This window comes from Mycoplasmopsis lipophila (assembly GCF_045276895.1).
GTDB lineage: Bacteria > Bacillota_I > Bacilli_A > Mycoplasmatales > Metamycoplasmataceae > Mycoplasmopsis > Mycoplasmopsis lipophila.
This window is the reverse complement of record NZ_CP174165.1, coordinates 403,700-461,370: the sequence shown is the minus strand read 5'-3', so window position 1 is coordinate 461,370 and position 57,671 is coordinate 403,700. Positions and strand designations below refer to the sequence as shown.

At 24.2% G+C, this 57,671-nt stretch carries 58 protein-coding genes, 3 tRNA genes and 1 pseudogene (2 of these 62 running past the window's edge); 34 read left to right on the top strand and 28 right to left on the bottom strand.

Annotation, left to right across the window (positions count from 1 at the left end):
- The 8 genes from ACJA27_RS02060 to ACJA27_RS02025 all read left to right on the top strand — a co-directional run.
- Positions 1–426 carry the 3' portion of an ATP-binding cassette domain-containing protein gene (locus tag ACJA27_RS02060; RefSeq protein WP_406617642.1) on the top strand. Its footprint begins 1,680 nt before the window's first position, so only the last 426 of its 2,106 coding nucleotides appear in the window; its start codon lies off the left edge, out of view; it ends in the stop codon at positions 424–426.
- Positions 410–1,459 (top strand): carbohydrate ABC transporter permease, encoded by a 1,050-nt coding sequence (locus ACJA27_RS02055; RefSeq protein ID WP_406617641.1) that lies wholly within the window; start codon positions 410–412, stop codon positions 1,457–1,459. The genes ACJA27_RS02060 and ACJA27_RS02055 overlap by 17 nt, the downstream gene beginning before the upstream one ends.
- Positions 1,413–2,381 (top strand): carbohydrate ABC transporter permease, encoded by a 969-nt coding sequence (locus tag ACJA27_RS02050; RefSeq protein ID WP_406617640.1) that lies wholly within the window; start codon positions 1,413–1,415, stop codon positions 2,379–2,381. The genes ACJA27_RS02055 and ACJA27_RS02050 overlap by 47 nt, the downstream gene beginning before the upstream one ends.
- 8 nt (positions 2,382–2,389) lie before the next feature.
- Positions 2,390–2,665: a hypothetical protein gene (locus tag ACJA27_RS02045; protein WP_406617639.1), complete on the top strand. Its 276-nt coding sequence runs from the start codon at positions 2,390–2,392 to the stop codon at positions 2,663–2,665.
- A 12-nt stretch (positions 2,666–2,677) separates the two neighbouring features.
- On the top strand, positions 2,678–3,925 hold the full coding sequence (locus ACJA27_RS02040) for a hypothetical protein (protein ID WP_406617638.1): 1,248 nt from the start codon (positions 2,678–2,680) through the stop codon (positions 3,923–3,925).
- Between the two features lie 69 nt (positions 3,926–3,994).
- Positions 3,995–4,810: a variable surface lipoprotein gene (locus ACJA27_RS02035; protein ID WP_406617637.1), complete on the top strand. Its 816-nt coding sequence runs from the start codon at positions 3,995–3,997 to the stop codon at positions 4,808–4,810.
- Between the two features lie 80 nt (positions 4,811–4,890).
- Positions 4,891–5,934 (top strand): signal recognition particle-docking protein FtsY, encoded by a 1,044-nt coding sequence (ftsY, locus tag ACJA27_RS02030; RefSeq protein WP_406617635.1) that lies wholly within the window; start codon positions 4,891–4,893, stop codon positions 5,932–5,934.
- Entirely contained in the window at positions 5,927–6,166 is a 240-nt protein-coding gene (locus ACJA27_RS02025; protein WP_406617634.1) for a hypothetical protein, read from the top strand. Before ftsY ends, ACJA27_RS02025 begins: the two co-directional genes overlap by 8 nt.
- 60 nt (positions 6,167–6,226) lie before the next feature.
- Here ACJA27_RS02025 and ACJA27_RS02020 read toward each other — a convergent pair whose 3' ends face one another.
- Positions 6,227–7,432 (bottom strand): hypothetical protein, encoded by a 1,206-nt coding sequence (locus ACJA27_RS02020; RefSeq protein WP_406617633.1) that lies wholly within the window; start codon positions 7,430–7,432, stop codon positions 6,227–6,229.
- A 73-nt stretch (positions 7,433–7,505) separates the two neighbouring features.
- Between ACJA27_RS02020 and ACJA27_RS02015 the strand changes: the two genes are divergently transcribed.
- The 4 genes from ACJA27_RS02015 (at position 7,506) to ACJA27_RS02000 (ending at position 11,580) form a co-directional block, all read left to right on the top strand.
- Positions 7,506–9,143 carry a hypothetical protein gene (locus ACJA27_RS02015; protein ID WP_406617632.1) on the top strand — a complete coding sequence of 546 codons (1,638 nt, stop codon included), beginning with the start codon at positions 7,506–7,508 and terminating at the stop codon, positions 9,141–9,143.
- Between the two features lie 106 nt (positions 9,144–9,249).
- Entirely contained in the window at positions 9,250–9,837 is a 588-nt protein-coding gene (locus ACJA27_RS02010) for a chromate transporter (protein ID WP_406617631.1), read from the top strand.
- A gap of 122 nt (positions 9,838–9,959) precedes the next feature.
- Positions 9,960–10,625 carry a chromate transporter gene (locus ACJA27_RS02005; protein WP_406617630.1) on the top strand — a complete coding sequence of 222 codons (666 nt, stop codon included), beginning with the start codon at positions 9,960–9,962 and terminating at the stop codon, positions 10,623–10,625.
- A gap of 22 nt (positions 10,626–10,647) precedes the next feature.
- Complete coding sequence (locus ACJA27_RS02000) at positions 10,648–11,580, top strand: RluA family pseudouridine synthase (protein WP_406617629.1); 933 nt, start codon at positions 10,648–10,650, stop codon at positions 11,578–11,580.
- A gap of 16 nt (positions 11,581–11,596) precedes the next feature.
- Here the strand turns inward: ACJA27_RS02000 and der are convergent, their stop codons facing one another.
- The 3 genes from der to ACJA27_RS01985 are packed head-to-tail and all read right to left on the bottom strand — an operon-like array spanning position 11,597 to position 14,065.
- Positions 11,597–12,907: a ribosome biogenesis GTPase Der gene (gene der, locus ACJA27_RS01995; RefSeq protein WP_406617628.1), complete on the bottom strand. Its 1,311-nt coding sequence runs from the start codon at positions 12,905–12,907 to the stop codon at positions 11,597–11,599.
- On the bottom strand, positions 12,907–13,587 hold the full coding sequence (cmk, locus tag ACJA27_RS01990) for a (d)CMP kinase (RefSeq protein ID WP_406617627.1): 681 nt from the start codon (positions 13,585–13,587) through the stop codon (positions 12,907–12,909). The genes der and cmk overlap by 1 nt, the downstream gene beginning before the upstream one ends.
- Positions 13,588–13,606: 19 nt before the next feature.
- Complete coding sequence (locus ACJA27_RS01985; RefSeq protein WP_406617626.1) at positions 13,607–14,065, bottom strand: hypothetical protein; 459 nt, start codon at positions 14,063–14,065, stop codon at positions 13,607–13,609.
- Between the two features lie 201 nt (positions 14,066–14,266).
- Here ACJA27_RS01985 and gyrB point away from each other — a divergent pair, with 201 nt between their 5' ends.
- Positions 14,267–16,213: a DNA topoisomerase (ATP-hydrolyzing) subunit B gene (gene gyrB, locus ACJA27_RS01980; RefSeq protein ID WP_406617625.1), complete on the top strand. Its 1,947-nt coding sequence runs from the start codon at positions 14,267–14,269 to the stop codon at positions 16,211–16,213.
- Between the two features lie 109 nt (positions 16,214–16,322).
- Here the strand turns inward: gyrB and pyk are convergent, their stop codons facing one another.
- The 5 genes and pseudogenes from pyk to rpsT form a co-directional block, all read right to left on the bottom strand.
- The gene (gene pyk, locus ACJA27_RS01975; RefSeq protein WP_406617624.1) at positions 16,323–17,753 is read right to left on the bottom strand and encodes a pyruvate kinase; all 1,431 of its coding nucleotides are present in this window, start codon (positions 17,751–17,753) and stop codon (positions 16,323–16,325) included.
- Positions 17,754–17,915: 162 nt separating this feature from the next.
- Positions 17,916–17,991, bottom strand: a tRNA-Lys gene (locus ACJA27_RS01970).
- A gap of 5 nt (positions 17,992–17,996) precedes the next feature.
- Positions 17,997–18,083 (bottom strand) — tRNA-Leu (locus tag ACJA27_RS01965).
- A 134-nt stretch (positions 18,084–18,217) separates the two neighbouring features.
- A complete protein-coding gene (locus tag ACJA27_RS01960; RefSeq protein WP_406617623.1) occupies positions 18,218–18,877 on the bottom strand; it encodes a variable surface lipoprotein in 660 nt (219 codons plus the stop codon).
- A 398-nt stretch (positions 18,878–19,275) separates the two neighbouring features.
- Positions 19,276–19,536: pseudogene (rpsT, locus tag ACJA27_RS01955) on the bottom strand (30S ribosomal protein S20); the annotation flags it as partial.
- Between the two features lie 142 nt (positions 19,537–19,678).
- Here rpsT and ACJA27_RS01950 point away from each other — a divergent pair.
- From ACJA27_RS01950 to ACJA27_RS01925, 6 genes are all read left to right on the top strand, one after another.
- Complete coding sequence (locus ACJA27_RS01950) at positions 19,679–20,791, top strand: hypothetical protein (RefSeq protein ID WP_406617621.1); 1,113 nt, start codon at positions 19,679–19,681, stop codon at positions 20,789–20,791.
- A 36-nt stretch (positions 20,792–20,827) separates the two neighbouring features.
- Positions 20,828–21,484: an MHJ_0274 family protein gene (locus ACJA27_RS01945; protein WP_406617620.1), complete on the top strand. Its 657-nt coding sequence runs from the start codon at positions 20,828–20,830 to the stop codon at positions 21,482–21,484.
- The gene (gene pgsA / locus ACJA27_RS01940) at positions 21,471–22,169 is read left to right on the top strand and encodes a CDP-diacylglycerol--glycerol-3-phosphate 3-phosphatidyltransferase (RefSeq protein ID WP_406617619.1); all 699 of its coding nucleotides are present in this window, start codon (positions 21,471–21,473) and stop codon (positions 22,167–22,169) included. The genes ACJA27_RS01945 and pgsA overlap by 14 nt, the downstream gene beginning before the upstream one ends.
- Positions 22,170–22,520: 351 nt before the next feature.
- Positions 22,521–22,826, top strand: coding sequence for an HNH endonuclease (locus tag ACJA27_RS01935; RefSeq protein ID WP_406617618.1), 306 nt, complete (start codon positions 22,521–22,523; stop codon positions 22,824–22,826).
- A 4-nt stretch (positions 22,827–22,830) separates the two neighbouring features.
- Positions 22,831–23,751, top strand: coding sequence for an HNH endonuclease (locus ACJA27_RS01930; protein ID WP_406617617.1), 921 nt, complete (start codon positions 22,831–22,833; stop codon positions 23,749–23,751).
- Positions 23,752–23,773: 22 nt separating this feature from the next.
- Positions 23,774–24,925: a nicotinamide mononucleotide transporter gene (locus ACJA27_RS01925; protein ID WP_406617616.1), complete on the top strand. Its 1,152-nt coding sequence runs from the start codon at positions 23,774–23,776 to the stop codon at positions 24,923–24,925.
- Between the two features lie 443 nt (positions 24,926–25,368).
- Here ACJA27_RS01925 and ACJA27_RS01920 read toward each other — a convergent pair whose 3' ends face one another.
- Positions 25,369–26,601 (bottom strand): Mbov_0401 family ICE element transposase-like protein, encoded by a 1,233-nt coding sequence (locus tag ACJA27_RS01920; RefSeq protein ID WP_406617615.1) that lies wholly within the window; start codon positions 26,599–26,601, stop codon positions 25,369–25,371.
- 122 nt (positions 26,602–26,723) lie between these two features.
- Positions 26,724–27,584, bottom strand: coding sequence for an Mbov_0400 family ICE element protein (locus ACJA27_RS01915; protein ID WP_406617614.1), 861 nt, complete (start codon positions 27,582–27,584; stop codon positions 26,724–26,726).
- Positions 27,585–27,697: 113 nt separating this feature from the next.
- On the opposite strand from ACJA27_RS01915, the gene ACJA27_RS01910 reads away from it, so the two are divergent.
- Positions 27,698–27,973, top strand: a complete 276-nt coding sequence (locus ACJA27_RS01910; protein ID WP_406617613.1) for a hypothetical protein — start codon at positions 27,698–27,700, stop codon at positions 27,971–27,973.
- Between the two features lie 110 nt (positions 27,974–28,083).
- Here the strand turns inward: ACJA27_RS01910 and deoC are convergent, their stop codons facing one another.
- From deoC to upp, 6 genes are all read right to left on the bottom strand, one after another.
- The gene (gene deoC, locus ACJA27_RS01905; RefSeq protein ID WP_406617612.1) at positions 28,084–28,749 is read right to left on the bottom strand and encodes a deoxyribose-phosphate aldolase; all 666 of its coding nucleotides are present in this window, start codon (positions 28,747–28,749) and stop codon (positions 28,084–28,086) included.
- Between the two features lie 11 nt (positions 28,750–28,760).
- The gene (locus ACJA27_RS01900; protein WP_406617611.1) at positions 28,761–30,056 is read right to left on the bottom strand and encodes a pyrimidine-nucleoside phosphorylase; all 1,296 of its coding nucleotides are present in this window, start codon (positions 30,054–30,056) and stop codon (positions 28,761–28,763) included.
- 1 nt (position 30,057) lies between these two features.
- On the bottom strand, positions 30,058–30,762 hold the full coding sequence (deoD, locus tag ACJA27_RS01895) for a purine-nucleoside phosphorylase (protein WP_406617610.1): 705 nt from the start codon (positions 30,760–30,762) through the stop codon (positions 30,058–30,060).
- A gap of 221 nt (positions 30,763–30,983) precedes the next feature.
- Entirely contained in the window at positions 30,984–33,455 is a 2,472-nt protein-coding gene (gene lon, locus ACJA27_RS01890; protein ID WP_406618300.1) for an endopeptidase La, read from the bottom strand.
- A 183-nt stretch (positions 33,456–33,638) separates the two neighbouring features.
- Positions 33,639–36,707: an MPN527 family putative ECF transporter permease subunit gene (locus ACJA27_RS01885; RefSeq protein ID WP_406617609.1), complete on the bottom strand. Its 3,069-nt coding sequence runs from the start codon at positions 36,705–36,707 to the stop codon at positions 33,639–33,641.
- A gap of 2 nt (positions 36,708–36,709) precedes the next feature.
- Complete coding sequence (gene upp / locus ACJA27_RS01880; RefSeq protein WP_406617608.1) at positions 36,710–37,336, bottom strand: uracil phosphoribosyltransferase; 627 nt, start codon at positions 37,334–37,336, stop codon at positions 36,710–36,712.
- Between the two features lie 337 nt (positions 37,337–37,673).
- Between upp and ACJA27_RS01875 the strand changes: the two genes are divergently transcribed.
- On the top strand, positions 37,674–38,162 hold the full coding sequence (locus tag ACJA27_RS01875; RefSeq protein WP_406617607.1) for a hypothetical protein: 489 nt from the start codon (positions 37,674–37,676) through the stop codon (positions 38,160–38,162).
- Positions 38,163–38,246: 84 nt separating this feature from the next.
- Here ACJA27_RS01875 and ACJA27_RS01870 read toward each other — a convergent pair whose 3' ends face one another.
- Positions 38,247–39,200, bottom strand: coding sequence for an aquaporin (locus tag ACJA27_RS01870; RefSeq protein WP_406617606.1), 954 nt, complete (start codon positions 39,198–39,200; stop codon positions 38,247–38,249).
- Between the two features lie 5 nt (positions 39,201–39,205).
- On the bottom strand, positions 39,206–40,243 hold the full coding sequence (locus ACJA27_RS01865; protein WP_406617605.1) for a 2-hydroxyacid dehydrogenase: 1,038 nt from the start codon (positions 40,241–40,243) through the stop codon (positions 39,206–39,208).
- A gap of 224 nt (positions 40,244–40,467) precedes the next feature.
- Between ACJA27_RS01865 and ACJA27_RS01860 the strand changes: the two genes are divergently transcribed.
- Positions 40,468–41,337, top strand: a complete 870-nt coding sequence (locus ACJA27_RS01860; RefSeq protein WP_406617604.1) for a glucose PTS transporter subunit IIA — start codon at positions 40,468–40,470, stop codon at positions 41,335–41,337.
- Between the two features lie 55 nt (positions 41,338–41,392).
- Here the strand turns inward: ACJA27_RS01860 and aspS are convergent, their stop codons facing one another.
- From aspS to ACJA27_RS01845, 3 genes are read right to left on the bottom strand one after another with little or no spacing between them, the layout of a single operon-like run.
- Entirely contained in the window at positions 41,393–43,102 is a 1,710-nt protein-coding gene (aspS, locus tag ACJA27_RS01855) for an aspartate--tRNA ligase (RefSeq protein WP_406617603.1), read from the bottom strand.
- A gap of 1 nt (position 43,103) precedes the next feature.
- On the bottom strand, positions 43,104–44,423 hold the full coding sequence (gene hisS, locus ACJA27_RS01850) for a histidine--tRNA ligase (RefSeq protein ID WP_406617602.1): 1,320 nt from the start codon (positions 44,421–44,423) through the stop codon (positions 43,104–43,106).
- Positions 44,424–44,427: 4 nt separating this feature from the next.
- The gene (locus ACJA27_RS01845) at positions 44,428–45,030 is read right to left on the bottom strand and encodes an FMN-dependent NADH-azoreductase (RefSeq protein WP_406617601.1); all 603 of its coding nucleotides are present in this window, start codon (positions 45,028–45,030) and stop codon (positions 44,428–44,430) included.
- 107 nt (positions 45,031–45,137) lie between these two features.
- Here ACJA27_RS01845 and ACJA27_RS01840 point away from each other — a divergent pair, with 107 nt between their 5' ends.
- Positions 45,138–46,466, top strand: coding sequence for an MAG2810 family protein (locus tag ACJA27_RS01840; protein ID WP_406617600.1), 1,329 nt, complete (start codon positions 45,138–45,140; stop codon positions 46,464–46,466).
- Positions 46,467–46,470: 4 nt separating this feature from the next.
- On the opposite strand, the gene ACJA27_RS01835 is transcribed toward ACJA27_RS01840, so the two are convergent.
- The 4 genes from ACJA27_RS01835 to ACJA27_RS01820 form a co-directional block, all read right to left on the bottom strand.
- Entirely contained in the window at positions 46,471–47,415 is a 945-nt protein-coding gene (locus ACJA27_RS01835; protein ID WP_406617599.1) for a hypothetical protein, read from the bottom strand.
- Between the two features lie 97 nt (positions 47,416–47,512).
- The gene (gene obgE / locus ACJA27_RS01830; protein ID WP_406617598.1) at positions 47,513–48,781 is read right to left on the bottom strand and encodes a GTPase ObgE; all 1,269 of its coding nucleotides are present in this window, start codon (positions 48,779–48,781) and stop codon (positions 47,513–47,515) included.
- 76 nt (positions 48,782–48,857) lie between these two features.
- Positions 48,858–49,916 carry a hypothetical protein gene (locus ACJA27_RS01825; RefSeq protein ID WP_406617597.1) on the bottom strand — a complete coding sequence of 353 codons (1,059 nt, stop codon included), beginning with the start codon at positions 49,914–49,916 and terminating at the stop codon, positions 48,858–48,860.
- 27 nt (positions 49,917–49,943) lie between these two features.
- Positions 49,944–50,255 carry a cupin domain-containing protein gene (locus ACJA27_RS01820; RefSeq protein ID WP_406617596.1) on the bottom strand — a complete coding sequence of 104 codons (312 nt, stop codon included), beginning with the start codon at positions 50,253–50,255 and terminating at the stop codon, positions 49,944–49,946.
- 251 nt (positions 50,256–50,506) lie between these two features.
- Here ACJA27_RS01820 and secY point away from each other — a divergent pair, with 251 nt between their 5' ends.
- The 9 genes from secY (at position 50,507) to rplQ (ending at position 56,018) form a co-directional block, all read left to right on the top strand.
- Positions 50,507–51,964, top strand: a complete 1,458-nt coding sequence (gene secY / locus ACJA27_RS01815) for a preprotein translocase subunit SecY (protein WP_406617595.1) — start codon at positions 50,507–50,509, stop codon at positions 51,962–51,964.
- A complete protein-coding gene (locus tag ACJA27_RS01810) occupies positions 51,958–52,611 on the top strand; it encodes an adenylate kinase family protein (RefSeq protein WP_406617594.1) in 654 nt (217 codons plus the stop codon). The genes secY and ACJA27_RS01810 overlap by 7 nt, the downstream gene beginning before the upstream one ends.
- Positions 52,612–52,701: 90 nt before the next feature.
- Positions 52,702–53,451: a type I methionyl aminopeptidase gene (gene map / locus ACJA27_RS01805; RefSeq protein ID WP_406617593.1), complete on the top strand. Its 750-nt coding sequence runs from the start codon at positions 52,702–52,704 to the stop codon at positions 53,449–53,451.
- Positions 53,451–53,666 carry a translation initiation factor IF-1 gene (gene infA / locus ACJA27_RS01800; RefSeq protein ID WP_406617592.1) on the top strand — a complete coding sequence of 72 codons (216 nt, stop codon included), beginning with the start codon at positions 53,451–53,453 and terminating at the stop codon, positions 53,664–53,666. The genes map and infA overlap by 1 nt, the downstream gene beginning before the upstream one ends.
- 16 nt (positions 53,667–53,682) lie before the next feature.
- Positions 53,683–53,796 carry a 50S ribosomal protein L36 gene (gene rpmJ, locus ACJA27_RS01795; RefSeq protein ID WP_406617591.1) on the top strand — a complete coding sequence of 38 codons (114 nt, stop codon included), beginning with the start codon at positions 53,683–53,685 and terminating at the stop codon, positions 53,794–53,796.
- Between the two features lie 3 nt (positions 53,797–53,799).
- The gene (gene rpsM, locus ACJA27_RS01790; RefSeq protein ID WP_406617590.1) at positions 53,800–54,174 is read left to right on the top strand and encodes a 30S ribosomal protein S13; all 375 of its coding nucleotides are present in this window, start codon (positions 53,800–53,802) and stop codon (positions 54,172–54,174) included.
- A 17-nt stretch (positions 54,175–54,191) separates the two neighbouring features.
- Positions 54,192–54,578 (top strand): 30S ribosomal protein S11, encoded by a 387-nt coding sequence (rpsK, locus tag ACJA27_RS01785; RefSeq protein ID WP_406617589.1) that lies wholly within the window; start codon positions 54,192–54,194, stop codon positions 54,576–54,578.
- A gap of 15 nt (positions 54,579–54,593) precedes the next feature.
- Positions 54,594–55,625: a DNA-directed RNA polymerase subunit alpha gene (locus ACJA27_RS01780; protein ID WP_406617588.1), complete on the top strand. Its 1,032-nt coding sequence runs from the start codon at positions 54,594–54,596 to the stop codon at positions 55,623–55,625.
- A 3-nt stretch (positions 55,626–55,628) separates the two neighbouring features.
- On the top strand, positions 55,629–56,018 hold the full coding sequence (gene rplQ / locus ACJA27_RS01775; RefSeq protein ID WP_406618282.1) for a 50S ribosomal protein L17: 390 nt from the start codon (positions 55,629–55,631) through the stop codon (positions 56,016–56,018).
- 97 nt (positions 56,019–56,115) lie between these two features.
- On the opposite strand, the gene ACJA27_RS01770 is transcribed toward rplQ, so the two are convergent.
- Positions 56,116–56,200 (bottom strand) — tRNA-Leu (locus ACJA27_RS01770).
- Positions 56,201–56,268: 68 nt separating this feature from the next.
- Here ACJA27_RS01770 and mutM point away from each other — a divergent pair.
- Together mutM and ACJA27_RS01760 are read left to right on the top strand one after the other, a co-directional pair.
- Positions 56,269–57,099 carry a DNA-formamidopyrimidine glycosylase gene (gene mutM / locus ACJA27_RS01765; RefSeq protein WP_406618281.1) on the top strand — a complete coding sequence of 277 codons (831 nt, stop codon included), beginning with the start codon at positions 56,269–56,271 and terminating at the stop codon, positions 57,097–57,099.
- A gap of 1 nt (position 57,100) precedes the next feature.
- Positions 57,101–57,409 (top strand): Smr/MutS family protein, encoded by a 309-nt coding sequence (locus ACJA27_RS01760; protein ID WP_406618280.1) that lies wholly within the window; start codon positions 57,101–57,103, stop codon positions 57,407–57,409.
- On the opposite strand, the gene ACJA27_RS01755 is transcribed toward ACJA27_RS01760, so the two are convergent.
- Positions 57,406–57,671: the final stretch of a hypothetical protein gene (locus ACJA27_RS01755; protein WP_406618279.1), read on the bottom strand. 970 nt of this gene lie beyond the right edge of the window; only the last 266 of its 1,236 coding nucleotides appear in the window; its start codon lies beyond the right edge, outside the window; it ends in the stop codon at positions 57,406–57,408. The two genes, ACJA27_RS01760 and ACJA27_RS01755, sit on opposite strands and share 4 nt — an antisense overlap.

The window sequence follows — 57,671 nt, the reverse complement described above, 5'->3', positions numbered from 1 at the left end:
CTAGAACTTTATAACAAACCAACAAACCAATTTGTTGCAAGGTTCTTGGGTATGCCTGAAATGGGACTTTTACCAGCTAAATATGAAAATGGTAAATTATCTGTTTTAGATAAAGTTATTAAGGGTGTAACCTTTAAAGATGTTGAAACCTTAGACTTAAATGTTGGGGTTAGAGCTGAAGACTTTATTTTGAAAAATACTAAAGCTGAAGCACAATTTGAAGGTTCAATTATTGCGGTTGAAAACTTTGGTAAAGAAAGTAAATTGATTGTTGAACTTTTAACCGGAGAAAGATTAAACTTTTTAATTGATAATAAATATAACTTTAAAGTAAAAGATATGATTTACTTTGACTTACCTGTAGATCGTTTACATATTTTTGATGCTAAACGTGAGGAAAGAGTCGAATATGAAGTTAAAAAATAGTATTTGATCAAGATTAACAAATAAATCAAAGAAATTATTTCTTTGAGGAGCTAAAAAACAAAGTGAAAATAAAGTAGAAAGTCTTTCTACTTCTATTGTTGAAAGAAGAACCCCTGCTTATAAACCACTTTTACTTTTACTTCCTACTTTATTAATTCTTGGTTTATTTACAATCTTTCCTTTATTTTTAAATATTTATTGAGCATTTACTCCTCATGATAAATCAGAAATCAAAGGAGCAACCATTGAAAACTTTAAAGATTTAATAGCAGATCCTACTTTTGCAGTTGGTTTAAGAAATTCTATTATCTATGGATTATTAACCCTTCCTTTTGTAATGGCGATTTCTTTATTAATCTCTTCTTTAATTGCTACTGTGTATAGAAAATGAGCAAGAGGAATTTGACAAACTATTTTCTTCTTACCTTATGTTACTAATGCAATTGCAGTATCTTTAACATTTATTCAAATGTTTAGTATTACTGGTCTTTTTAACTCGGCTTTCGGAATTAGAGTTGATTGATTAAAAGAAGGAGATATCTTTGGTTATAAAGCAATTTTGGTTTTATTTATCAAAGGAATATGATCAGGATTAGCGTTTAACATTTTAATTTTTACCACTGCGATGCTTTCTGTAGATAAAAACTTATACCGTTCTGCATCAATTGATGGTATTGGAGGATTTAAACAATTCTTTACCATTACCTTACCTTCTATTAAATCAACCACCAGCTTTTTAATTACAATGGGAATTATTGGTGGAATAAAAGTTTTCCCATTAGCACTTTTCGAAAACAAACCAGAACAAGCAATCCAAAATGGTGCTTCATCATTAATGTTATTTGTATATAAAAAGATTTCATTAGATATTCACCAAGCTTCAGCAGCTGCTATTGGATTATTTGTAATTGGAATTATTTTCTCAACTTTAATCCGTGGAGGATTTAGCACTATTATGAAATCATCTATTAATTTAGGAGAATACAATGTTTGAACTAAAATTAAGAAGTCAAAAGAAATTTCTAAACTTTAGATTAAGAAAAAATCGTGATAGAACTAGACAACAAGTAAGAGAAATTTCTACTCTTTCAATTGTTACTTCCGTTTTTCTTAAACTACTTTTATTAGTATTCTTTAGTATGATAGTGCTTTTACCTTTCTTCTTTATGCTTTTTGTGGCAGTTATGCCTAAAAGCCAATCTGATTTATTGAAATCACAATTTTCATTCTTCCCTAAAGAATGAGTATGAAGAAACTTTCCTGATGCTATTAAAGGAGCAACTTCAAGTTATTGAACTTCCTTCTTTTTAACCTCTGCTAACGTTATTTTATCAATAGTATTAAAAGTATTTGTAACAATGTTAGCTGGTTATGCCTTTTCTATTAAAACTTGAAGAGGAAAAGAATTTTTATGATCATTATTTATTTCCTTATTAGTTTTACCAGAAGTAGCATTATTAACTGGACAATATAAAATGGTTCTTTTCTTAGATGAAATTAAAATTAGACAAAATTTTGCTGGAACTGTTTTAACTATTGCCTTGCCATTTATTGCTTCAATTTTTAACGCTTTAATGTATAGAAATGCTTTTGAAGCTATTCCAAACAGAATTAAAGAAGTAGCAATGGTAGATGGAGCTGTAGGAGCTAAATACTTGTTTAAAATTGCTATGCCTATGGTTACCCCTACTACTTTAACTATTGTTATTCTTACTGCTTTAGCTTCATGAAACTCATATTTATGACCTGCTTTAATTGCTGGTACAGATTACAAAATTATTTCAGTTTGATTATTTGATGTTGGTAAAGATCCTAACGATGATAAAAGAGTAGATCAAAGTCTTAAAATGGCTGGTGCTATTTGTGCTGTCTTACCTATGCTTTTATTCTACTTCTTATTTAGAAAAAGAATTATGAATGCTATTTCTCGTCAAGGAAGTACCATTAAAGGATAGGAGAAATAATGAAAAAAGCAAATTTAAAAACCAAAACTGTGATTTGATTAATTATTACTATTGTTTCATTAGCAATCATTATTCTTTCCTCAATTTGAATAGCAAATTGTAGATTTGTTATTAAAGCTACTGATTATGTATATCTAGATGAATATAAAAGCTCTGCTTTAGCAGAAATGGCTTATGCGATTTCTTTCTTAATTTTCTCAGTTGTAACTGCCTCAATGGGAACTTTTATTAGTTATGCTGGAATTAAGTCATGAAAATACAATGCAGTTTTATAAAAGGAGTAACAGATGAAATTAAATAAAAAAGTTTTCTTAACTTTAATCCCAGCTTCAACTATTGTTGCTACTCCTATTGTAGCTAGTTCATGTTTGATTCGTTTAGATAAAACTATTAAAGAAGCTTATGAATATGGTAAAAACCATGATTTTAATAAAAAACCATTAATTACTGATCAAAATTCTTCAGTTGAAGAAAGAAATTTTGAAAAAGAAATTAGAAGTATGCGTTTTGCTAAATATGAAGCTCATACTTTTGAACTGAACATTTTTACAAAAAGTTTTAAGAGTGAAAACTTAAAAAAGATTCCTTTTGAAAAAGCTAAAAGAATTACTGATTACTATTTTAAAGATACTCCCTATGCTTATCTATTCTATTCAAGAAATATTTTATCTTCATCACCAGAGGGGACTGTAATTAAAGATATTACTGTAACAACTCCTACTGCTGATAATATTGATAAATATTATTTTAATGAATTTATCAAAGCAATTAATGCTAAAGATGATTTTAAAACTTCATATGAAAATCTCTTGAAAGCATTTGTTAAAAATAATGTTAGAATCAACGAAACTCTTAACAGGGAAGTAGGTGCTTTTGCTGGATTTCCACTTTTATATCCATTGCAAAATTTAAACAATACTTATAAATCAGGATCTGATGCTGATAAAATCTTTAAAAATTCTATTACTAAAGATGAACTAATTAAAGAATATATTCAAAATCCAACTGAATTTATTAGTGAAAGTGGTAAACACAAAGATTTATTATTTGATTCTAAAAAATTTGCTGAATCTTTTGAAAAAAGTAGTGATAAAAAGAAATATCAAGAAAAATATAGACAAAATATTGCTAACATTAAAAACTATGGAACCAGTTATGCTTCTATAGCTAGATTATTTACTCAAATCCTTTACTTTAAGGATTATAAAGATATTCAATTATTAAAAGTATTTAATAAAACTACTAAAAAATTTGAATATGTAATTGAAAAGAAAAATGGTAATCATTGAGAAGTTTATAATTTTTCTAATGATTTAGATAAACTTTTAGATAAAAATACTTCTTCTACTCACAAAATCACTCCATTAACTAAATATGTGGATGATTGAACTTTTGAAGTAGATAAAACAACTGATACCTCAAATATTGTTAATTATGTACCTGATAAAGATGGAACTACTTTCTTATCAAAAGATATTGATGAATGAAATAGAGAATTAGGATATTTCAAAGCAATTTCACATTTTCAAAATTAAAATAAAAGAATACAATTAATATTAAATTAAGTTAAATATAAAACTTAAAATAAAAAACAAGGAGAAAAAATGAATAAAAAAATTTTATTTTCTGCTTTAGCAGTTAGTCCTTTAGCAGTTGCACCTATTGCTTTATCAGCAAAATGTAACAATGATAAAAAACCTGAAGTTTTAACTGATGACCAAGTTTTAGAAGCAGAAGCTAAAAAAGCAGCTTTATCATACAAAGGAATTTTAGATTCACAACGTAAAGATCATTATGCTTTTGAAGCTAATTGATTACAAAGTGCTTCGATTAAAAATCTTGATGCTAATAAAGTAGAAGCTAAAGTAACTAAATTAGAAGCTAATGTTGCTGAAGGAAAAATTACTGCTACTTATGAATTAAATATTAAAGGTAAAGCAGACAAAAAAGTTACTAAAACCATTGTAGCAGAAGGATTTAAAAAACCTGTTTCTTCTGTAAAAGCAACTTTAGAAGTTAAAGAAGAATCTGTTGAACAAGGTAAATTAACTAATGGATTTATAGAAAATGATAAATTAAAATTAGGAAAAGATGTTATTGCTGATTTATTAGTAGATAAATCTAAATTAGCAGATGAAATTGATACTGATTATTACAAATATGATTTTAAAAAGTTAATTTTACAAGGTAAAAAAACTAATAATGAAAGATCAGATTTAATGCATATTGAAAATTTAAATGGTTTACAATTATGTCATCCAAAAGATCCTATTTATAATGAATATCCATCAGCTCATATAACTGTAACTAAAGAAGAAGGAAAAATAGTTCTTAAATTTAGAGTAGCAAAATACAATAAAGGTAAAAATATCAAAGAAATTTCAAAAGAAGTTTACACTTTAACAATTGCTACTAAATAATTAAATTAAATCGTTTTAATAAAGACCTTTTTAGGTCTTTATTTTTTATAAAATAAAGGAGATTATTATAAAATAAACATATGGGATTTTTTAAGTATCTAAAAGAAAAACTTTTTGGTAAAAAAAACAAAATTGAAGCCAAAGAAGAAGCGATTAAAGAACAAGAACAAGAAGAATTAATTAAATCTAAAAAATTAGAAAAATATAATGCCGGTTTAAATAAAACTAGTATTTTTGGGAGAAAAATACTAGAGCTTCAAAATCGCCATAATAAAATAGATGAAGATTTTTTTGAAGAATTAGAAGAAATTTTAATAATGAGTGACATTAGTACAAAATTAGTTTATGCAATTATTACTCAAATAAAAAATGAAGTAAAAATTAATAATATTACTGATCCCAAACTTATTGGTGAAATTGTAGCTGACCAAATGTTTTTAATTTATGCTAATCAGTCAGTAATCAACACTAATTTAAACTACAAAAATGATCGTTTAAATGTTTTTATTTTTGTGGGTGTTAATGGTTCGGGTAAAACTACTTCTATTGCTAAAATAGCAAACATTTATAAGAAAAGAGATAAAAAAGTTTTAATAGCAGCAGCTGATACTTTTAGAGCAGGAGCAGTTAGTCAATTAGAAGTTTGAGCTGATAGAGTTCAAGCAGATATAGTTAAACCAGTTAAAGAAGGTGTTGATCCTTCTTCTGTGGTTTATCAAGCTTTAGATAAAGCTAAAAAAGAAAACTATGATTTATTGATTATTGATACTGCGGGTAGATTGCAAAATAAAGTTAATTTAATGAATGAATTAGCAAAGATGTATGGAATTATTCAAAAATTCGAACCTTCAGCACCACATGAATGCTTGTTAGTTTTAGATGCTACCACAGGTCAAAATGGAATATCACAAGCACAAGCCTTTAAAGAAGTTGCTAATCCTACAGGGATTATTTTAACTAAAATGGATGGAACTTCTAAAGGTGGTATTGTTTTAACTATTAAAGAAGAATTTGATTTAAATGTTAAATATATAGGTTTAGGAGAAGGATTAGATGATTTACAAGAATTTGATTTAGATTCTTTTATATATGGAATGACTAAGGAATTAATTTTAAATGAATAATAAAGATATAAGAGATATTGACACTCGTGAATATTACATTAATTTATTTAGCAAATATCAAAACTTTTTAACTACTACTCAACAAAATATTTTTAAACTTTATTTTTTTGAAAATCTTTCTTATTTTGAAATTTCTGAAATTGTTGCAACTACTAGAACTTCAGTTTATGACAGCTTAAAAAAAGCATTACATAATTTAGAAAAATGTGAAAATAAATCAAAGACTTTTTAGGTCTTTGATTTTTATTATTCACCTTTAGATTTTTACTAATTCTTCTATTTTATAGAAAGATTAGTAATAATTTCTTTGTTGACTTAATTTTTCTAATCAAGTGCTTGAACTTGTTTCTACAAGACCACAATTACCTATAACTTTTCCTTCTTTGATAAGAGCATAATAAGGTAATTTACCACTTCAACTATTTGAAATATTTAAATATTTGTAATGTAATAAACTATATGGTAGTTCATCAATATTACCTTTAACAACTTTGTCATTTTTAAATTTATTTAAATAATTCGGTAAATTTTCTAAGAAATTTTTACATATAGAACAACCATCTCTATGTGCCACATAGATTGTAGTGTTTTGTTTAGACATTTCATTTATTTCTTTATATTTATTGTTAACTTCATTTATAGTTTTTTCATTTAAATCTATTGCATAAAAAATACTTTCCATTTCATTATTTGATGTTAAATTTTTAAATTCTTTATTAATTTTTTCTAAAAAAGAATAAGAATTTTTTAAATCAGTAATTTTTTCTATATTTGTACTTATTCTATTTAAATAATTTATGAATTGTTCTCTTTCTTCATAATTAGGTAGTAAAGGAATACTGTTGATGTTATCAATGTATGTGGATGCTTTTTCTAAAAATTTTTCATTTATAAAAAAATGATTTGTATTTTTTATAAAAAATTTAAGAGTATTAATTTTTGATTTTAATTGATTATCTTTATCTTTTAAAACTTCATTTAAAACTTCATTTATTTCATCTATAAATTTTTGATTAATTTTAGAAACATAAGTTTTTAAAAAGTTTTGAATTTTTTCTTTTAAAGGTTGTGCCGGTTTTACTTTAATCTTAGTCTCAAAGACTTGTGAATATTTTTTAGTTTCTAATGAATAAATTTGATAAAAAAGGCTTCCTTCATTACTAAAAAAATCTTCTTTATAATTAATAAATAATTTTTTAATTTGAAACTTATTTTTATTTATTTCATTTTTGTTAAAAGATAAATCAAAATCATTGATTTTAACTTTATTTTTAGTTAGATTATTATTTGTATATTCATCTAAATTATTTCCAATGTAATTTAACTCTACATTTTTAGATAAATTAGTAAAAGCTTCTTTTTCTTTTTGACTTAAAGTTTTTGATTTATTAAAGTCATCATAAAAAGATTCTATATTATTGTTATTTTTTTCATATTTACATGAGATTGAAAATGGTAAAAAAGTAATTAAAGGAGTTAATAATAGTAATTTTTTCATAGTTTTCTTATTATATAATATAGAAATACATAAATATAGAAATACATAGATAATATATTTAGATTGGAATAATATGGAAGAACAAATGGATAAAAATTCTAGTTTTGAAGTTGAAAATCAACAAGATTTAAATAAAGAAAAAAGAAATCAAGAGGCTTTAAAAACTGATTATAAAGATGATGAATATTTTAATGATTTATTTAATGACGAAAAATATAGTGGTATTTATGACCTTGACAACAAAGTGGAACTTTTAGTAAAAGAAAAAGAAACTAAAAATAAAACTATTAAAAATAAATCAATTGATAAATCAATTAAAAAATATGAAAATGAAATTAATAAAAATGATTTAGATAAATTATGAAAAATTTATGAAAATAAAGGGAAAGTAATTTCTAAAAAAGATTATTTATTCCCTGAAGAATCAAATAAAATAGAAAATGAAAAATTAACACGTGAACAAGTAGTTGAAACTAAAATTAAAAGACATTTATTAGAAAAATTAAAAGATTCTATTGATTATGATAGTGTTAATTTATATCAAAATAAAATTAAACAAAATAAAAAAAATATTGGTTTAATTACTGGTTTAGTATTATTTTTCTTTTTTATTTTATTAGGAGCTATAACTTTTTATTTATTAAATATGTTTATTTTTGGTTTTGGTAGACTTGTTAATGATATAAAAGAAAATGATTATATATGATTAGGAATTTTTGGTGGTTTAGCTCTGTTAGATTTATTTTCATTAGCATTTTATATACCCCCTCTTAAAAAAGAAATAAAAAAATTAACTTATTTTATAAAAGAACATATAGCACATTCATTATTGGATAATCGTATAAAATGAATTGATCTTAAAAAATATGCTTTTAATTCATTAGTAGATTTAGATTTCGTTAATACTTCTTCAATGAAAGTTTGGGTAGGTAAAATGACTTATCCTGATGTACCACATAATAGAAGTGTTAAATGTATAGAATATAGTCATAATTATATTTATAGAAATATTAATGTAAATATTCAAGATGCTGAATTACAATATCATGATGGTTCATATGAAAAAATGAATTTAGATAAAATGAGAATTGATGATCGTGAAATTGTTAATCCAAACATTAATGAAAATGTTAATTTATTAAAAATTATTGAATTAGACTTAAAGAAATCAAAATTTGCAGAGTATGATATTCCAGATTTTAATATCTTTAATTTCTTAGAATCTTCTAAAACTTCAGCACCTGAAAATTTATATAAACTTAAAAAATATGATACTAATTTCGATGTTACTTTTAATTTACAAACAAATGTTCCAAAAGAAAAACAAGAATTATTAATAAATTCGTTAGATAAATTTATGGATGATAAATTCTTTGCTAGAGATTATTCGCATTCTAATAGTTCAATTTCTTGCTTTAATAAAAAAATTATTGCTGTTTTAGCATATGATGAAATTAAAGACAGAGAAGAAAAATATTGACAAACTTTATTTATAAATAATTTTGTTCCATTTAATCCTAGTGATTATTCATCTATTGATGATAAAAAAGAAGTAATGTTCAGTGATAATAATGAAGTTGATAAAATTAGATATTGTGATTTATTAACTTATTTAGAACAATTTGCTACCTTTTTCGCAAAAATACATACTCAAATTGAAAAAAGTTTAATGCCTTTAATTAAATTAGTAGCACATTTAGTAAACAAATAGAATTATAAAAAATGAACTTATTTAAAGATGAGTTCATTTTTTATAATTCTTATTTTATCTTTTAATTATTATTTATATTTAAACAAATAAAAATAAAGGTTAGAAAATGGAAGAAAAACAAGAAATAAAAATGAATAAAAAAGTAGGTTTTTGAACCTTACTTTTTTATACTATTTTATGATCTTTTATAGGTTTTGGTGGTGGTAATGCTTTAATGACTATTATTAAAAAAACCGCTGTTGATAAAAAGAAATGATTAACTGAGCAAGAATTTGATCAAAATGTTATTATTACCAATTTATTACCAGGTCCTAGTGCCATTGAAATGTTTAGCTATATTCCAATGAAATTATTAGGTTTTAAAAAAGGAATATGAGTTACTATTATTGGGTGTTTACCTCATGTTTTATTTACATTTTTATTAATTTATTTTTCAAAATATATACCTTCTAAATATTTGTATGTAATTAATGTAGGAGTAATTTCAACTATTATTGGAGTTTTAATAGTTTTTGCTATTAATTATTTTAAAAAAAGTTATAAGCAATTAGGAATATGACAATGAATTTTATTATTTTGTTTAGGCTTTGTTTTTAATTTTTTTGTTCCTAATCCATATAACTTACCTATTGTAATTATGTTTTTAGTGATGGGGGGTATTTTTTATTTATATTGTTATAAAAAAGAAGAATAAAGAAAAAAATAATGAAAATTTTATAGAAAAAATAGAAATTCAAGAAGATAAAAATAAAGAAATAAAAAATCAATCTGATTTAAAACAAAAAGAAGGATTAGATTTAGAAAAAGAGGTAAACCATGATTAGTGTTTTATCTTTATTAGTGGTATCTTTATTTATGATTTTGATTAGTTTATCAGTTTTTGGTGGTGGACAAATTTTTATGCCAATTTTTAATTGGTTTTGAACTAATTGCAATAAATGATTCGGAACTAATATTGATCAATCAACTATTTATAATATTTTTTCTATCAGTAATATTACTCCCGGTATTCTTTCTCCTAAATTTGCATTGCTTTCAGGTTTTTATATAACAAAAGGTGAGTGATGAGGTTGAATAACAATGTTTATTACTTATTTATTATTTGTTTTACCAGCAATTATTATTATGTATTTTGCCACTAAAAAAATTAATAAATATTCTAATAATGAAATTTTGAAAAAACTAGTGTTAGTAATGAATCCAATTGTTTCAGCCATTGTAATCTCTTTATCTTTACAATTGATTATTTCTATTACTTTTCCATATTTAATTTTTAATAACTCTTGAAAAGAATATTTAAAATTAAATTTTTCTTCTCCAAAAGTTCAATTTTTTAAAGGCTGAAGACAAATAGCTTTATATATATTTGTTCCTATAGCAGTTTCAGAAACTATTTTTCTTTTATATAAAAAAATTCCTTTAATTTTTATTATTTTAATTAATTTAGCTTTAGCGTTTATAGTTTTTGAACCTTGATTATAAAATTATCTTTATAATATTAACTATGTTAGAAATTACAGTTACATATAAAGAAAGAATAGATAAATACATTTCCAATAATACTGATATCACTAGAAATGATATCCAAGAATTAATTAAACAAAATGCAGTTTTAGTTAATGATAAAGTAGTAATGAAAGCTAATTTTATTGTTAATGAAGGACAAAATATCAAAATTTTAAAGCTTATTGAAAAACAAGAATTGAAAATTAAACCAGAAAATATTGAAATTAAAGTGGTTTATGAAGATGAAGATTTATTAGTAGTTGATAAACCTAGTGATTTAGTGGTTCATCCTGCTCCAGGTCATTTTGAACATACTTTAATTAATGGCTTAATGTATAAATATAAAAATTTATCTGATGTAAATGGTTTATTAAGACCGGGAATAGTTCATCGTATTGATAAAGACACTAGTGGATTGCTAGTAGTAGCTAAAAATAATGAAATGCATAATCTTTTATCAAATATGCTTAAAGACCATTTAATTAAAAGAAAATATTTAGCTTTAGCATTAGGTTCTTTTAAAGATAAAAATCTTAAAATAAATTTACCTATTGGCAGGGATCTAAAGAATCGCCAAAAAATGGCAGTTACTCCTAATAATTCTAAAGAAGCAATAACTAATGTAGAAGTATTAAAAGAATTTTATTATGAAGGTGAATTTTTATCTTTAGTAAAGTGTTCTTTAGAAACAGGAAGAACCCATCAAATTAGAGTTCATTTAGCATATATAAAGCATCCAGTTTATGGAGATCCTATTTATGGAAAAAAAGTTGATGATTTTAATCAAAGATTACATGCTTATAACTTAAGTTTTATTCATCCTAAAACCAAAAAATTAATTAATCTTTTTTCATTTCCAAGTAAAGAATTTGAAATAAGTAATTTTGATTTTTTAACCTTTATTGAAGGTGAAAAAGAAAAAGTAGATTAAACAAAGATCTACTTTTTTATTCCATCTCATTTCGGTTTTTAAAAATTAAATTGATAGGACAGCCAGTAAAATCAAACATATTTCTTAACTGATTTTCTAAAAATCTTTGGTAAGAAAAATGAAGATATTTTTTATTATTTACAAATAAAACAAAGGTAGGAACTAAATCTTTTGTTTTTCTTACAAAATAAATATTTAAAATTCCATTATTAAAACTTTTTGGAGGTTGAATAAGTTGAGATTCTAAAATTAATTCTGATAGTAAATTTGGTTTAATATCTCTTTCTAAATTAGCCTTAACTTTTAGAATAGTATCTATTAATGTATCGATCCTTAAACCCGTTTTAGCAGAAATAAATACAATAGGAATTCAAGTGGCAAATTGAAAACGTTTATTAAGCATTTTTTTATAATCACTCATTGTATTGGTTTCTTTTTCTACCAAATCTCATTTATTAATTACTATAATGATAGGTTTATTACTTTCTAAAGAATAACCAATAATTCGAGCATCAAAATGTGATATTTCTTGAGTGGCATCAATCATAATAATTGATAAATTAGATTCTTCTAGAGAACTTTTAGCTCTCATTAAAGCATATTGGTCAACAACATCTTCGATTTTACTTTTTCTCATTATTCCGGCAGTATCCACAATATTAAAATATTGATTTTTAATTTTAATAAGTGATTTTACACTATCTCTTGTAGTTCCTGGAATATTAGAAACAATAGAACGATTTTCTTTGGTTAAAATATTTAGCAAAGAACTTTTTCCTGCATTTGGACGTCCTATGATTGAAAGTTGAAAGTAATTTTCATTTTGATCTTCACTAAAATCTAAATATTTTAAAGCTTCGTCTAAAACATCTCCTACACCATTTCCATGTAAAGCAGAAATAGGAAAAATGTGATCCACACCTAATGAATATCAAGCATAATTAAATTGAGAAATACTTTCTAATTTGTTAGCTGCCACAATAATTTGTTTATTTGCCTTTCTTAAAATATTTAAAATAAAAGCATCATCATTAGAAGGTTCGTTATTACCATCTACTAAAAAAATAATTACATCTGCTTCATCAATAGCTATTTTAGCTTGAATTTGAATTTCTTCTTGGAAAGAATTTTTATTATTTTTAATTTCAATTCCACCAGTATCAATAACTTTAATTGTTTTACCATTTCATTGAATATTTTCATAAAGCCTATCTCTAGTTATTCCTGGACGATCATAAACAATCGAAGAACGTTTACCAATTAAACGATTAAAAAGGGTACTTTTACCCACATTTGGTTTTCCAATAATTGCAATGCTATTTCTCATTATTGTAAATTTTCCTTTTCTTTAATAATTGAAATAATTTTGTTAACTACTTCTTCAAAAGACATAAAAGTACAATCTATTTCAATAGCATCTTCTGTTTTATGCAAGGGATCATTTTTACGGTTAATATCATTAAAATCACGTTCTTTAATTTCTTTATAAACTTGTTCAAAATCACTTTTAAAACCTAATTCTTTATTTTGAATTGATCTACGTTTTGCTCTTTCTTCGGTAGAAGCAGATAAAAAGATTTTTACTTCAGCATTAGGCATAATTTTAAAGGTAGTATCTCTTCCATCCATAATAAAACCCCTCTGCACATTAGTAGTTTTTTGAATAGTTTTAACAATAAAATCTCTTATTTTTTGATTTTTAGCCACTATGGAAGCAGCAAGAGAAATTTCATCACTTCTTAAATATTTAGAAACATTTTGATCATTTAAAAAGATATTTTCTTTTTGGTCAAAGGAAATAACTATAGAATTTAATACTTTATCAACATCATTTTCATTGGTAGCATCTAATTTATTTTTTAAAAAATAATAAGCAAGAGCTCTATAAAAACTTCCGGTGTTAATATAAAAATAATTTAATTTTTTTGCTATTTCAATTGAAACGGTAGATTTTCCAGCTCCAGAAGGTCCATCAATCGCTACATTAACTTTATTTATTTTTTCCATAATTTCTCCTTTAGTTTAACTAAAATTCAAATTTATTTATAGTAATTTCACCTGTTTTATCAATACTTACAGTTTCTAATCCTTCATAATAAGGTGAATTAGTATCATCAAATCTATAATCATCTAATAATGCTTCTAGGTCATTAGTTTTAAAATTATTAGTAAAATGATCAACATTTTCATTAATATCTATTTGATTTGGTAATAGTTTTTCTATTTCTAATAATCAATTATTTAAAAGTGTTATGTTTTCAAAACTAGTTGAGTTTTTATTTAATGATATATTTAAATCAGATAGAAATAATTCGTTATTTTGATCATAAAAATTAAAATTATTATTAACATTTTTATTAAATCAATCAACATTTTTCTTGAGTGCTGCATCAGAATTTAATAAAGCATTAAACATTGATTTTTCAGTTAATAAAGAAGCATAAACTTCTTTATTTTTTAAAATTCTATCCTCATTTTTTTTCATAATACCAATTATAAACAAACATTAAAATATAGTTAAAAATATTGAAAAAAACTAATTTTAGGAATTTTTTTATTTTTTATAATTTAACTTATTTTATATACTTTAGTATATAAAATTATATTTAAAATTGACTTATAAATGTGCTATTTGGTATAATAAAACTTATAGTTAATTTTAATTTTTTAATATGAAAGGAAACATATGGCTAAAGAAAAAGATGAAACAAAGTATACAGCTAGTAATATAAAAGTTCTTGAAGGACTTGAACCTGTTAGAGTTAGACCAGGGATGTATATTGGTACTACTGGAATTAAAGGATTACATCATTTAATTTGAGAAATTGTAGACAATTCCGTTGATGAATGTATGGCTGGTTTTGCAAATAGAGTAGAAATAACTATTGGTGAAGATGAAACTATTGAAGTTTCAGATAATGGTAGAGGGATTCCTGTTGACATTCACCCTAAAACTAAACTTTCTACAGTAGAAACCGTTTTAACTGTTTTACATGCTGGAGGTAAATTTGATCAATCTTCATATAAGGTTTCTGGAGGACTTCATGGAGTTGGTGCTTCTGTAGTTAATGCTCTTTCAGATAGTTTTGAAGTATGAGTAAAAAGAAATGGTAAATTACATTATGCTCAATTTGCTAATGGTGGAAAAATTATTAAACATCTTGAAGTAATTGATCAAGTGGATTTAGAAGATACAGGAACTAGAATTAAATTTCATCCAGACTTTACCATTATGGATAAAAATAAATTTGATAAAGATGCTATTTTAGACCATGCTAAACAAATTGCTTATTTAAATAAAGCTTTAACTGTAGTAGTTTCTGATAAAAGAGATAATTCTTATGAAGAATTTTTCTTTGAAGGTGGAATTGTTGATTATGTAAAAGAATTAAATGAAGGACAAAAAATTCTCCATGAAGAAATTATTTATGCTGATGGTGATTATGCTTATCAAAATCAACTTCCAGTACATGTAGAAGTAGCTATTCAATATAATGAAAAATATATTGGTAATGTGGTTTCTTATGCTAATAATATTGTTACTGTTGAAGGTGGAACTCATGAACAAGGTTTCTATGATTCTTTAGTAAGATTAATCAATAATTATGCGATTAGCAATGGTTATTTAAAAATTGATGCTTCTAATGATGATAAATTAACTAGAGATGATATTAAAGAAGGTATTACCGCTATTATTTCAGTTAAACATGCTGAACCTATTTTTGAAGGGCAAACTAAAGGAAAATTAGGTAATAAAGATGCTAGAGCAGCAGTTAATAAAGTTTTATCAGAAAGATTAGAAAGATTTTTAAATGAAAATCCTGATGTAGCTAAAATTATTATTGAAAAAACTTTATTAGCTAAAAAATCTCGTTTAGCTGGAATTGCTGCTAGAGAAGCAACAAGAAGAAAAACTGTTTTTGAAGGTGGCTCATTACCTGGAAAATTAGCAGATTGTTCTTCAAAAAATGCTGAAATTTCTGAACTTTACATTGTCGAAGGTAATTCTGCGGGTGGTTCTGCTAAAATGGGTAGAGATCGTAATACTCAAGCAATTTTACCTTTAAGAGGTAAGGTTATTAATGCTGAAAAAAATCAAGCAAAAAAACTTTTTGCTAATGCAGAAATTCTTTCAATGATTACTGCTTTAGGAACAGGAATTGGAGAAGAATTCAATATTAATAAATTAAGATATCACAAAATTATTATTATGACTGATGCCGATGTTGATGGTGCCCATATTAGAACTTTACTATTAACTTTCTTTTACCGTTATTTTAGAGAATTGATTGAATATGGATTTATTTATATAGCCCAACCTCCACTTTACAAAATTTGACAAAATAAAACTGTTGAATATGCATATAATGATGAACAAAAAGATGAAATAATTAAGAAATTAAATTCAAGTAGCAAAATCAATATTCAACGTTATAAAGGACTTGGAGAAATGGATCCAGAACAACTTTGAGAAACAACAATGGATCCAGATAATCGTAAAATGCTTCAAGTACAAATTGAAGATGCAGCAAGAGCAGATTGAGCTTTTACTACCCTTATGGGAGATGAAGTTTTACCAAGACGTGAATTCATTGAAAATAATGCTAAATACGTTAAAAATATTGATTTTTAATCCTATAATTAAGTTAAAAAAGCAAAATGATAATATGTTCCATTTTGCTTTTATTTTTCAAAAAAAAATCCAAAGGAATTATTTTACCTTTGGATTTTTAAGTTATTTATTATTTAGCAATGTGTTCAGTCATTACTTCATTTTCAATAACTAAGAATCTATCACCTTTTTGAACACCATAAGGTTTTAAAGCATCTCCTGCTTTAGCATGATTCTTTTTAATTTGTTCAAATAATTTAATTGAATCTAATGAGTTTCATACACTAGAAGTAACTCCAAAACCACCAATTAATTTAGGATCATTAATAATTCCTATGATAATTACATTAGGTCTAAATTTAGCTACTTCTTCTAATAATTTACCAGTTCTTGATAAAACAACAGCAAATTTGTAATCACCATATCTAGTTCTGTTAGCAACTTCATAAGCAATTCTTGCTCTTTTATCAGGAGTAGATTTTCTTCTTACTTCTTCTAATTGGGTGTCATAGTAAACTTCATTATAAAATTCTTTTTCAGCTCTTTGGTTAATAGCAGCCATAGTTTTAACAGCTTCCACTGGGAAATTACCACTAGCTGTTTCACCTGAAAGCATAGTTGAATCAGCACCTAATTCAGTAGCGGTATAAACATCAGTAACTTCTGCTCTAGTAGGATGAGGTGAATTTTCCATAGAGTCTAACATTTGAGTAGCAACAATAACTGGTTTTCCTGCTTCACGACATTTTCTAATCATCATTTTTTCAAAGTATGGAACATCATAGTAAGGAATTTCTAATCCTAAATCACCACGAGCTACCATAATTCCATCAGAAGCTTCAATAATTTCATTAATGTTTTTAATTCCTAAACTTGATTCAATTTTAGAAATGATTTTAATGTGTGAACCACCATTTTTGTTTAATAATTCTCTTAATTCGTTAACGTTTTTAGGTGAATTAACAAATGAAGCAGCAATGTAGTTAACTCCAACTTTAATTCCAAAAAGAACATCATCAATATCTTTTTGTGCTAAAAATGGTAAAGAAAATTCAACACCTGGTAAATTAATTCTTTTATTGGTTTTTAATTTATGTTGGTTTTCAGTTTTAACTAGTACATAACCTTTACCTACTTCGGTAACGATAGAAATTAATTTTCCGTCATCAAATAAAACTTCATCACCTTTTTTAAGGTCATTGCTCATATCATAAGCAACGGTAATTTCATCTTCATTACCTTCTAAATTTTGATATTTTTCAGTGGTTGTTCAAACTTTAACAATTTTATTTGCTGGAATAACTTGCATTCCATCTTTCATTTTTCCTAAACGAATTTCAGGACCTTTAGTATCTAACATTAAAGAAATAGGAATATCTAAATCTTTTGAAACTTTTTTTGCTAATTCAAATTTATTTAAATGTTCCTCATGAGTTCCATGACTAAAGTTGGCACGAATACATGTAACTCCATTTAAAACAATTTGTTTTAAGGTTTCATAATTATCTGTAGAAGGTCCAATAGTAGCTACTAATTTACTTCTTTTATCAGTAAGTTTCATTTTTTCTCCTTAGATTTTAAATAATAATTTGTATAAAAAATATATCTTTAATATTGTATTACAATAGAAAATTTTAATAAATAGATTATTATATTTTTCATATTAAAGTAAATAAAAAAGCATCTTATTAGATGCTTTGAAAGGAGTTAAAAGTTTAACAAATGGTACGCTCTAGAGGACTCGAACCTCCGACCCAATGGTTAAAAGCCATTTGCTCTACCGCCTGAGCTAAGAGCGCATCAATGGTGCCCAGAACTGGACTTGAACCAGCACAGTCTTGCGACCGAGGGATTTTAAGTCCCTTGCGTCTACCTATTCCGCCACCTGGGCATTAAGTATATAAAATATACTTTTTAATTATATAGAGATTTTGAAAAATATTTATAATTTTTTTATTTTTTTCTAAAAAAATTAATCAAAAAATCACCAATTTTATGGTGATTTTCATCTATAAATTTAAATAATTATTTCTTTTCTAAAGTAACTGAGTAAACATTTTTTGAAATTGTTTTATTTTTAAAATTGTATAATCTGAAGAAAAATGTAACTTTATTACCTTCGATTTTTGTCCCTATATAACCACTTCCACCTCATTTACCACTTTTACTTTTATATACAGGTTTTTTGTGGTTAACTGCTTGAGTTGTTTTATCAATACCTTTTATTTTAAACAATGCTTTTCCTTTATAACTAGCATTTCCTTTATCATCTTTTCCATGGAATGAACCACTAGTATAACTAAATGAAACTTGATTAAATTTCCCTAATTCATTAAATCAATTTTGATCAATAATTTCAGCTTTAGCATTTTCATAATCAAAGGTCATTGATTCATCAATTTTTAAACCTGAAGCTGAATCTATAGTAGCATCTTGAGGTCCTACTAATTTAACTTTACCAAATTCTTCTGTAGGGTTAGCAGGATTAGATGGTGTTGAAGGGTTGCTTGGATTAGAAGGATTAGATGGGTTTGCTGGATTACTTGGATTAGAAGGATTATTTTGATTATTTTCTGGAACTGTTGGTTTTTGTGGTTTGGTATTATCTCCACAAGAAACCGATAAAGCAATAGTAGGTAAAACAGCTAATGAAGATAAAGATAATAATAATTTTTTAAATTTCATATAGAAATATTTTCCTTTCATTTCTCTAATATAAATAAAGATTACTTCTATATTTTATGCTTATTGTTTTATGTTATAAGACAATATGGAAATAAACACACAATTTAATTATAAAAATAAAAAATGTATGTAATTTTACATACATCGAAATTAATCTAAAGGAACTATTTTTTGGTTGTAGTAGCTTTTTTAGAAGTAGTTGCTTTAGTTGTGGTTTTTTCAGATTTAACAGATTTTGTAGTTTTTTCTTCTTTTTTAGGAGTTTCTTTAGCAGGTTTCTTTTCTACTTTTGTAGTTTTAGGTTCTTTTATTTCTTCAACTTTTTTTGTTTCTTTTTTAGGAGTTTCTACTTTAGTTTTAGCAACTTTGTCTTTGCTTTCAACTTTAGTATGTTTTCCTGCTTTACATTCAGCAACAAAAGTTTCTAATCTTGAAACTTTTCTGCTTCCTTTATTAACGTGGAAAATTCCTTTTTGAACTGCTACTGCTATTAATGATTTAGCATTATTTAATAATTCTTCTTGTTTTTTATCTTGTGCTAATGCTGCTTCTCTTGCTAATCTAATAGCTTTTCTAACACGATTTTTCATCGCATTATTTCTTAATCTGTTTTTTTCTTGTTTAGCAATACTTTTAATATTTGCTTTAATTTGTGCCATAATAGCCTCCTCTTTTTTCATATAAATAAAAGATGATTATTTAAAAATAATCACTTGAAAAAATCATTAAAATTATACCAAAAAGATATTTTCTTATATATTAAATATATAATGTATAACAGTATAAAAATAAGGAAGTTTTATGGAATTTGAATATCAAGTAATTTTGGATTTTGAAGCAATAAATGAACAGCATTTGCATAAATTTCATAATAATTTAAAAAAACGAATTATCTTTTGTGTATCTATAGGAATTAAAAAAAATAGCGATAAAAAATTCATAACTACTTATTTATTAGCAGATTTTAAAGATGAAAAATTAATTCAAAATAATTTATTAGAACAAATAAGAAATTTTATTGAAATAAACACTTCTTATTCTTCTTGAGAAGAAATATCTAAAAAAGTTCAATTTATAGGCTGGAATCCGGATTTAGAAAATTCATTTTTTAAAGAAGTATTTAAAGATAAAGAAATATCAATTAAAGTTAAAAATGTTATAAAAAATTCTAAATTTTCTTTTAGTTTAGATCGTTTAACTAAAAACAGCAAATATGATAAAGAATTTTTTACAAATATAAAAAAAGCTAGTTTAAAAATATACGAAAAATATAAAGATCGTTTAGGTTTTTTAGCTTCGTTATGTGGAATGCTAATTTTTTGTAAAATAAATAAAAGAAAAACATATAAAAAAGATCTAAATACTTTACTAAACAATATAACTTTAAAACAATTAAAAAATGATCTATATTTTTATTCTATTCATGATACTTATAAAACCATTTGTTTATATCAACATCCAAAAGAATTAAATCTTTTTATAGAATATTATAAAAATTTACAAAAAGAAGTATATGATGATTTTAATTTAATTGAACTAAAAAATAAATATAAAATAATAATTAATTTAAATAAAATCAATAATTTTATTAATAGTAAAAAAACAAATCATATGAAAAGTATTGATGACTTAATAAATACTTTGAATAACAAAGTTTACCTTGATACTTTTTTAAGTACTAAAAATTTTGAAGATAAAGATAAATTTCAAAAATTATTAAAAAAACATTTGAATTATTTAAATACTAATAAAAAAAATATAGAAAATATAGAATTTAAAAATATTCAAATTATAGAATTAGAAGATCAAATATCTAAACTTAAAAAAACTATTGATGAAATAGAAAATGAAAAAAAACAAATTTTAATAACGTTTAAAGAGAATTTCTTTATTAAATATATAAAGAAAAATTAATTTTATTAAATTAAAATGTAATATAAAGGAGGAATAATGTTAAATAATTTAACTTTATTAAAAGATACTGTAAAAACCCAAAATAATGGTTCAAGCACTTTAAGTGGTGTTACAATGTGAATTATTTTTGGGGTTTTATTAGCAGGAATGTTAGCTATTTTTGTTTTTGCTACTATAAAGGATGCAATTAATCGTAAAAAACTTAAAAAAATAAGAATTAAAAATGAAGAAGATATGAAAATTTTTAATGCTTATGCTTTAATTTATATCAATAAATTAATTGAGATTAATCAAAAATATTTAGATAAATTTCAACCTTCAATTGGTCAATATAAAATGAATCAAATTATTAATGGAGCAAAAAACTCTTTAAATGAATTGATACAAACTGAAGGATTTAAAAATTTAATTAAAAATGGTGATTTTGAACAAAAACAACTTATAGATCAAATTAATAATTTAAATTCTATAAGAAGTAATAATTGAGAAAAGAAAAATTATGAAGCAATAAACTTTTTTAAAAATAAAGTGTCAGCTTTAGATCTTTCTTTATATCAAGAAGAAGTTAAAAAAGCAGATCAAACCATATCTAATTTTTATAAAGAAGAAATAGCTAAAAGTTTAGAGATGGAAGAAATTGAAGCTAATGAAAATTTAGAAGAAGAAAAGAAAGAAAACAATGAAACACAATAATAAAATTACTATTCCTAATATCTTGACTATTTTAAGATTGGTAATGGTTATTCCTTTTTTAATATTTATGTTTTTAGCATACATTTATATTAAAAAAGACTATTTAAATATTTCTTACGATTATTCAGTAAAAGGAAGAATTTTTTTAGCTATTTCTTTATCTATTTTTATGTTGGCAATGATTACAGATTTTTTTGATGGTTATTTAGCAAGAAAATATCATCAAGTAACAGAATTTGGAAAATTGTGAGATCCATTAGCAGATAAAATAATGATTACCTCTTCAATGATTGTTTTATCTATTTTTGGAGTTATTCCAGTATGAATTATTTTAACTTTTATTTTAAGAGATTTAATTATCGATGGTGCTAGAGTAGTAATGGCTAAAAATAATATTAGCGTTGCTGCAAAATGAACAGGTAAAGCTAAAACAATGATGCAAAGCATAGGAATAATCATTTTATTTATTATTTTTATATTTTTTGATATTTCAAATCAAGAATTTTTAATTAACCATATTCCTTCTACATTAAAAAATAAAATTGATAATAAATTAATTATTATTTTATTTATTCATTTAATTAATTTACCAATGATTATTGCTGCAATTTTAAATATAGTTTCAGGTATAGAATATTTTAATTCTATTAAACCTTACATTAAACTTAAACCAGATAATGAATAAACGCAACATTTACAAAAAATGTAAAATTGCTTATATATTAAATTTAAAATTAAGATAATAGGATGTTATTATGAGCAAAAAATATTCTATACTAGGATAAAAAATTAGACTCGCAAAGAAATTAATTGCGAGTTTTTTTCGCCTTTAAAAAGATATTTAATTTTATATAATTATTTTGCAGTAGCAACTAATCATCTTTTTATACTTATATTTTATTTTTAAGATAAAAGTTAAAAAAGTTAATTAACTGATTTTTTAAAAAAAGAATCATTCTCAGAAATTTTGTTTATTGATAATAAACATAGTTAATTATGTATTGCTATTGCATATTTTAATAGAAAGGAATTTATTATGCTAATTAATCGAAAACTAGCTATGAAAATATGAAATGATATATTTTCTAAAAACAAAATATACGCTAAAGATTTTGCAGGTAGACTTATCTGCAAATCATCATATGGAGATGAAAATAGTCAATTTGGTTGAAATATAGACCATATTATTCCACAAAAACAAAATGGTAAAAGTGATTTTTATAATCTTACCCCTTGCCATATTTTAACTAATCAAGAAAAAGGTTACAAAACAACTTTTTGAGCTAACAACAAACTTTTTCAAATTAGAAAAAATGAATTAGTTTTTATAAAAAAAATATAAAAATATGGATATAAATAAAAAAACAGCTAATCAAATATGGAATACATATTTTGGTAAGGAAACAAAAACTAAAGATTTTGCTGGAAGAATGATAGTAAAAGGAGCTTATGGGGATTGAAATAGTAAATTTAGTTGAAATATAGATCATATTCTTCCTAAAAAATTAGGAGGTAAAGATAATTTAAATAATCTTATCCCTTGCCATATTTTAACTAATCAAGAAAAAGGTCAGAGTTTTCCAAGTTTTAAAAGTAATGGTGAAGAATTTCAAATAAAAAAAGTAATGAATCACTATGAAATACATAAAAACGAACATTATAAAAATATTGAAGAATTAAGCAAATTAAATTGCAACTTTTATAATTCAAATGAAGGTTTAAAATTTTTTTATGAAAATGAATATGCGGAAAACACTTTTTCAGCTATCTTTCTCATAAAATTGAAAAATCCTTCTTATGAAGTTTTATATTGAATTAATTATTTTTTAGAACAAAATAAACTTTCATTTTTATATGATGATCGGAATACTGCATATATAGTTAGAAAATATGATATTCCTAAAAAAAATGATATTTCTTATTTATTAAATATTTGTATTTTATTAAATACATATTTAAAATATTTTTTTATTCAATATGATCATTTAGATTCTTATAATATTTATTACATTGTAAAAAATTATAATGATGAATCTAAAAAATTTTCTGATGATTTATATTCTGAAAAAAATGATTGTTATTGAAAAAGAACTGAAAATACCATTTTTGTCAATGAATTAGTTTATATAAATTCAGAGGAAATAAAAAATAATGTTTCTAATCATAATTTTTACTATAATAAATATCTTTCATATGATTATCATTTCATTAATTTAAGAAAAAATTTAGAAAAAGAAATAAAAATATTAGAACAAGAAAAAGATTAATTTCATAATATAAAGAAACAAAATGAAAAACAAACGAAAAACAATAAAAATTATTAAATTATTTTCTTTAATAATTTCTTTTGGTATTGCTACTTTTTTATCTTTATTTTCATTTGAAAAAATGCAATGAATTTGAGATGAAGGGTTTTTATACCAAAAAATATTGGGTTCATTTGCAGGTTTTTCTGCATTTGCTGGTATTTTATCTACTATTTATTTCTGAAAAAGAAATCAAAAAGGATATTGATTAGGAATTATCCATGCGCTTTTATTTGGAATGTATGCTTTATCTGTTAATTTAACTGGAGAGTTTATTGTTAATTTAATATTTTATATACCAATATATATATATTTATGAATTAAATTAAATGTAGGAAATAAAATTAAAATTTTAGTAATAAATATTAGAAGTTTAATTATTTTTATAAATTTAGGAATTATTATATTTATTTCCTTTTGATTTATAACTCCCTTATTAAATGATATATGAGCAAAATTTCTAAAATTAGATTCTGTTAAATACGGGAATAATTTTAATTATTTTATATTCGCAAAAGTATTAAGTAATTTAATAAATACTATATGTATCATAGCTTTAATAATGATGATTTTTGGATATCAACAATCTTGATATGTGTGATTAGTTAAAAATGCTTTAGCAATTATATTTTTTTCAGGGATAGGATTTTTAAATGTTTCTGTAATAATAATGAACATATTATATGGATCTCTTTCAATATTTATTTATATTAATGTAAAAAAGGAAAAACATCTTCATATTTCAATAATAGGACCTGGAGCAGTAGGTAAATCAACCATTATAGAAAAATTAAAAATTTTCTTTAAAGAAAAAGATATAAAAATATTTGATGAGAGAGATTTTTTAGAAGGCAAATTTGAAGAATATATGAAAAATATGCCTGATAATGCTTATGATATGCAAAAATTATTTTTTAGCGAAAGATTAAAACAAATTGATCAATCATTTTTAGAAAAAAGAACTGTTATGGATAGACATTTAATTGATGATTTTATATTTCCAAGAGTACATATGGAATTAAATAATTTTAATGAATATCAAAAAAATCAATGATTTAAAGTTGAAAAACAATATATAAATAAATTGAGTAGAAGACCAAAATTGGATCCGTGAAAAAGTGGTTTGTTGGAATAAGTTTTATAAAAATCAAAATCTTATGAAATTGATTTTTACCTAACTTTTTGCTTCAAAATTATTATAGCGTTATTTTATTTTTATTTTCTAATTTTTTTCTTTTGCTTCATCCCGATTCAGATTTTTATTTTTTTGCTATTTTTTACAGTTTATTCCCTCGCGCGCACATTTATATGCAAGATAAGGAAAAAATCAGTAAGTCCTTACCGGACTATTTTTCCTTATCTTTACTTTATATATTTATACTATGTATAAATATATAAAGTAATATTAGTGAAGCAAACTGCCTCAAAAGTGAGTCAGTTAACCAAAACTGATTCACTTTTGAGGCAAATTTGAGGCGCACAAAAAATTACATATATACATAGTATATATGTAAAAAACTTAAAAACCGACTCAAAACTGCTTCACTTTTTCACACGAGAGCAAAAAAATGAAAAAAATTAGTCAAAAATAGCAGCAAAACCTTTCTTAATATTTTGATACATTACTATCATTTTTAGGTTATTTCTGCTATATAAACTATGATGTTTATTCAAATTTTTCTTAAACAAATGATAAACGCAATGCTCTGTATAACTTTTATTTTTTAACAAATCACCACTTTTATTTCAAATAAAATTTTTATTTTTATTAATAAATTTTATGAAGATTTTAATGTTTTTATTAACACTTTCAGGGACATTTTTAGTTTTTATTTCTTCTAAAAATGTGTCTTTTAAGAGTAAATATTGTTCCATATTTCCACTATCAAAAACAGCATTAAATAGGTTAATTCAATAATCGCCAAAGACATTAGAAGTTCATTTTTTGAAGAACATTTTATTGTCTTTTGTAGTAAATTTATTGAACCCAAAAGTAGCATTAACTATCTTTTTCAAATGGAAAAAATCTAATACATATTCAACATTTAACTTATGAGAAAGGGTCTTCATTCAAGTAGCACCATCTCCATTTATTGTTAGCTTTTTTCTATCAATTTTTAGAGAAGATAATAACTTATCTATCTTATTTACATAACTATCAAAAGTCTTATTTTCTTCTTGTTTTACACCAACCAAATGTTCATCAAAATAAGCTATTCCACCAGCAACAATACTTTTCTTAAAACTCAAAACATTCAATCTATATCTACATTTTTTAACCTTATTTTCACTATGACTTTTTATAAATAAATCATCAATTTGTATATCTAATTCTGCCTCTTTTTCCTCCTCTATTTTGGTATAAACTTCTTCTAAAAGTTCTTCATTTTTTTCTTTTATTCTTTCCTCTATTTTGAACTTTTTAATTCAATATCTAACCAATTGCACAGAAGGCCAATTGGGTTTATTATGTATAGTTCTTCCTTCTAAATAATCAATAATTGCTTCTCTAAAAATGCTTATTTCATATTTAGTATATTTAAGTTCTTTTGCTATATCGTTGTGCAAATATATAAACCTAACATTTCTTTTTTCTTTTTTATCTCACTTTTGATAAGTGGTTATGTTAATATCTAAAACACCTTCTCTTGTAATTCATTTTTTTGTTTTTGTCTTAAATACAGTTCAATCAGGATACAAGATTTTTCTTGTAATCGTTCTAAATTTTTCTTCTTCATAATTAGAATATAATGCTGCTTTTTTATAAGTATTACTTCTAATATCACTAAAAATATAATCATTCAAATTCATTTTTGCTCCCACCAAAATATAAATAATGTTTGCTATTATAACGTAATAAAAAAATAGCAACTATTTCTATTGGTTAGAAAAGTGCTATTTTATACCCATATTTTAGTTAGAAAAATGCAATTTTACATTTTCAAAGTATAGGAATGTTCTTCTTCCATACTTTTTCTTCTAAATCTTTTTAATTCAAAATCATCCATTTTTTCTATTTCTTTAATCTTTTCTTTAATATTTATTTTTAATTTAATATCAACTTTGTCATAAAATTCAATATTTATTCTTCCTTTTTCATCACAAAAAACTATCGCTTGATGAAAAACTACATTATGGTTTTCAATATTTCAAACCAATTTTTCTATAATTCTTTTATATTTTTCATCACTTATCATTGAATTGTTATATTGATTTTCCAATTCAAATAAACTTTCAAATTCCTCTCTTTTCATAATATTTATAGAAGTGCAATTTACAATAGCTCCGTGCTTTTCATCTAATAGTCCGTTTTCAAAAGTTATATTTTCCCCAAATTCATCTCTTCTTTTATTTGTTTTTCTATCAAATAAAGACTTAGCAGTTAAATAATAAACATAATCATCATTGTAAAAGACTACCAAAGGGTGATAATCTTGTATGATAGAATTATCTTTATTTCTGCTACTTTTCTTAAAACCACAAATTTTTTGTAAAGTTTTTTTGCTAATTCCAACTTTACTTTTTTTCTTAAATTTTTTGCTTTTAAGAAGAACATTAATTGCTATAAATATTTCAACTAAAACTTTATTTTTACTAAATAATTGAAAATAACTTTCACTAATACTAAACGTGCTTTTATAAAGTTTTAGTATGAACTTGTAGTCCAAAACATCATATTTTTTTGAGTTATATTTAAGCTTAAAATTTTTTGTTTGCATTTCTTTTCTAACAATTTCAAAAGTTAAAGTTGTTTGAAATCTTTTGCTTAAATCTCTTTCACTAAAATAACTCATAGTTGCTCCTGGCTGCTCCTAACTAAAAAATATAAAAAACACTAACCGAAGCAATCAGTTAGTGTTTTATTCTTAACAAACCGTTTTTTCACGGATCCCCAAAATTGGATATTTTGTTTATTATTAGAGCAAATTATAATGAAATCAAATTATGAAGAACAAAACGTGCTAATGAAGAACCTAATAGAAAAAATGAATTAGGTAAAGAAAATGAAATTTTCTTTAAAAAAGTAAATGAAAAATATTATGATTTAAATTCTCAATGATATAAAAATGCTAATAAATTTAGTAAGAAAGTTATTATTTTTGATGATAAAGAACAAGAATACATATTAAATGAAATAAAAAAGAATATTTTATTGTATTTGAAACAAACTACAAAATACTAATAAAAAACTATTAAATTTTAATTGCTAGTTTTTTATTTTTTCCTATTTTTAATAATTATTAAAAAATCAACCTATGAATAGGTTGATTAAAATATTATTATTGGATTTTATTAGTATCCTTCAGTAGCAGGTTTACCTTCCATAATAGCAACTGAACGAGAAGTTCCAAAACGGTTTGCTCCAGCTTTTACCATTGCTTCCATATCAGCAAATGATGAAACTCCACCAGCGGCTTTAATTAATAATTTGTCACCACATACTGATTTCATAATTTCAACATCTCTAACTGATGCTCCACGAGTAGAAAAACCAGTTGATGTTTTAATAAATTCAGCTCCTGATTCCATAACGATTTCAGTTATTTTTTTGATTTCTTCTTCATCTAATAAAGCAGTTTCAACAATAACTTTTAAAGTATTTTTACCACAAGCTTTTTTTACAGTTTTAATGTCTTCTAAAACATATTTATAGTCATGGTCTTTAAATTTACCAATGTTAATAACCATATCAATTTCATCAGCACCTAACTTGATAGCTTCTTTAGCTTCAAAAGCTTTAGTTTCACTTGTACAAGCACCTAATGGGAATCCAATAACTGAGGTAATTCCTACACCACTTTTTGCTAATTCTTTTTTACAGTATGTAATTCATGATGAATTTACACAAATAGTTTTAAATTCATATTTTTTAGCTTCAGAAATTAATTTATCAATATCTGCTTTAGTAGCGTTTGGTTTTAAAAATGTATGATCTATCATTTTGTTGTATTCAATCATATTTTCTCCTTTTAACTTAATTTATCTAAAATAATTTTATTTTCAATTTTAACATTATTAATTTTATAACTTTGTGCTAATTCATTAAGCAAAGTTTTTTCGATAGGTTTTGATGAATATAAAATGAACATTGTGTCACCTTTTTTAACTTCATCATTTGTTTTAGTTTTAATAGTTATTCCAGCTTCGAAATCAATAGAATCTTCTTTAGTTGCTCTACCAGCACCTAATTTCATAGCTACAATTCCAAAAGTTAAACTATCAAAAATTTCTACAAAACCATTTTTTTCTGCTTTAACTTCTAATTTATATTTTGGATTTCAAAAATCTTTAGCTTTTAAAATTTCTACATTACCACCTTGGAGAGTAATAAATTCATAGAATTTTTCTAAAGCTTTACCATTTTGAATAACTTCTTCTATTTTTTCAATTGCTTCTTCATGTGAAGAAACTAATTTAGCTTGTTCTAAAATGGTAGCACATGAAGAAAAAACTAATTCATTAAAGTCTTTAGGACCTTTTCCTTGTAAAGTTCTAATAGCTTCTAATACTTCATTTTTATTTCCTATTTCACAACCAATAGGTCTATCCATATTAGTGATTTCCGCTCTAACGTCTACACCTAAACCTTTTCCAATATTAATCATAGTTCTTGCTAATAATCTAGCTTGTTCTAGATCTTTCATAAAGGCACCTTTACCACATTTAACATCTAATAAAATAGCATCTGAACCAGTAGCTAATTTTTTAGACATAATACTTGATGCAATTAAAGGAATAGATTGTACACAGTTAGTAACATCTCTTAAAGCGTAAAGTTTTTTATCGGCAGGAACCATTTCGTTTGATTGTCCAATAACGGCAATTTGGTGTTTTTTAACTTGTTCAATAAATTGTTTATCAGTTAATTCAACATGAAAGCCAGGAATTGATTCTAATTTATCAATAGTTCCACCAGTATGACCTAAACCTCTACCAGACATTTTGGCAACTGGGGCGCCTAAAGCAGCTACAATAGGAGCAACTGCTAAAGTAGTTTTATCACCAACTCCACCAGTTGAATGTTTATCTACTTTAATACCTGGAATTTCTTTAAGATTCATAACTTTACCAGAATGCATCATTGTAGAAGTTAAAACATTAATTTCTTCATTAGTCATTCCATTAAACATTACCGCCATAATAAAAGCAGCCATTTGATAATCAGGAGTTTTACCTTTTACATAAGAAGAAATTAAAAATTCAATTTCTTCTTTAGTTAAAGGTTTATTCAATCTCTTTTTTTCAATTAAATCTACTACTCTCATATTATTCAGCCATTTCTAATGCAATTTGCATCATTTTGGTAAAAGCAGTTTGTCTTTCTTCAGCGCTGGTTGCTTCATTAGTGATTAAATTATCACTAATAGTTAATAAACAAGCAGCATTTTTACCTAATTTTTCAGCATTAGTAAATAATGCGTAAGATTCCATTTCTACACAAGCAGCTTGAGTAGTTTTGATTCTTTCTTCTAAAGAAACAGAAGCATAGAAAACATCAGAAGAATGAACTCTTTTTTCTTGTACAGGAATGTTTAATTTTTTAGCGATTTTAAGAATTTTTTCATTAGTTTTTTTACTTGGTAAAGAAACATTAGATTTATCTCCTAAAACCAATTCTCTAAAAGCACAACTATCAGCAATAGCATCTTTGGCTAAAACCACATCATAGATTTTTAAATCTTTTTCATATGAACCAGCGGAACCAATTCTAATAATAGTATCTACATTGTAAAAATTAAATAATTCATATGAATAAATACCTATAGAAGGGCAACCCATTCCACTAGCAGCAATAGTAATAGGTTTACCTTTATAGGTTCCAGTATACATAAAAACATTACGAACAGTGTTTACTAATTTATATCCCTTATCCAAAAAAGTTTCAGCAATAAATTTTGCTCTTAAAGGATCCCCAGGCATTAGCACAGTTTTAGCAATTTCACCATTTTTAGCATTTATATGTGGTGTCATTTTTTCTCCTTATTTTTAAAAATTTGTTAGTTTTTTAAGTAAAAAATGCAAAAATAAATATAGAAATATTTAGAAAAAACTAATCATTTTAATGATATCATATTTATTTTTTATGCCTTGTTTTTAGTTAATTAGGGCAAATACCAAAAAATAAAAAAAGTGGGTAAAAACATATTTTTTACCCACTTTTTTGCTTAATTTTAATAAAAAAGAATTTTTTATTATTTTTTATTTTGAGAATGATTTTTTCCAAAGATAATGTCATAAATTTCTTCATATTGACTAACAGGAATAAATTTAATAGCTTTTTTAACTTCTTCTGGAAATTCTACTAAATTCTTTTCATTATTTTTAGGTATGAAAACAGTTTTAATTCCTTTTTTATAAGCGGCAAAAGATTTTTCTTTTAAGCCACCTATTTCTAAAACCTTACCTCTTAAAGTAATTTCTCCAGTCATTCCTATTTCTGGAGAAACAGGTTTTTTACTTAAAGCTGAGATAATAGCAGTAGTAAAGGTAACTCCAGCACTAGGCCCATCTTTAGGAATTGCACCTTCAGGTACATGAATATGAATTTGGTTATTTTCAAAATCAAATTTATCACATTCAAATTTAACGGCATTTGCTTTAACATAAGAAAGAGCAATTTGTGCTGATTCTTGCATTACATCTTTTAATTGTCCTGTTAATTTAATTGCTTCACCTTTTCCAGGATAAGTAGTTACTTCTAATTGTAATGTAGTTCCTCCAAGAGAAGTAAAAGCTAATCCATTTACTAATCCTACTTGTGGTTCTTTTTCATTTTCATTTTCAGTAAACATAGGAACACCTAAAAATTCTTTTGCTTTAGTTTGATCTATGATGTATTCTTTAATTTCGGTTTTAGATTCAATAACTTGAACTACAATTTTTCTTGCTATTTTATCTAAAGCACGTTTTAAACCACGAACTCCAGCTTCCGAAGTATAGTGTTTAATAATAAATTCTATAGTTTGATCATCTATTTGAAATTGTTCAGGTGAAAGTGATGCTTGTTCAATAGTTTTTTGAATTAAATGATTTCTAGCAATTTTTATTTTTTCATTAATGGTATAACTGCTTAATTCAATAATTTCTACTCTATCCAATAAAGGAGCAGGAATATCTTCATAATAATTAGCGGTAGCGATAAAAATTACTTTTGATAAGTCATAATCGGTATCTAAGTAATGATCTTGAAATTTAGCATTTTGTTCAGGATCTAAAACTTCTAACATTGCTGAAGATGGATCACCTTTTTGATCAGAAGCCATTTTATCAATTTCATCTAAAAGAATTAAAGGATTTGAAACATTAGCTTTTTGAATACCTTTAATAATTTTTCCTGGCATAGAACCAACATAAGTTCGTCTATGTCCACGAATTTCTGCTTCATCATGAACCCCACCAAGAGAAATTTTAATGAATTTTTTATTTAAAGCTTGAGCAATAGCTTTAGCTAGAGAAGTTTTACCGGTACCTGGAGGACCAACTAAGGTTAAAATTGGAACATTATTAAAAGTTTCATTATTTTTGTCTACTTTAACTTCTTGAGAATCTTTAAATAAATCTAAATCAATAGCGTTATTTTCATCAATAGAAATTAAGTTTTCTTTATTAGATTTATTGTGTTTTTCTTGGTTAATAATTAAAGCTATATATTCAATAATTCTTTCTTTTACTTTTTCAAGTCCATAGTGATATTTATTTAAAATTTCACGAGCATATTTAATATCAAGACTTTCTTTTTCAACTTTTCTTCATGGAAGTTTTTTTAATACTGATACATAATTTTGACTTAAAGCATAATCTGGAGAACCTGTCATCATTGATTTTGATTTTTCTGTTTCTGATTTGATAATTTTTTGTACAGATTCAGGATAAATATTTTTTAATTTTTCATCATTGATGTTTTTATTATATTCATCATCTTCTTCAATACCATCACCATCATTTAAAGTATCTTTAATTGCTTTTAATTTTTCTCTTAAAATGAAATCTCTTTGTTGTTTTTCTAAATTTTCTTTAACTTTTTTTTCTATTTCTTCATTAACATCAGTAAATTTGTATTCTTTTTCTAAATGTTCTAACATAACATCAATTTGTTCATCAACAGTTTTTTTAGAAAATAATTCATATTTTTTATCATATGGTAAAACTAAGCATCCACCTAAAATATTGATAAAATCAATTATTCCAGCACCTTCATTAAAAATACTACTTACATCTTTATTTGATTCATCAAAAGATAAAATGGAAATATTTTTAGATTTTAATTTATTTAAAAGATTATCAATTTTATCAATTTTAGTTTGATAAATCATACCTACATAACTTTCATTTTCTTCATATTCATCTTTAACATAGGTTAATTCATCTAATTTATTAATATCAATAGGAAGTTCTAAATGTAAAGTTTTAACTGTTTTTTCAAAATCAACTCTTACTCTATTTAAGGCTTTAAAAGTAACGTTTACCGATCCATCTTTTTTAATAGTAGACATTTTAACAACTTTACATAAAATACCTAATTCAAAAACTTGTTCATTAGTAATAACATCTTTATCATCTTCAACATAAACTTGTTTTTCTTTTTTATTAGAATATTTTTTCTTAGGAAAAAGAAAAATGAATCTTTCACCAGTTTCTTTATATGTTTTAAAATTTTCAATCATTTTTTTGTTAGTTAATTTAATTTCTCTTGTGTGAAATTGAAAAACTATATCATTAAAAATAACAAAAGGTTTTGCTTTCATTTGTCTCCTTTACACAAAACAAAAATATGCAAGATATTTTTTGCTCATACTATTATATACAATATTTAGCACTCTACCAATAAAAGTGCTAAATTATTTATTTTATTTTTTGTTAGTTGCTACAAAGTTAATTATTTTATTTTTTACAAAAATTTCTTTTTTAATTTCTAAATTATTTTTTTCTAAAAAATCTTTAATTTTATCTTTTGCTAAAAACATAATTTCTTGTTCTTCTTTATTAGAATCTATTATTAATTCATCTCTTACTTTACCATTAATAGTAATAGGATATTTAATTTCTTTTTCAATTAAAGCATTTTGATCAATATTAAAATCAAATAGATTTTGATTATTAAAATATTTTTGGCTTAACTCTCATACTATATGAGGAATAAAGGGTTCTAGAATATTTAATGTTACATAATAAAGTTCTGTAATTAATTCTTTTTTATTAATATCTTCATATGCATTAAAAATTTCCATTATCCAAGCTATTAAAGTATTAAAAGCATATCCATTTCTACGGTTATTATAAATTTCTTCTTGTTTAATCAATCCTTGATAAAGTTTTTTTCTAGCTAATTGTTCATTTTTACTTAATTCATTATGATTAATATTTTTGAATTTTGAATTTTTATCAATTAAAATACTTTTGTCAAAAACTTTTTTAATAAATTTATATGAGCCCTCAATTCCTTTATCAGATCATTCTAATTCTTTTTCTGGTGGAGCAGCAAAAAGAATAAATAATCTAGCAGTATCTGCCCCATATTTGTCAATAATGTCTAAAGGATCAACAGTGTTACCTTTTGATTTTGACATTTTCTCACCATTTTTAAGAACCATTCCTTGAGTTAAAAGATTAGATGCTGGTTCTCTAAAAGGAATTAAATTTAAATCATTTAAAACTTTTGTGAAAAATCTAGAATAAAGTAAATGCATAATAGCATGTTCTACTCCACCTATATATTCATCAGCATTTTGTCAATAATTAAGTTCTTTTGGATTAAACATCATTTTATTTCAAAATTCTTTGCTTGTTGTATATCTTAAAAAGTATCAAGAAGATTCAAAGAAAGTATCAAATGTATCAGTTTCTCTTTTAGCATCATAATTACATTTTGGACATTTGGTATTAATTCATTTTTTTGCTTGCTTTAATGGATTTCCAGCAACTGATAAATCAATTTTTTCTGGTAAAAGAACAGGTAGATTTTCAATTTTTTCAGGAACAATACCACATTTTTTACATCTTATCATTGGTATTGGAGCACCTCAATATCTTTGACGAGAAATACCCCAATCTTGAAGATTTATTTTTGAAGTTTCTTTTATTTCTTCTTCATTTAATTTATTCAATTTATTTTTAAAAATTTTAATTTTATTAAAATTAGCAAATTCTAAATGTGATTTTGAACTTTCAATATTTACTAAAACTAGATGTTTTTTATCTACAGAAGCAGAAGCAAAATCAGTTATTCATATTTCTATTTTTTCATTATTAGCTTTATTTTTACATTCAAAAGGGAGTTTGATTCCTAATTTAGAAAAAGTTTTGCTATTAGCATTAGCTTTAATTTCATCTATTCTTTGAATAGTTTTATTATCAATTAAAGAATTATTTTTTAAATAATCAATAAATTCATGACTAGCATTCATTGCTATATAAGAAATTTGATTAATATTTTCTTTTGTTTCTACAAAAATTTCTAAATCATAATTTTCTGTTTTATTAATTTTAATTTGAACATTAAAGTTAAAACCATTTTTTAAACCTATTCAATTTTTTTGCATTGATAAAACTTTATCTGGTCAATGGTCTTTTAATTGTTCTAAACTATTACTTAATTCATTAGCATATTTAGTTATTTTTAAATAATATTGTTCCATTTCTTTTTGTACAATAGGTTGATCACAACGTCAACATTTATTTCCAATAACTTGTTCGTTAGCTAAAATGGTTTGATCTTTTTCACAAAAATTAAGATTTGTTTTTTTTGTATAAACTAAATCTGCATTTCACATTTTAATAAAAATTTCTTGTTCTCATTTTGTATAAATAGGATCAGCAGTAATACATTCACGTTCTCAAGCATAAGAAAGACCTAAACTTTTAATTTGTTTATCCATTCTTTCGATATTTTTATATGTCCAATCTTTAGGGTGAATATTGTTTTTAATAGCAGCGTTTTCTGCTGGTAAACCAAAAGCATCTCAACCAAAAGGATATAAAACATTAAATTGTTTTCTACGATAATATCTAGCTATTGCATCACCTATTGAGTAATTTCTTACATGTCCCATATGTAAATTACCACTTGGATAAGGGAACATTGTAAGAATATATTTTTTAGGTTTTTCAAAATTATTTTCTGGCTCAAAAGATTTTTTTTCTAATCATTTTTTTTGTCATTTATTTTCAATTTCTTTGTGATTATATTCATTCATAGTAATTTCATCCTCTCATGAAATATTTTGGTATCCATTGGTTAAAATTTTAGTTTTGTTATCAAATTTTAGTAAAACTAAAATTAATATTGTATTTAGGGAAAAATTAATTAAATTAAAGGTTACATATAGTAATGATGCGCCTATAAAATAGTTATCAAGGTTAAAAAATATTTTTTTAAATTTAAGATTATAACTTTTTAAAAAGGAAGTAAATAATCACTCATTATTTTCTATTTTTACTATTTTTAAAACTTTAAAATATAAAGGAGTACTTCAAAATACATTAATAAAAGTTAAAAGAATTGTAGAAATAAAAATAGATAAAATTAGAAATAATAAATAATTTGAAATTTTAAAATCTTTATTTTTATTTTTTTGTTTTCAAACTTTTTCAATTCAAACATAGTTTGATATAAAAAAAAACTGAGATAAAAATAATAGAAAATGTCCCAAAATTCCTGCTAAGTCATATCCATGACTTCCATAAGAAGGACCTATTAAAAATAAAAGAATAGAAATTAAAAGCGCATAAAAATAATTACATCTTTTATAAGTAAAAAAAATAAAACCAATAGAAAAATTAAACTTTAAAAAAGTAGCTAAAGGGAAAGCGAAGAATTTTGATGCTAAAAAATCAAAAAGGATAGATAGTGCTAAAAGAAAAGCACTATTTAGCATCATATATATGGTTTTACTAGTTGATGGTTTTAATCTTTTCATTTTTATTTAGTTCCAAATATACGATCTCCTGCATCACCTAACCCAGGTTCTATATATCTATTTTCATTTAATTTTTCATCCAAAGAAGCTAAATAAATTTCAAAATTTTTTCCAAAATGTTTTTCAACATTTTCTACTCCTTCTTTAACTCCTACTAAACAAACTAAATGAATATTGGTAAAGCCATCTTCTTTTAATCTAGTTATAGAATCTACAGCTGAACCCCCTGTTGCTAACATAGGATCAACTACAAAGATTTCACTGTCTTTTGCAACTTGAGGCATTTTGTAGAAATATTCTTTAGCTTTAAAGGTTTTTTCATCTCTATACATGCCAATATGACCAGTTTTAGCTTGAGGAACCAATTCCAATAAACCATCTAACATTCCTAAACCAGCGCGTAAAATAGGAACAAAAACAATAGGTTTATCAAAAGTAAAACCTGTATATTTTTTGTGTAGTGGAGTTTCAATAATTTTATCTTTAGTTTTGTAATTTCTTAAAATTTCATAAACCATTAATGAAGCAATTTCATTTAAATTCTGTCTAAATTTAGAATGGTCTGCATTAATATCTCTCATATTAGTTAATTTAATAGATATTAATGGATGATTAATGACTTTTAACATTGTTTTACTCCTTATTAATATATTAATAACAATTATAAATTTATATTAAAAATTTAATATATCTTAAATATTTTATTAAAAATAGTTGTAAATGGAATTTTTAGAAAAGGAAAGCAGTAAATTTTGCTTATTTAAGTTTTTAATTTAAATAATTTATTTTAAACATTTAATATCTTTACCAAAAGTTATCCACAAAAGCTTTTTATTAAAAAAGTATTTTTTTCTTATAAAAAAATAAGAAATATTGATTTTTTAACTATTTTGATAATTTATTTTAATTTTTAATTTTAATTCTAAATTAGCATAATTAGAAAAATGAAATTTATAAAATAATTTCATGAATAAAAACGAAGATATCAACTTATTACCTATTTTAAAACCCTTATGATTCAAAGAAAATTTTATTGAAAGAATGACTGGAGAAAAATTACATTCACCAGGATTATTAATTATCGCAGATGATGATGAATACTTCTATTTCTTATCTTGTTATGATAGAAAAATTGAAGAACAAGATTATGATAATCCAAAAGATATTATAGAAGTAATTAAAGGCGATGGTATCACTGATGAAGGTGAATTAAAAGAAATTGAAGATCTTTATGCAATTGATTTAAGTAAAATTTTTAAAATTAAACGTAAAGATATGTATCTTAATTTAAAAACTAAGGATTATGAAATGGATGATTTACCATATTTAGGGGTAAAAAATCAATTACAAGTGGTTGATAGAATAGGTGAAAAAATAAATAGTGATAAAGATAAGCCAAAAATGGTGCTAATTATGAGAGGAGAAAAAACAGCACTTAAAGCCAGTATTAACTAAAAATGATCATTCTTTTAAAGAAGATGATAAATAAATTAGTTAATATTAAAAAGTAGACTTTTTTCGTAAGTCTACTTTTTAATATTATTGTTTTTTAATAAAATCTTGTGCTTTTTGATTTCTAAAGTTAATAATAGCGTTATTTCAATTATTGAAATATTTTTCAGTTAAACCTTGAATAATAGCGTAGAAAATAGGAGCACATAAATCGCCTAATATCATTGCTATGGTTGCTGATATTAAGTCAATTTTACCGATATTAAAATTACCTTGTCATGTTGTTCCTTCAAGATTTTTCATTGCTGAAGAATCATTTTTTAAACCGAAGAATAAATCTGGCAATTGTTGAGAAAAACCACGAGCAGGATTGATAGCAGCTGAACCTTGTAAAATTCCCATTCATACAGATAAAGAAATAATGAAAAAAATAAATAAATCACGGTATTTTGAATCTATACGAGGAGAAAAAATTGGAAATAAAAGAATAGAAGTCATTACCATTTCTCCAAAGAAAATTCATAATGATCCAGAAACAATAGCATTAGTTATAGATGCTCCATTTTTAAGGTTATTAAAATCTAAAAAATCTTTATTAGCAGCAGTTAAAGAAGAAATTGATAAATTAGAAGCATTTTTATTATTGGTTGCATAACCAATTCCTCAAATAATTAAACCAGTTAGAATACAACCTATAATTTGAGATAGAATTTTAGCAAAAGCATATTTGCTGCTATTTGTTCCATTAATTCATCTATATAGAGTAACGGAAGGATTTAAATCCACTGACCATCGTGCAAAGATCATTAAACAAGAACCTACAACAATAAAACCAGCAAAAAATCCTACTATAACATTATGTAATAAGAAAAAACTTTCTAAAGGTTTACCAGAAATGAGAATAGATAATCCTGCTAAAGCTAAAGAAATTCAAATAGTTCCGATAATTTCTGAAGTTAAATGTTTAAATCAAGCAAAAGCAGATTGAGGTTCTACAGCATCTGGACGATTAGCTTTTCTAATTTTAAAAAATTTAAACATAATGATTAACCGTTTTTAACCCTTCCGTTATCCATTAGAATTAAAGCTTTTTCAAAATTATTGTTTTGAGCATCATCAGCATTAGCTAAAGTAATTTTAGCAATTTGGTCTAAAGCAATATCAGTTAAAAATGCTTGGTGTGAAGTAACAATAACATTTTCCATTTGTAATAATTCTGCTCATTCAGGATCATTAATTTTTAAATCTTTAGCATAAGAAGAAACATCTTCATAAAATCTTCCTTCTTCTCTTTCCAAAACATCAACAGCTACTCCCCCTAATTTTTTAGATTTTAAACCTTTTAAAATTGCTGGTAATTCAATTAATTCACCTCTAGCAGTATTAACAATAATTACACCTGGTTTCATAATTTTAATTGCTTCTTCATCGATTAAATATTTAGTAGAAGGTAATAATGGAGCATGTAAAGAAATGAAATCTGCTTCTTTTATTGCTTTTTTAAATGAAACATATTCAAAACCCATTTTTTCTGCTAATTCTGGAAAATGTTCTTGCGAATAGGTATCAAAAACTAAAACTTTTGCTCCCATTCCTTTTACAATTTTAATAAAACATTGTCCAATTTTACCAGCTCCTATAACTGAAACAGTTGAGCCAAAAACAACTTTTCCATCTAAATGATTTAATGAAAAATTAAAGTTTTTTACTCTTGATTGGGCAATAAGTAAATTTCTATTTAATGCCATCATTGTACAAGCAGCAAATTCTGCTACTGATTCTGCTGAATAATTGGGAACTCTAAAAACTTTAATTCCTAATTGGTTAGCATATGCTAAATTGATTTTGTTGTATCCCATTGATCTTTGTAATCAAAATTTAACACCATTTTTAGATAAGATATCTAAAACAAATTTATCTCCATATGTGTTAACAAAACCACAAACTGCATCATAACCTTTTGCTAAATATGCATTATCAATTGATAAATTTTCTTTAAAATATGTAATTTCATGTCTATTTTGATTTACAGCATCAAAATATTTAATATCATATTCTTTAGCATCAAAAAAAGCTATTTTCATATTTCTCCTTGTATTAAAAAACATAAATTTTTATTATAAAAAAATGCTTTTATAATCTTAACATTTATAAAAAACATTGATAATATATATACTTTATGAGAAGTTTAAAATATGAAAACGTTTACATAAAAGCATTTTATATTTAATTTGAGTGAAAAAGTAAAAATAATAATGTATTAAAATAATAAAAGTATTTTTATAGAGTAATAAGGAGAAATAATAATATGGGTCTTTTTGCTAAATTATTTAAAAATAAAAAACAAAAACAAAATATTAAAAAAGTAGAACCTTATGTTGTTTCAGAAGAGATAAAAAATATTGTTGATGCTTTAGGTGGAATAAATAATATTGTTGCTTTTAATAACTGTACAACTAAATTACGTTATGACATTAAAGATTCTGATAAAGTTAATAAAGATAAATTGTTATCTTTAGGAGCAACTGATGTGGTTTTATTTGGTCCTAGACATATTCAAGTCAAATTTGGCGAAAGAGCTGAAGAATTAAATTTAGAAATTCAAAAAGCGCAAGAAAATTTAAAAATTGAAGCAGCAAAAAATATTCAAATTGAAACTGGAAATTTATTAGAAAAAAGTTCTACTTCTGTAAAAGAAAATGAAGAACAAGAACAAAAAATTATTTTTTCTCCTTGTTCTGGTGAATGAAAAAGTTTAGAAGAAATTCCAGATGAAGTATTTAGTAGTAAAACTTTAGGTAATGGTTATGCAATTTGTAATAAAAAAGAATCTAAATTAACTATTTTATCTCCTATTGATGGAAAAATTGAAACTTCTTTTTCAACTAAACATGCATATGGTATTAAAGCAAAAAATTTAGAAATTTTAATTCATATTGGAATTGGAACTACTAAATTAAATGGTATTGGCTTAAAATCTTTTGTCAATCAAAATGATATGGTTAAAAAAGGTCAAAAACTTGTTGAAATCGATATGAAAAAACTTCAAGAAGCAAAAATTAAATGTACAGATATTATTGTTTTAATAACTGATAAAAATCATAAAGATTCTCAATTAAAATTACTTTGTTCAAAAAATATTGAAAAAGCTGAACAACCTTGATTTGAAATAATTTAATAAAAAATGATATTTTTTAAAAACAAGATAGCAATTGAAAAGTTGCTATCTTGTTTTATTCTTGATTTTTTAATACTATAAATAAATCATCTAATTGTTCTTTTGTTACTCCACTAGGTGCATTTGTAAAGACATCTTGACCTTTTGCATTTTTAGGAAAAGGAATAACATCACGAATAGTTTCTTGCTTGGTTAAAATCATTATTAAACGATCAATACCTAAACCAATTCCACAATGAGGAGGTAAACCATAATCAAAAGCTTTTAAGAAAAACCCAAATTTTGATTGTTGTTCTGCTTCACTCATTCCTATTAAATTAAACATTTTTTCTTGAACTTGTTTGTTATAAATTCTTGCTGAACCTGAACCTAATTCAAAACCATTTAATACTAAATCATATGATTTTGCTCTAATATCTTTCATTTCTAATTTATCTAAATCTTCAAAATTATGATCAAATTGAGTAAAAGGATGATGAGCAGCTGATCATTTGTTATTTTCTTCATCATATTCAAACATAGGTCAATCTGTAATTCATAAGAATTTGTATTCATCATTATTAGCATAATGATATATAGCATTCAATTCATTTCTAACTGCAGAAAGAGCTTGAGAAGCATTTTCATACTTATTAGCCACTATAAAATAACTACCATCTTGATAATTATTTTTTTCTAAAATATTTTTTATTTCGTTAGGAGTTTTATTAGCAAAATTAGTTAAAATGATTTCTTTATTTTCTATTACAAAATAAAATAAAATATTAGCTTTGTTCTTTTTTGCAATTTCTTCTAAATGGTTAAAAGTTTTTTTATCTATTTTAGTATCTACTCTTAACATCCTTATAGATGGAGCATTTTTAATAATTGAAAATTCTGAATTTTTAAAACAATCTTCAATGTTTTGTAATAAGTATCCAAATCTTATATCAGGTTTATCATTACCATAATCTCTTATACTATCATCATATTTCATTCTTAAAAATGGAGTTTTAATTTTAATTCCAATTTTTTCAAATGCATATTTAAATAATTTTTCAATATATTTTTGAAAATCTTCAACAGTTCAAAATGAAGTTTCAATATCAAGTTGAGTAAATTCTGGTTGACGATCTTTTCTACCATCTTCATCTCTAAAACAACGAGCAAATTGATAATATCTTTCAAAACCTGAAGCCATAAGTAATTGTTTAAAAAGTTGAGGGCTTTGAGGAAGGGCAAAAAATTCATTGTAATTTCTTGTGGGAACTAAATAATCTCTAGCTCCTTCAGGAGTTGATTTGGCTAGCATAGGAGTTTCTATATCTAAGAAACCATTTTGTTCCATAAATGTTCTGATAGCATTATTAAATTTAGCTTTTAAAATAATATTTTTTTGCATTATAGGACGTCTTAAATCTAAAAATCTATTTCTTAATCTAGTATCTTCTTTTAATTCAACATCATCTCTAATGGGAAATGGTAAATCTAATGAATTTGAAAAAATTTCATATTTATTTACTAAAACTTCTATATCACCAGTTTTTAAATTTGGATTTTTTTCTTTTCTTAAAACTACTTTACCTGTTATAGATAAACAAGTTTCTTTAGTTAATTTAATATCCTTGTTAAAAACACATTGAGTAATTCCATATCTATCTCTTAAATCAATAAAAGTTAATTCTCCAAATCTTCTTTTATTCGCAACTCAACCAAATAAAGTAACAGTTTTGTTTATATCTTTTTTACTCAATTCATTATTATTTATTTTTTTACTAGTTTTCATTTTATTCTTCTTCCGTTTCAGCTAATTCATCTAAAATTTCATAAATTTCATCATCATTATCACTTAAAAAATGTAATAAGTTATCAAATCCACTTTCATTATGACTAAAATATATTTTGTCATTTGTTTTTAAATGTTTAACTAAAAAAGTATTTTTTTGTTCAACTTTATCATCAAAAATAATAAAATCAGCATTAGTTTTTTCTGCTTTTTCAAAGATTTTTTTACTCTTAGTTAAAGTTTTAATTATTTCTGATTTTATTCCATATGAACGTAGTTCATTACATAAAGAAATGAATGTATTTAAATTTTCTTGATTTAAACAACCAAAAAGAATTTTAATTTTATTATTTTGATATTGTTCATTTAAAAGATTATTATCAAAAATTATTTCTGCTATTCTATCTACTCCTATTGCTCAACCAGAAGCAGATGTTTCAGGACCACCTAATTCTTTAATTAAATTTGAATACCTTCCACCACCAATTACAGTAGATTGAGCACCAGTATTTTTTTCTAAAGAAACAAATTCATAAACAATTTCATCATAATAATCTAATCCTCTAACTAAACTATAGTCAATTTCATAATCTATATAATTTATTTTTAAAAGAGATAATAAATCAGTAAAGTATTTTTTACTTTCTTCTGAAAGATAATCAAAGATTTTTGGAGCTTTTTTAACAAATTCTTTTTGTGAGTCAATCTTATCATCTAAGATTCTTAAAACATTGGTTTCTAATCTTTCTTGATTAATTTCTGATAATTCATTTTTATAAGGCAAAAAGTATTTTTTTAATTCTTTTTGATAATTAATTCTTGTTTGTTTATCACCAATAGAATTAATCTTTAATTTTGTATTAATTCCAATAGTTTTTAAAAATAAATTAGCCATAGAAATTAATTCATAATCTTGATAAATATTTTTTTGACCAATAGCTTCTACACCAGCTTGATAAAATTGTCTTTGTCTACCTTTTTGAGGTTGTTCATAACGAAACATTTGTCCATAATAACTAAATTTATTATTTTGGTAGGTATATCATTTATTTTCAATTAAAGCTCTTATAAATCCAGCGGTTCCTTCTGGTCTTAAAGAAATAGATCTATCACCTCTATCTTTGAATTCATACATTTCTTTTTTTACAATATCACTACTTGCAACTGATCTTTTGTATAAATCAGCATTTTCTATAATAGGAGTTTCTATATAACTAAAGTTATAAGCGTTAGTTATTTTTAAAAATATTCCTCTTATGAATTCATATGTCATCATTTCAGTAGGATTAATGTCTTTAGTTCCTTTAATTCTATTAAACATTTTATTATTCCTCTACTTTAATATTTTTAGTTATTTCTAAAACTTTAGTTTCATATCTTTTAAGAATTTCTTCATGAGATAAAGTATTATTTGGAGCAATTTTAGTTCCATCAATTAATAAAGTTTTTACTTCTTTTGCTCCTAAAAATTTTCATATACCTTCTAGTTGTGCTAATGGATTACCTCAAGGATATCAGCCTTCTGGAGCACCTTGAGTAGAAATTAAAATTACTTTAAGATTATTTAATAAACCAATAGCATTACCTTTTTTTGAATATTTGTAGCTAAAAGTTTTATTAGCAACACAAATAGTATCCATAAAGTTCTTTACAGTAGCAGGATAAGTAAAATTAATCATAGGAAAAGAAATAATTAAATAATTAGTTTCTTTTAATAAATTAATTCATTTATCACTATTATTTAATTCAAAAAAATTAGATAAATTATTTTGGTTTAATAATGAATTAGCAAAAATTTCTTGATTTAAATTAACTACTTTTGATTCACTATTTTTAACATTTTCTAAGATTTTTGATAAAAATTTTTGACTTAAACTGTCTTTATTTACAGAACCTTCTAAAGCTAGAATTTTAATGTTTTTTGACATATTTATCTCCTTGATTAGTTTAGTTATAAAAATACTTAATTTATTATAATTTATTTTAATATATATTAAATATATTAAACAAGGTTTTATATTATAGAGGTAATGTTATGGATAAAAATTTAGAAACTAAATTAGTTTCAAAAAGAAGATTTTATGAGCAACAAGAAAAAGTTATAAATCATATGACTACTGAAAAAATTAATGATTATTATGCTAAAGGTAAAACCAGAACAAAATTATTTTTTGCAGAAGTAGGATTGTGAATTGGTTTATCTTTAATTCTTATTTCAACATTAATTTTTTCTATTTTTTTATTGATTATGATCTTAAATAAAGATAACAATTTTGCTAAAAAATTAAATGAAGCAAATAGTAAAATTATTTGATTTTCTATATTAGGAGCTTTTGAACTTATAGGAATTATGCTATTTTCTATAGGTATTAAAAATAAGAAAACTATTAAAAAAGAAATAGTTAAAAAATTTAATGCCTATGACTTGTATAAATATGTTTTTAAATATTTTGGATTAGAAGAAAGATTTAATAGAGATGAACAAAATAATATTATTCCAAAATATGAACAAATTAATTTTTACAGAAATATTAAAAATTTTAAAGATTTACCAAATGGTTCATTGGCAATATCAGGTAAATATCAAATTTATGATTTAGTTACTGAAGATCAATATATTAAAGCACAAAATTTAGAATATTTTTTATCAAAATGATATGACCTAAGATTTTTAAATAAAAAAGAAGCAAAAAAAATCTTAAGCAAAAAGAATGATAGTTATTTAAATCAAGTTGAAATAAGAGAAATTAATAAAAAATTTGGAATGGCTATTAAACTAAGAAATTTAAAAGAAAATATTAATTTAACTTTGTTTGATAAAGATAATTTATATAGTCCAGAAACCTATACATTCATAGAAAATGTTGACAAAAAATATGATGATTTAATTTTAAAAACAGAAGATGAAAAATTGTTAATGGAATGAATAAATGAGAATAATTTAGCTTTTTTAGAAGCCATTAAAAATGAATTAAATAGTTATAAATATGAAAATGAAAAGAAAAATCTTATTAATAATTTAAGTTTATTGATAAGAAATCAAGAAGCATTTATTTGATTTAATAGTAAATATGAAATTTTAGATTTAAATCTAAATTTGAAAAGCATTAATAGAAATAAAGTTATTAAAACTTTTGTATTAAGAATAATTGATGATATTTATTTAATTTATTTATTATTACAACTATTAATTCCATTTGGTCTAAAACTTAAGGATGTACAAATACAAGAAGAAAAACAAATTGATCATATACCACTAAATAATGAAGAAGAAATTTCTACTAAAAATGATGAAAAAACAGAAGTAGAAAATGATGAATTTAACTTAAATAAAGATGAAAAAGAAAAAATAGGTGAAGAATAATCACCTATTTTTTTTGCTGCATATTATTAGGATTATAAATTTGTTGGGTATTAGAATTTATATTTGGATTTGGTTGCATATTCATTTGTTGAGTCGTTTGAACATTTATTTGAGGATTATAATTTTGAATTGTTGTAGTTTGTTGTTGCATTTGTCTAATTTGATTTAAATATTGTTGTTGTTGATTTTGTAAAGCTTGTTGTCTTTGCATTTGTGAACGTTGGTAAAAGACACTTGAAGCAGCCACATCTATAAATAAAAAAGTATTAGGATGTTGTTGAAGAATCGAAGCAGCTACATTATTATTAATAGGGTTTAATAAAACATTAGCTACAGCATTTGCTTTTTTAGCACCTATAGCATAAATAATAACCAATTTAGAATTATATATAGGTCCTACTCCCAAAGAAATCATACGATCGGGAACTTGTTGACCTACAAATTGAAGTTGATTTTTAACTAAATTTTCTTGTGTTAAATCACAAACTAAAGAATTATCATAAGTAGATCTAAATTCATTAACATATGACAATTCTCCATAATCTCCTAGTTCTAAAATAGTAATATCTAAACCACCAAATTTCATAATTTCATTATCATAATTACTACAATTTACAAGCATATTACCATAAGGAACAGGTGATCTTAAATAATTGGGATTCATATTTATTCTTCCACAAAGGTTTTCAAATAAAAATGAACGACAACTTAAACTATTTCTAGGATCAATTCCTACATATTCAGCAGTAGCAAAAACTGTTGCTCTTGAAAAATCTACATTTCTTGCATAATTTTGTGCTATTAAACTTCTATATATATAACTTGAATAATCAGAAGCACATAAGCCCATAACAATATTTGGTTTTCTTCTAGTGGCTTGGACAATTAAATCAGCAATTCTAAATCCTATTTCATTAGGATCTCTAGATACAATTAATTTAAATGCCATATATGCTCCTTAATTAGTTTTATTATTATAAATAGTATTTTGTAAATTAAAAATTGATTAATATAAAAAATATAAGATTTACATATTTTACTATAAATTAGTCATATTCTCAAATAAATTCATAATCAAAAACTTTTACAATATCTCCCGCTTTAATACCTTTTTTAATTAATTCATTTCACACACCTATTTTTTTTAAAATATTATTAAATCTTAATATGTTATCATAAGTTGTAAAAGGTATACGGTTATAAAAATAAGTGATTCTTTCACCTTTCAGTTCAAAAGTATTGTTTTTAATTTTAGTTATTTCAAATTCTTTTTCTAAAGTAATAATTTTTTGAATTTTTTCAGGTTCTAAATTTTCTATTGGTTCTAATTCAAGATTTTTAATTTCTTGTCACATTTCTTTTTTTAAGATTTCCAAATTATCAGCATTTAAAGCTGAAATACTAATAATTTTTAAATTTGGATATTTAATTATAAATGCTTGATAATTTTTTTTAAAATTAGGAAGATCTTTTTTATTAGCGATAATTATTTGTTTTTTCTTTTCTAGTTTTAAATTAACATTTTTTAATTCATTTTGTATTTCTTCATAATTATTAATTGGATTATTTTCTATTGAACCAAAATCAATAATATGAGCAATTATTTTACATCTTTCAATATGTTTTAAAAATTGTATTCCTAATCCTTTACCTTGAGAAGCTCCTTGAATAAGTCCGGGTAAATCCGCTATAGTAAAAACATTTTCAAAATATTTTACAATTCCCAATTGAGGTACCAATGTAGTAAATTCATAATCACCTATTTTTGCTTTAGCATTGGAAAGAGCATTTAATAAAGTTGATTTTCCTGCACAAGGTTTTCCAACTATTCCTATATCTGAAAGAATTTTTAAAATAATTTTAGCTTTATATGTTTCACCTGGTAAACCATTTTCACATATTTTAGGAGCTGTATTTTTAGCAGATTTGAATTTCATATTTCCTCTACCACCTTTACCTCCAGTGGCTACTAAATATGGTTTATTTTCTTCAATTACATCTGCTATTAATTCATTATTTTTAAAAACCATTGTTCCTATTGGAACTTTTATATAAGTAGATTCTCCATTAGCACCATATAAATTTTTAGGTCCACCTTTAATTCCATCTTTAGCAGTAATTTTATTTACACTTGATAAAAATAATAAAGTATTTTTTCCTTTATCGCCTATAAAATAGATGTTTCCACCATTTCCTCCATCGCCACCATCAGGTCCACCTTTATCTACATGTGCTTCTCTACGGAAGGAAATCATTCCATCTCCTCCCTTACCAGCTTTTAATAAAATTTCAATTTCATCTATAAATTTTGCCATATCTATTTCTCCTTTTTTGGGATCAAAAAATAAAAAAAGAAAAGATTAAATCTTCTCTTTTTTTATTTAAAAGTTTTTATTTTTCATAATTTGCTACTTTTTGTTCTAATTCAAGAAGTGATTTTTGAATATCACGCATTACATTTTTTAGCAAATCATAAGAAGAAGAATAATCATAAGATGTTTCATTGCCAGAAGTTTCTTTAATGTTAATTTTACTTAATTTATTAATATTTGAAGTTGAATCTATAAGTTCAATATCAGTTTTAGCTTTATTTTTAGCATCTGCTAATTGATTTTTTAATGTTGCTAATTGATTTTTAAAGTTTTTTCAAGCAGAATTATCTTTATTTGATTTTTCAATATAGCCATCAATTTTTTGTTCTAAATTATTAGCGTTTAAAACAGGATCAGCATTTAATAAAACATTTAAATTAGAAGCATATTTGTAATATTTAAATAATTCATTTTGTTTTTTAACATCTGAAAGAATAGTTTTTAATTCTTCACTTGTAATTGATTTTAAATTTTGGTCATTTTCTAATAATTTATTTTGTACATTATTTTTAAATCAAGGAACCATTTTTTCTTTTAAGGTAGTTGAAATACTAGAATTATCATTATATTCAGCAGAATTAGTAGCTAATTCACTACATATTTTTGCTATTTCTTCTAACATAACAATTTTTTCTTCTAATTTTTGTTTAATAGTTTTTTCTAAACCTTCTAAATCTAAAGTTCATTTTTGTAAATCAGATTCTTGGAAACTTTTTGATTTTATAGAACTTTTAATTTCAGATAATTTAGTTTCCATTTCTGCTCTATATTCTAAAAATAATTTTTCTAAATTAACATTTTTATGTTGAATATTAGCACCTTCTCAAATATTAATTGCTAAATTAGGTTTAGATTGATTATTAAAATATTTATAATTTTTGTTTAATTTAGTTGAAAATTCAGTTCCATTGTTAATTGCTTGTTTTAGATTTTGATATGAATTTTTTAATGATTTATTAGAAGCTGGATTAGATTTAATTGTAATTAAACCTCAAGCAGCACCAACACCTGAAATTAAAGTTGTGAAATATAAAGCAGTTGTTAAAAAACCGTATTTTTTTTGTGTATGTTGTGACATAATTTCTCCTTAAAAACTTAAAATAAATTAATCTGTGTAAACCACTAATCAAATAGCATCTGAAGATGTACTTACAACTCTATGTTGAGCTTTAGCATCAATTTTAATACCTTCACCTGCTGATAATACAGTTTTAACAAAACCTTTTTCTTCAACTACTGCTGTTCCTTTAAGTAAGAAAGCAACTTCAATAGCATCTTCTTCAGTTCAAGCAGTTGTTGCTTCATTTGAATAAATAATTTCAACTCTACAATTATCAGTTTTTAAATATCTGTAAGATAGTTCAGAATTCTTTTCTAATTTTGGAATTTCAAAGATATTATTATTAAATTTATTCATATCTTTAACCTTTCATGGCTTATGCCTTTATATATTATTAATAATTAAGTAAATAATGTATTTATTATATAACATAATAAAAGTAAAAATTAAGGTATTTTTTTATAACAAATATTTTTTTAAAAAATTCCTATTTTTCCATTTTTTTTGTTATTTTTGCTTAAATTATTAAATAAAAAATTATGTTTATATATAATTAAAAAATATAATTTTATTTATATAAACTGAATTATCCTTGAAAGGAATGAAAGATGAATAAACAAACAAAAACTAAAAAATGATTTAGTAATGTTAATTTTTATTTTCAAAGATTCATTTTTAAGTTTAAAAATGGTTGAAGGAAATTTTGAGAAACAAAAGAAATTACTAAAAAGCTAATTTATACTATTTGTCTTTTAAGTTTATATTTAATTGCCACTACTATTATTTCACCTTTTGTTAAAATAGCATCTAATCAAAGTATTCAAAGTGATACCTTCTTAAATACTTTAAACTTAGTTGGTGGTGGTGGATTAAAAAACTTTTCTTTAATGGCTTTAGGATTAGGACCTTTTATTAATGCTTCCTTAATTATGTCTTTATTACAAACAAGATTATTTCCTCCTATTCAAAAATTAAGTCAAAGTGGACCTCAAGGAAGAAGAAAAATAAATGTTATTACAAGAATATTAACCTTTATAATCGCTATTCCTCAAGCTATCTTTTTAACAACTTCCCTAAAAAGTGGAAAAAATCCTTTTATTGAGCTAATTAAAATTGAAAAATATCATATTTCAGAAAATTTAATTGCTTATTTCATTTTACCAATGATTTTAATTGGAGGTTCCTTATTTGCCTTATTTATAGCAGAACAAATTACAGATAAAGGTCTAGGCAATGGAACAAGTTTAATTATTTTTGTAGGAATTGCTTTTCAATTACCTGATCAATTTAGAGGAGCATTTGAAGAATATATTGATATTAAAAATGCTAATACTTACTTTATTGGTTCATTAAAGTTTCTAACATATCTGTTCTCCTATTTATTACTTATCTTTGTTATTTCATTTATCTATAATTCAGAAAGACACATTCCAATTCAACAAATTGGAGCTGGAAGAAGTAGAAATATTACTGAAATGGGTAAATTACCTATAAAAGTAAATCCTGGCGGAATTATGCCAATTATTTTTGCTTCTATGATTCTTTCATTTCCATTAATGATTGCTAGATTATTACCTGATTCAAATGCTAAAACTTGAATGGAAACATATTTAAGTTTTAAACATTGAGTTGGTTTAACTCTTTTAGTTATCGTCACTTTTTTCTTTAGTTTTGTAATGGGAATTCAACAATCAAGAGTTGATAAAATTGCTGAAGATTTTACTAAAAATTCAACCTTCATTCCTGGTATTAGACCAGGAGAAGAAACAGAAGATTACTTAATTGGAGTTGTTTTAAGATTATCTGCTTTTAGCGGTATTTGATTAGTTATTTTAGGTTCTATTCAATCTCTTCAAATTATGACTGGAATTTTACCTGAACGTATAGCATTTGGAGGAACTGGAATGATGATTTTAGTTTCAGTTTCTCTTGAAACTATCCAACAATTTAAAGCAAGATTAAAAACTAATAGACTAGCAAAACAAAAAAGAATGTCACTTATGGCTTTTGAAAAGAGTAATAATAATTTAGGGAACATTAAAAAAGGAGATGGTTTATTATGATAAATATTGACAAACAAATTGTTTTTTTAGGAAAACCAGGAGCTGGAAAAGGAACAGTTGCTGCTGAAATTGCTAAACAATATGGATTAATTCATGTTTCTACTGGTAATATTTTTAGAGAAGAAATTGCTTCTAAATCTAAATTAGGTCTTAAAGTAGTTTCTATAGTTGAATCTGGACAATATGTTCCTGATGATATAACTAATGAAATTGTTAGAAAAAAAATAAATAGTTTATTACAAGATAAAAAAACTTTTATGTTGGATGGATTTCCAAGAACTGAAGAACAAGCTAAATTTTTAGACACTATTGATAACTTGAAATATAATGTTGTAATGTTAGATGTTTCTCAAGAATTGATCATTAAAAGATTAAGTGGAAGACGTCAATGTCCAAATTGTCAAGCAAATTATCATATTTATTTTAAACCTTCAAAAGTAGAAAATATTTGTGATTTATGTAATCATGAATTAACAAAAAGAAAAGATGATTCAGAAGAATCTATTAAAACAAGATTACAACTTTATGATGAACAAACCAAAACTGTTATTGATTATTACAAAAACAAAAATAATTTATTTGTAGTTGATGGATCATTAGAACCTAATGAAATTACCAAAATAATTATGAATAAGTTATATAATAAATAACATTGTTATCTTACTTATATATTAATATATAAGTATGTTTTGTTTATTAATGTTAAAAAAGATAACTAAATTTATAGAAAGAAGGTAAAGATGATTTCTATAAAATCTGCTTTTGAGATTGAAAAAATCAAAAAAAGTTGTCAAATCCTGGCTGAGGTTAAACAAATTGTTTTTGATCACGTAAGACCAGGAGTTTCTTTAAAAGAATTAGATTCAATCGCTTTTAAAGAAATATTAAAAAGAGGCGCTCAACCTAATTTTAAAGGTTTATATGGCTTTCCAGCTACTATATGTGCTTCTGTAAACCAAGAATTGATTCATGGTATTCCAAGTGATTATAAAATCCAAAATGGAGATATTGTTTCTATTGATATGGGTTGTATGTATCAAGGATACCATAGTGATAGTGCCTTTACTAAAGGAGTAGGTACTATCACTAAAGAAGACCAAAAAATTATTGATGTTGCTAAAAAAGCTTTTGAAGCAGGTTTGAATGCAATTAAACCTGGAGCAAGAGTAGGTGATATTTCATATGCCATTGGTCAAGTTATTAAAAAAAATAATTTATATACCCCTTTTGAATATTGCGGTCATGGAATAGGTACTTCATTACATGAAGATCCACAAATTTTTAATGATGGAAAACCAGGAACTGGACCACTTTTAAGAGATGGAATGGTTATTTGTATTGAACCTATGATTTTACAAGGTTCAAGAAAAATTTTTGTATTAGAAGATGATTGAACTGTTGTTAGCGCTAGCGGAAAAAATGCTTCTCATTATGAACATACTATCTTAATTGAAAATGGTAAAGGTGTGGTATTGACGAAAGGAATTTAATGGCAAAAGATGCTTTCAAATTACAAGCAGTTGTCAAGGAAGCTTATTCTAATGATGAATATGAAGTGGAACTTGAAAATGGAAAAATAATTAAAGCTTATATTTCAGGAAAAATGCGAGTAAATCGTATTCGTATTTTACCTGGGGATACTGTAGACGTAGAAATGAGTCCATATGATTTAACTCGTGGACGTATTGTTTATCGTCAAAAATAATAACAAGGAGACTTTTATGAAAGTAAGAGCTAGTGTTAAAAAAATGTGCAAGGATTGCAAAATTATTAAACGTAAAGGCATAATACGTGTTATTTGTGCTCAACCAAAACATAAACAAAGACAAGGATAGTAAATGGCTAGAATTTTAAACATAGAAATTCCCAATAACAAACGTGTAGTTATTTCATTAACTTACATTTATGGTATTGGAAAATCAGTGGCAAAAGAAATTTGTGCTACTGCTAAAATAAACGAAAATACTCGTGTAAAAGACCTTAATGAAAATCAATTAGCAGCTATTCGTGAAGCAGCTAAAAAATATACAACTGAAGGTGATTTACGTAGAGAAGTAAATTTAAACATTAAACGTTTAATGGAAATTAAATGCTACCGTGGAATTAGACACCGTAAAGGTTTACCAGTAAGAGGACAAGTAACTCAAAAGAATGCTAGAACTAGAAAAGGTCCTAGAAAAACTGTTGCAGGTAAGAAAGGAGCAACTAAATAATTTTATTTAGTTAAAATATGGCTAGAAAATCTAAGAAAAAGAATATTACTAGTGGTGTTGCTCACATTCACTCAACTAATCAAAATACTATTGTAACTTTTACAGATGAAAACGGTAATGTATTGTCATGATCTTCAGCAGGAGCTATTGGCTACAAAGGAACTAAAAAGAAAACCCCTTATGCTGCTGGTTTAGCTGCTCAAGCAGCTGCTGAATCTGCTAAAGAACACGGAATTAAAACTGTTAGAGTAGAATTAAAAGGTTTAGGAGCTGGGAAAGATGCTGCTAGAAAACAAATTGAAGTAGCAGGAATTTCAGTTACTGAAGTTAAAGATGTTACACCAGTTCCACACAATGGAACTAGACCTCCAAAACGTATCTTAAAACGTGAAAAACAAAAATAAGAAAGAAGGATAATTATGGAAAAAATGAATAAACTTCTTTATTATGAAGAAATTGAACAATTAACTGAAAAAAACAAACCAAATATTTCTACCTTTATTATTAGACCTCTTGAAAGAGGTTTTGGAAATACTTTAGGAGTTGCACTAAGAAGAGTATTATTATCTAATATAACTTCTTTGGCTTTATTTGCTGTAGCAATTGAAGGTGTTGAACATGAATTCCAAGTAATTCCTGGTGTTATAGAAGATGTACCTACTTTAATTATGAATTTAAGACAAATTAAATTTAAATACAACCCTGATGAATTATCAGATGAAACTATTATTAAAGTAGAATTAAATGCTAATGAAGAAGGAGAAGTAACTGCTAAAAGTTTAGAAGTTGTAAATGCTCCTTCATCAGTAGAAATTGTTAATCAAGAATTTGTTATTGCTAAAATTGCTGCTAAAGGTTCTTTACATTTAGAAATGTTTCTAAAATTAGGTAGAGGTTTTATTTCTAATGAAGATAACAAAAAGAATTTAATGCATATATCAGCTTTTGCTTCAAAAGTTGAATCAAAAATTAAAAATCCAGTTTTTATTGCAACAGATAGTAAATTTGGACCTGTTCAAAAAGTAAATTATTCTGTTGAAGAATTAAACTCTTCATCAAACAAAATTGAAGAAGAATTAAAATTATATGTAGAAACTGATGGAACTGTTGAAACTAAAAAAATCCTTCAACAAGCAGCTGAAATTTTAGTTGCTCATTTTAAAGTGATTGGAAACGTTGATGAAATGAAAGCTTTCAATGAAGTATTTTCATCAGGAGAAGAAAAGAAAGTTTCTACTGAAGAAAATGATATTTCAATTGAACAATTAGGATTATCAGTTCGTTCATTAAATGCATTAAAACGTATTGGAAAAACTAAAATTTCAGAAATCGCCGCAATGACAAGGGATCAATTAGAAAACACCAAAAATTTAGGTAAAAAATCAATCGATGAAATCGAAGAACGTTTGAAAGATAATGATTATAGTCTTTCAACCATAGGAGAGGAATAATTTATGGCTAATCCAATTCAACTTTATTCACGTGATACAAAATGAAGAAAAGGTGTAATGCGTACCTTAGTTAGTGAATTATTCGCTAATGGTAAAATCATCACTACTTTAACAAGAGCAAAAGAAATTAGAAGATATGCTGAAAAAATGATTACTAAAGCTAAAAAAATTAATTTAGCTAATAGAAGAATTATTGAAGCATTTTTAAGACCTATTGAAGTAGAAATCACAGCTAAGAAAAAAGAAGCTGCTAAAAAAATTTCTGTTTCATTACATTTAATAGAAAATATTGCACCTAAATATGCAAAAAGAAATGGTGGATATACACGTATTTTTAGACTTCCTGCACGTCAAGGTGATGCAACACCTATGGCACTTATTGAATTAGTTTAATCTTAATTAAGTTTTAATTATTTTTAGCACCTTATATTAAGGTGCTTTTTTATAAAAAAATCCTTGTCTTTAGACAAGGAAAGCCATTAAAATGATATGGTGCCCGAAACAGGATTTGAACCTGCATGAATTTCTTCACTAGATCCTTAGTCTAGCGTGTCTGCCAATTCCACCATTCGGGCATAAATTGATATTTTAATTTTAGCAAAAAACTTATATATTTTGCTAAATAATATATATTATTAATGTTATGCCAGAAATGCCAGAAGTAAATATAGTTATTAAAGCTTTAAAAGAAGTTGTTTTAAATAAACAAATTTTAAAAGTACAAATTAAAGAAAATAAAATGCTAAGAAATAGTAATCCTGATGAATTTAATGAATTTTTAAATAACGAATCTATCTTAAATATAGATCAATTAGGAAAATATATAATTTTTGAATTATCTAATCATAAATATTTAATATCACATTTAGCCATGACTGGAAAATATTTTTTTTATAAAAACAAATATTTTCCAAAAATTCATGACCATATCATTTTTTATTTAAATGATAATAATTTTTTAGTTTTTAATGATTATCGTAAATTTGGTTTTTTCTATCTTAAAACTAAAGATACATTAAAAAATACTAATCCTTTAAATAAATTAGGTTTTATGCCTAATGAAGCTTTAAAAAATATTGATTTTTTATTTAATAAAATACAAAAAATTAAAAAACCCATTAAAACTTTAATTCTTGATCAAACATTTTTATTAGGATGAGGAAATATTTATGCTGATGAAACTTTATATAAATGTAAAATTAGTCCTTTTAGACCAGCAAATTCTTTAACAAAACAAGAATTAATTAACATAATTTCAATAGGCAATGAAATTATGTTAGATTCAATTTCTAAAGGTGGCTCTTCAGTTAAAACTTATACTAGTTTAAATGATCAAAAAGGTAGTTATCAAAATTATTTAAAAGTTTATGGAAAAGATGGACAAAAATGTTTTGAATGTAATTCAATAATTATTAAAACTAATTTAAATGGTAGAGGAACTAACTATTGTCCAAATTGTCAAAAGGAAAATTAATATGTCTTATTCAAAAGAAATAAATTTACATTATTTAAATGTTAATGAAGCAACACCTATTATATATAATTCATTATTAGAATTTAAAAATGATAATTTTATATATGAATTAAATATTATTACTGGAAAAGGTACTGGGGCATTAAAATTAACAGTTTTAGAAATTTTGGATAAAGATTTTCCTAATTTAAAATATATTGAGCAAAATAATGGAGGTTCAATATTAGTAAGAAAATTTGATAATGATGATAATGATGATAATGATGATGAATTAAATTATGAAGATATTAATTACAATGATTGTTTTTAAATTGACATTTCTAGATTAAGTAAAATTTTTTCAAAAATAGAACTTCAATATAAAAAAGAAATAAAAATCCCCAAAGAAATATTAGAAATATCTTCAATTTCAATTTCTATTAAAGGTATAGAACCTATATTAACAATTAAATCATTAACAATGTTATCACTCATATTAGATAAAAAATTAATAGTATAAGAAGAATATTCTTTTAAATTATCTTCATTATTTATATCGTCACTAATTTTATAATCAACATTTTCATTTTTTA